The organism is Nocardia glycosmidis, assembly GCF_052545115.1.
The window spans coordinates 114,601-172,271 of the sequence record NZ_JBQWRH010000007.1 but is presented as its reverse complement, the minus strand read 5'-3'; the positions used below and the strand labels follow the sequence as shown (position 1 = coordinate 172,271).

The 57,671-nt window shown below is 69.2% G+C and carries 46 protein-coding genes (2 of these 46 only partly in view); 20 read left to right on the top strand and 26 right to left on the bottom strand.

Features of this window, described 5'->3' with window-relative positions:
• A protein-coding gene (gene inhA / locus ACT86A_RS11420; protein ID WP_445092030.1) for an NADH-dependent enoyl-ACP reductase InhA crosses the window boundary here: on the top strand, positions 1–3 show its end. The gene continues 834 nt to the left of window position 1, outside the view; the window shows 3 of its 837 coding nt (coding positions 835–837); the start codon falls outside the window, past its left edge; its stop codon occupies positions 1–3.
• Between the two features lie 10 nt (positions 4–13).
• Complete coding sequence (locus tag ACT86A_RS11415; RefSeq protein ID WP_445092029.1) at positions 14–1,087, top strand: ferrochelatase; 1,074 nt, start codon at positions 14–16, stop codon at positions 1,085–1,087.
• 222 nt (positions 1,088–1,309) lie between these two features.
• Here ACT86A_RS11415 and ACT86A_RS11410 read toward each other — a convergent pair whose 3' ends face one another.
• Together ACT86A_RS11410 and ACT86A_RS11405 are read right to left on the bottom strand one after the other, a co-directional pair.
• Positions 1,310–2,125, bottom strand: coding sequence for an Rv1486c family protein (locus ACT86A_RS11410; RefSeq protein ID WP_445092028.1), 816 nt, complete (start codon positions 2,123–2,125; stop codon positions 1,310–1,312).
• 294 nt (positions 2,126–2,419) lie between these two features.
• Positions 2,420–3,244, bottom strand: a complete 825-nt coding sequence (locus tag ACT86A_RS11405) for a DUF3097 domain-containing protein (protein ID WP_445092027.1) — start codon at positions 3,242–3,244, stop codon at positions 2,420–2,422.
• Positions 3,245–3,372: 128 nt separating this feature from the next.
• On the opposite strand from ACT86A_RS11405, the gene ACT86A_RS11400 reads away from it, so the two are divergent.
• Entirely contained in the window at positions 3,373–3,804 is a 432-nt protein-coding gene (locus ACT86A_RS11400; RefSeq protein WP_445092026.1) for an NfeD family protein, read from the top strand.
• Positions 3,804–5,084, top strand: a complete 1,281-nt coding sequence (locus ACT86A_RS11395; protein WP_445092025.1) for an SPFH domain-containing protein — start codon at positions 3,804–3,806, stop codon at positions 5,082–5,084. Before ACT86A_RS11400 ends, ACT86A_RS11395 begins: the two co-directional genes overlap by 1 nt.
• A 67-nt stretch (positions 5,085–5,151) precedes the next feature.
• On the opposite strand, the gene ACT86A_RS11390 is transcribed toward ACT86A_RS11395, so the two are convergent.
• Complete coding sequence (locus tag ACT86A_RS11390; protein WP_445092024.1) at positions 5,152–6,030, bottom strand: SGNH/GDSL hydrolase family protein; 879 nt, start codon at positions 6,028–6,030, stop codon at positions 5,152–5,154.
• A 72-nt stretch (positions 6,031–6,102) separates the two neighbouring features.
• On the opposite strand from ACT86A_RS11390, the gene ACT86A_RS11385 reads away from it, so the two are divergent.
• The gene (locus ACT86A_RS11385; protein ID WP_445092023.1) at positions 6,103–6,780 is read left to right on the top strand and encodes an O-methyltransferase; all 678 of its coding nucleotides are present in this window, start codon (positions 6,103–6,105) and stop codon (positions 6,778–6,780) included.
• A 275-nt stretch (positions 6,781–7,055) separates the two neighbouring features.
• A complete protein-coding gene (locus ACT86A_RS11380) occupies positions 7,056–8,522 on the top strand; it encodes an MFS transporter (protein WP_445092022.1) in 1,467 nt (488 codons plus the stop codon).
• A gap of 88 nt (positions 8,523–8,610) precedes the next feature.
• Here ACT86A_RS11380 and ACT86A_RS11375 read toward each other — a convergent pair whose 3' ends face one another.
• A complete protein-coding gene (locus tag ACT86A_RS11375; protein WP_445092021.1) occupies positions 8,611–9,477 on the bottom strand; it encodes a hypothetical protein in 867 nt (288 codons plus the stop codon).
• Positions 9,478–9,593: 116 nt separating this feature from the next.
• On the bottom strand, positions 9,594–11,027 hold the full coding sequence (locus ACT86A_RS11370; RefSeq protein WP_445092020.1) for an NAD(P)/FAD-dependent oxidoreductase: 1,434 nt from the start codon (positions 11,025–11,027) through the stop codon (positions 9,594–9,596).
• Positions 11,028–11,255: 228 nt separating this feature from the next.
• On the opposite strand from ACT86A_RS11370, the gene ACT86A_RS11365 reads away from it, so the two are divergent.
• Positions 11,256–12,755, top strand: a complete 1,500-nt coding sequence (locus ACT86A_RS11365; protein WP_445092019.1) for a cytochrome P450 — start codon at positions 11,256–11,258, stop codon at positions 12,753–12,755.
• 428 nt (positions 12,756–13,183) lie between these two features.
• Here ACT86A_RS11365 and ACT86A_RS11360 read toward each other — a convergent pair whose 3' ends face one another.
• Complete coding sequence (locus ACT86A_RS11360) at positions 13,184–14,068, bottom strand: serine hydrolase (RefSeq protein WP_445092018.1); 885 nt, start codon at positions 14,066–14,068, stop codon at positions 13,184–13,186.
• 112 nt (positions 14,069–14,180) lie between these two features.
• Positions 14,181–14,378, bottom strand: coding sequence for a hypothetical protein (locus ACT86A_RS11355; protein ID WP_445092141.1), 198 nt, complete (start codon positions 14,376–14,378; stop codon positions 14,181–14,183).
• A 237-nt stretch (positions 14,379–14,615) separates the two neighbouring features.
• On the opposite strand from ACT86A_RS11355, the gene recC reads away from it, so the two are divergent.
• The 4 genes from recC to ACT86A_RS11335 all read left to right on the top strand — a co-directional run bounded on the left by recC (position 14,616) and on the right by ACT86A_RS11335 (position 25,269).
• Complete coding sequence (gene recC / locus ACT86A_RS11350; RefSeq protein WP_445092017.1) at positions 14,616–17,990, top strand: exodeoxyribonuclease V subunit gamma; 3,375 nt, start codon at positions 14,616–14,618, stop codon at positions 17,988–17,990.
• 244 nt (positions 17,991–18,234) lie between these two features.
• Positions 18,235–21,639, top strand: coding sequence for a UvrD-helicase domain-containing protein (locus ACT86A_RS11345; RefSeq protein WP_445092016.1), 3,405 nt, complete (start codon positions 18,235–18,237; stop codon positions 21,637–21,639).
• Entirely contained in the window at positions 21,636–23,537 is a 1,902-nt protein-coding gene (recD, locus tag ACT86A_RS11340; RefSeq protein ID WP_445092015.1) for an exodeoxyribonuclease V subunit alpha, read from the top strand. The genes ACT86A_RS11345 and recD overlap by 4 nt, the downstream gene beginning before the upstream one ends.
• A gap of 238 nt (positions 23,538–23,775) precedes the next feature.
• A complete protein-coding gene (locus tag ACT86A_RS11335; protein WP_445092014.1) occupies positions 23,776–25,269 on the top strand; it encodes a flavin-containing monooxygenase in 1,494 nt (497 codons plus the stop codon).
• On the opposite strand, the gene ACT86A_RS11330 is transcribed toward ACT86A_RS11335, so the two are convergent.
• The 3 genes from ACT86A_RS11330 to ACT86A_RS11320 form a co-directional block, all read right to left on the bottom strand.
• A complete protein-coding gene (locus tag ACT86A_RS11330; RefSeq protein ID WP_445092013.1) occupies positions 25,266–25,412 on the bottom strand; it encodes a hypothetical protein in 147 nt (48 codons plus the stop codon). The genes ACT86A_RS11335 and ACT86A_RS11330 overlap by 4 nt on opposite strands.
• 17 nt (positions 25,413–25,429) lie before the next feature.
• Complete coding sequence (locus tag ACT86A_RS11325; RefSeq protein WP_445092012.1) at positions 25,430–26,233, bottom strand: putative protein N(5)-glutamine methyltransferase; 804 nt, start codon at positions 26,231–26,233, stop codon at positions 25,430–25,432.
• A gap of 82 nt (positions 26,234–26,315) precedes the next feature.
• Positions 26,316–27,203 carry a YdcF family protein gene (locus ACT86A_RS11320; protein ID WP_445092011.1) on the bottom strand — a complete coding sequence of 296 codons (888 nt, stop codon included), beginning with the start codon at positions 27,201–27,203 and terminating at the stop codon, positions 26,316–26,318.
• A 327-nt stretch (positions 27,204–27,530) separates the two neighbouring features.
• On the opposite strand from ACT86A_RS11320, the gene ACT86A_RS11315 reads away from it, so the two are divergent.
• Positions 27,531–28,385 (top strand): bifunctional 5,10-methylenetetrahydrofolate dehydrogenase/5,10-methenyltetrahydrofolate cyclohydrolase, encoded by an 855-nt coding sequence (locus tag ACT86A_RS11315; RefSeq protein WP_445092010.1) that lies wholly within the window; start codon positions 27,531–27,533, stop codon positions 28,383–28,385.
• 30 nt (positions 28,386–28,415) lie between these two features.
• Here ACT86A_RS11315 and ACT86A_RS11310 read toward each other — a convergent pair whose 3' ends face one another.
• The 4 genes from ACT86A_RS11310 to ACT86A_RS11290 all read right to left on the bottom strand — a co-directional run bounded on the left by ACT86A_RS11310 (position 28,416) and on the right by ACT86A_RS11290 (position 31,478).
• Positions 28,416–29,174, bottom strand: a complete 759-nt coding sequence (locus tag ACT86A_RS11310) for a DUF8176 domain-containing protein (RefSeq protein ID WP_445092009.1) — start codon at positions 29,172–29,174, stop codon at positions 28,416–28,418.
• 177 nt (positions 29,175–29,351) lie between these two features.
• Positions 29,352–30,101, bottom strand: a complete 750-nt coding sequence (locus ACT86A_RS11305; RefSeq protein WP_445092008.1) for a L,D-transpeptidase — start codon at positions 30,099–30,101, stop codon at positions 29,352–29,354.
• 170 nt (positions 30,102–30,271) lie between these two features.
• Entirely contained in the window at positions 30,272–30,682 is a 411-nt protein-coding gene (locus tag ACT86A_RS11300; protein WP_445092007.1) for a winged helix-turn-helix transcriptional regulator, read from the bottom strand.
• Positions 30,683–30,818: 136 nt separating this feature from the next.
• The gene (locus tag ACT86A_RS11290; protein ID WP_445092006.1) at positions 30,819–31,478 is read right to left on the bottom strand and encodes a cyclodeaminase/cyclohydrolase family protein; all 660 of its coding nucleotides are present in this window, start codon (positions 31,476–31,478) and stop codon (positions 30,819–30,821) included.
• A gap of 143 nt (positions 31,479–31,621) precedes the next feature.
• Between ACT86A_RS11290 and ACT86A_RS11285 the strand changes: the two genes are divergently transcribed.
• Complete coding sequence (locus ACT86A_RS11285) at positions 31,622–32,659, top strand: LLM class F420-dependent oxidoreductase (protein ID WP_445092005.1); 1,038 nt, start codon at positions 31,622–31,624, stop codon at positions 32,657–32,659.
• A 48-nt stretch (positions 32,660–32,707) separates the two neighbouring features.
• On the opposite strand, the gene ACT86A_RS11280 is transcribed toward ACT86A_RS11285, so the two are convergent.
• Positions 32,708–33,046, bottom strand: coding sequence for an STAS domain-containing protein (locus ACT86A_RS11280; protein WP_445092140.1), 339 nt, complete (start codon positions 33,044–33,046; stop codon positions 32,708–32,710).
• Between the two features lie 249 nt (positions 33,047–33,295).
• On the opposite strand from ACT86A_RS11280, the gene ACT86A_RS11275 reads away from it, so the two are divergent.
• Positions 33,296–35,032, top strand: a complete 1,737-nt coding sequence (locus ACT86A_RS11275) for an LCP family protein (RefSeq protein ID WP_445092004.1) — start codon at positions 33,296–33,298, stop codon at positions 35,030–35,032.
• A gap of 145 nt (positions 35,033–35,177) precedes the next feature.
• Here the strand turns inward: ACT86A_RS11275 and ACT86A_RS11270 are convergent, their stop codons facing one another.
• From ACT86A_RS11270 to mftR, 6 genes are all read right to left on the bottom strand, one after another.
• Positions 35,178–37,463 (bottom strand): SpoIIE family protein phosphatase, encoded by a 2,286-nt coding sequence (locus tag ACT86A_RS11270; RefSeq protein WP_445092003.1) that lies wholly within the window; start codon positions 37,461–37,463, stop codon positions 35,178–35,180.
• Positions 37,464–37,530: 67 nt separating this feature from the next.
• On the bottom strand, positions 37,531–38,163 hold the full coding sequence (locus ACT86A_RS11265; protein WP_445092002.1) for a SpoIIE family protein phosphatase: 633 nt from the start codon (positions 38,161–38,163) through the stop codon (positions 37,531–37,533).
• On the bottom strand, positions 38,156–38,536 hold the full coding sequence (locus ACT86A_RS11260; protein WP_445092139.1) for an ATP-binding protein: 381 nt from the start codon (positions 38,534–38,536) through the stop codon (positions 38,156–38,158). Before ACT86A_RS11260 ends, ACT86A_RS11265 begins: the two co-directional genes overlap by 8 nt.
• A gap of 22 nt (positions 38,537–38,558) precedes the next feature.
• Positions 38,559–38,948: an STAS domain-containing protein gene (locus ACT86A_RS11255; RefSeq protein ID WP_039798459.1), complete on the bottom strand. Its 390-nt coding sequence runs from the start codon at positions 38,946–38,948 to the stop codon at positions 38,559–38,561.
• 13 nt (positions 38,949–38,961) lie between these two features.
• The gene (locus ACT86A_RS11250; RefSeq protein WP_445092001.1) at positions 38,962–39,855 is read right to left on the bottom strand and encodes an STAS domain-containing protein; all 894 of its coding nucleotides are present in this window, start codon (positions 39,853–39,855) and stop codon (positions 38,962–38,964) included.
• Between the two features lie 139 nt (positions 39,856–39,994).
• Entirely contained in the window at positions 39,995–40,591 is a 597-nt protein-coding gene (gene mftR / locus ACT86A_RS11245; protein WP_445092000.1) for a mycofactocin system transcriptional regulator MftR, read from the bottom strand.
• Positions 40,592–40,656: 65 nt separating this feature from the next.
• Here mftR and mftE point away from each other — a divergent pair, with 65 nt between their 5' ends.
• The 5 genes from mftE (at position 40,657) to ACT86A_RS11220 (ending at position 46,334) form a co-directional block, all read left to right on the top strand.
• Positions 40,657–41,382: a mycofactocin biosynthesis peptidyl-dipeptidase MftE gene (mftE, locus tag ACT86A_RS11240; protein WP_445091999.1), complete on the top strand. Its 726-nt coding sequence runs from the start codon at positions 40,657–40,659 to the stop codon at positions 41,380–41,382.
• The gene (gene mftD / locus ACT86A_RS11235; protein ID WP_445091998.1) at positions 41,354–42,577 is read left to right on the top strand and encodes a pre-mycofactocin synthase MftD; all 1,224 of its coding nucleotides are present in this window, start codon (positions 41,354–41,356) and stop codon (positions 42,575–42,577) included. The genes mftE and mftD overlap by 29 nt, the downstream gene beginning before the upstream one ends.
• A 157-nt stretch (positions 42,578–42,734) precedes the next feature.
• The gene (locus ACT86A_RS11230) at positions 42,735–44,444 is read left to right on the top strand and encodes a fumarate hydratase (protein WP_445091997.1); all 1,710 of its coding nucleotides are present in this window, start codon (positions 42,735–42,737) and stop codon (positions 44,442–44,444) included.
• A 136-nt stretch (positions 44,445–44,580) separates the two neighbouring features.
• The gene (locus tag ACT86A_RS11225; protein ID WP_445091996.1) at positions 44,581–45,054 is read left to right on the top strand and encodes a hypothetical protein; all 474 of its coding nucleotides are present in this window, start codon (positions 44,581–44,583) and stop codon (positions 45,052–45,054) included.
• A gap of 755 nt (positions 45,055–45,809) precedes the next feature.
• Positions 45,810–46,334 (top strand): M15 family metallopeptidase, encoded by a 525-nt coding sequence (locus ACT86A_RS11220; protein ID WP_445091995.1) that lies wholly within the window; start codon positions 45,810–45,812, stop codon positions 46,332–46,334.
• Between the two features lie 210 nt (positions 46,335–46,544).
• Here the strand turns inward: ACT86A_RS11220 and ACT86A_RS11215 are convergent, their stop codons facing one another.
• The 4 genes from ACT86A_RS11215 to ACT86A_RS11200 all read right to left on the bottom strand — a co-directional run bounded on the left by ACT86A_RS11215 (position 46,545) and on the right by ACT86A_RS11200 (position 55,119).
• Positions 46,545–50,735 (bottom strand): TIGR02680 family protein, encoded by a 4,191-nt coding sequence (locus ACT86A_RS11215; RefSeq protein ID WP_445091994.1) that lies wholly within the window; start codon positions 50,733–50,735, stop codon positions 46,545–46,547.
• Positions 50,736–50,738: 3 nt separating this feature from the next.
• Entirely contained in the window at positions 50,739–52,148 is a 1,410-nt protein-coding gene (locus ACT86A_RS11210; RefSeq protein WP_445091993.1) for a TIGR02678 family protein, read from the bottom strand.
• The gene (locus ACT86A_RS11205) at positions 52,148–53,857 is read right to left on the bottom strand and encodes a TIGR02677 family protein (RefSeq protein ID WP_445091992.1); all 1,710 of its coding nucleotides are present in this window, start codon (positions 53,855–53,857) and stop codon (positions 52,148–52,150) included. Before ACT86A_RS11205 ends, ACT86A_RS11210 begins: the two co-directional genes overlap by 1 nt.
• Before the next feature lie 122 nt (positions 53,858–53,979).
• Positions 53,980–55,119 (bottom strand): XRE family transcriptional regulator, encoded by a 1,140-nt coding sequence (locus ACT86A_RS11200; RefSeq protein WP_445091991.1) that lies wholly within the window; start codon positions 55,117–55,119, stop codon positions 53,980–53,982.
• Positions 55,120–55,451: 332 nt separating this feature from the next.
• Between ACT86A_RS11200 and ACT86A_RS11195 the strand changes: the two genes are divergently transcribed.
• On the top strand, positions 55,452–55,757 hold the full coding sequence (locus ACT86A_RS11195; RefSeq protein ID WP_445091990.1) for a hypothetical protein: 306 nt from the start codon (positions 55,452–55,454) through the stop codon (positions 55,755–55,757).
• Here the strand turns inward: ACT86A_RS11195 and ACT86A_RS11190 are convergent.
• Positions 55,659–57,671 carry the 3' portion of an AMP-binding protein gene (locus tag ACT86A_RS11190; RefSeq protein ID WP_445092138.1) on the bottom strand. The gene runs 585 nt beyond the window's last position, so the window shows 2,013 of its 2,598 coding nt (coding positions 586–2,598); its start codon lies off the right edge, out of view; its stop codon occupies positions 55,659–55,661. The genes ACT86A_RS11195 and ACT86A_RS11190 overlap by 99 nt on opposite strands.

The window sequence follows — 57,671 nt, the reverse complement described above, 5'->3', positions numbered from 1 at the left end:
TGAGCTGGATTCGATGGGAGACACCGTGTTTCGGGCCGCGGACGCACTACTGCTGCTGTCTTTCGGCGGCCCGGAGCGTCCCGAGGACGTGATGCCGTTCCTGGAGAATGTCACCCGGGGCAGGGGAGTGCCGCGTGCGCGCCTCGACGCGGTCGCGCAGCACTATCTGCACTTCGGCGGCGTTTCTCCGATCAACGCGCTCAACCGGGACATCATCGCGGCGGTAACGGCCGAATTGGCCTCTGCGGGGCTGGATCTGCCGGTCTATTTCGGTAACCGGAATTGGCATCCGATGGTGGAGGACACCGTCGCGCGGATGGCCGCCGACGGCGTCCGCTCGGCGCTCGTGTTCCCGACCTCGGCGTGGGGTGGGTACTCCGGCTGCCTGCAGTATCACGAGGACATCGCAAGGGCACGTGCGGCTTTCGATGACGGCGCGCCGGAACTGGTCAAACTGCGCCAGTACTTCGACCACCCGTTGCTGATCGAAGCGTTCGCCGACGCGATCCGCGCGGCACAGCGACAGCTTCCGGCCGACCGCCGCGCCGGAGCGCGGCTGGTGTTCACCGCCCACTCCATTCCGGTGTCCGCCGACGCCGCCGCGGGCCCGCCACCGGACGGTGGCCGGCTCTACAGCCGTCAGGTCGCCGAGGCCGCCCGATTGTGCGCCGCGGCAACCGGTTTCACCGACCATGATCTGGTCTGGCAGTCTCGTTCCGGTCCGCCGCAGGTGCCCTGGCTGGAACCGGACATCGTCGACCATCTGGACGATCTCGCCGCCAAGGGGGTCGATGCGGTCATCGTCTGTCCGGTCGGCTTCGTCTCCGATCATCTCGAGGTCGTCTGGGATCTCGACAACGAGGCTGCGCAGAAGGCCGCCGAACTCGGTATGGCTTTCGCGCGCGCCGCTACGCCGGGTACCGACCCCCGCTTCGCGACGCTGGTCGTCGAATTGATCTCCGAGCATCTGAGCGCGACCGAACCTCGTCGCCTCGGTGGTGTCCCGGGATATGGCTGCACCCGCAACGGCGCCTCGTGCGCCCCCGGCTGTTGCGCCGCGCCGCGTCGTCCCAGCCCCGGGAACTAGTGCGAATCACGGGCGATAGCAACTATTGCGCCTGGGACTGCCGATTCAACCTCCTCGAGGGTAACTCTCGATGACCTATGCCGACGTCCTGACCGACGCCGCGCAATTCGACGCGCACAATATCCGCCCCAGCGGTGACTTCCCGCCCGCCGGATTGATCACCGGGGCAGTGCAGAGGGTATGGCTGTAAGGGAAGCCGGGCCAGGGGAAACCGGGCCGTGGTCAGTGGTTTCCCCGCGCGGAGGCGTGCACGGCGACCAGTCGCGCCGCGCGGATCGCGTCCCACAGGGGGCGCAGCAGCGATTCCTGTGCGCCGATCGCGCTGGCGGAGGTAGGGGCGGAGGCTGGTTCCCGCTGCGCTACCGTGAGGATGGCCGCGACATGGTCGGCCGTATCGAGAATACGTTTGGCGCGCAATGGAATCGAGTCGGGATAGTCGTGCCGCGAGTAGTCGGCGAGTTCGGCTTCGATGAGTTCACGCGGATCGGAATCGGCCGCGCCGAGCGCGGTGGTGTGCAATTTCATCAGCGCGTCGGCGGCGTCGCGGACCGCTTCGCGCATCGCGTATTCGGCCTCGCCCAGCGACATGTCGGCCCCGGGCGCCGTCGGGATCGGGGTGCTGTAGACGGTCCACTGCAGCGTGTTCTCCTCGATCCACTGCGGGATGAGACCTGTGCCGTCGGTGCCGGGGACGCCGATCAGGATGCCCTCTTCGGCCTCGATCGCGTCGGCGGCGAACGCGGTGCCCACCGGGACGCCCCGCACGTCTCCGGGCACCGGCAGCACCAGTCGCAGCTGTGACCCCGGGCGTGCCATGGTCTCGCGAATCACCTTGAGCAGAGCCATGACTCCGCTTCCTGGCAGGCCGCCGTGCGCCGACCAAGGCAGATCGGTGCGGCCGCCGGCGAGCGGATCGCCGGCAGCGATCGTGTGCCTCGGCGCCCATGCGTGCAAGGCCGCCAAAACATCGTCGGGCGCACTGCGGCCGGCCAGCCAGGAACTCGCCCACACCGTCAGCGTCGCGCTTGGAGAGCACATAATCATCGAGCATAAAGGGTGGGCGCTACCGGCGGGCATCCATGCGCGATGGCATTCGTGAGCAGCGCCGGAACCACGGATACACCGGGGTGACGGCTACTGGGCATACGCGGAAACCAGCTGCCATCCCGGTGGCGCGACGGGGATCCAGCCACACACCGCGACACGGGCCGGGCGAAGTCCATCCCAGTCGTGCCGGGCTGAGTGGGGTTGCGGTAGCTGCTGGAGGTGCTGGGCTGAGCGGGGGTGCGGTAGCTGCTCGAGGTGCCGGGCCGGCGGAGGCGCGGCAGCCGCCTATGCCGGTTCCGTGACGAAATCGATGAGACGTTCCACCGCGCCGATGAGCGGGGCCTCCAAGTCGCGGAAAGAGTTCACCGCGCCGTAGACCCGACGCCATCCGTCCTGCGGGGTGCCCCAGCGCAGTCGCGCGCAGACGCCGGTTTTCCAGTTCTCGCCGCGCGGCACCCGCGGCCACTGCGCGATGCCGACGGTCGCGGGGCGCACCGCCTGCCAGACGTCGACGAAAGGGTGCCCGGTCACCAGCACGTGCGGTCCGAGCCCGGTGGTCAGCTGCGTCTCTTTCGATCCGGTCACCAAATGGTCGACCAGCACCCCGACGCGCCGGCCGGGTCCCGGCTCGAAGTCCGCCAGCCGCGTCGCCAGGTTGTCCAGGCCTTCCAAATGCTCGACGACCACGCCCTCGACACGCAGATCGTGGCCCCACACCCGCTCCACCAGGGCGGCGTCGTGGACACCCTCCACCCAGATCCGGCTACCGCGAGCCACCTTGGCGCGCAGACCCTCGACCCGGGTGGAGCCCGACGCGGAGCGGGTGGGTTTCTTCGGCGCGGCCGCGACCGGCCGCACCAGCGTGACCGGCTCGCCGTCGATGAGGAACGCGGCCTCGCGCAGCGCGAACAGCCGCACCACGCCGCGCGCGTCCTCCAGCTTGACGAACTCGCCGTCGTAACTGCGATCGAATCCGACCACGGCGCCGCAGAATCCGGTGGCGGCGTCTTCGACGACCAGGTCGCGGTCCGCGGTGACCGTCGCTATCACCCGCTTCTTCGGTCGGGGATGCCCGGAGAAGATGTCGCCATACCTGTCACGCCCGCTCACCGCCTGAAGCTAGCACCGCCCCTGCGGGATTCGTCGCAGCCGGTCGCCGCGCGTCCCGGCGCGGAATTCCTGCCGAGTACCGTCGGCGGTCGATCCCATGAGCCGGGCCGGAGCATTACAGTGGTCGTGTGGCCGCTATTTTTTGGCTTGTCGCGGGCATCCTGCTCACGGCGGCGGAAATGCTCACGGGGGACCTCACGCTGCTGATGCTCGGTGTCGCCGCGCTCGGCACCGCGGGTGTCAGCGCCGCGGCGGGCACCTCGCTGGTAGTGGATGCCATCGTGTTCGCGGTGATCTCGGCGGTCCTGCTGCTCGGTGTCCGCCCGGCCCTGCGCCGACGCTTCGGAACTCCGCCGCCGACGCCGACGAATGTGGACGCGCTGCCCGGGAAGACGGCGCTGGTGCTCGAGCAGGTCGCGGCGCATTCCGGTCAGGTGAAGCTCGGCGGGGAGATCTGGACCGCTAGGCCGATGGATACGAGCGAAGTCTACGAGCCTGGTGCCACCGTGTATGTCATGAAGATCGACGGCGCGACCGCCGTCGTATGGAAAGGACCGTAATGGCTGTCCTTATCGTTGCCGCCGTCCTCGTCCTGCTGGTCGTGGTGGTGGTCTTCAAGTCGATCGCGCTGGTGCCGCAGGCAGAGGCCGCGGTGATCGAGCGCCTGGGCCGGTACTCGCGCACGGTGTCGGGCCAGCTCACGTTCCTGGTGCCGTTCGCCGACCGGGTTCGCGCCAAGGTGGATCTGCGTGAGCGGGTGGTGTCGTTCCCGCCGCAGCCGGTGATCACCGAGGACAACCTCACCCTGCACATCGACACCGTGGTCTATTTCCAGGTGACCAGCCCGCAGGCGGCGGTGTACGAGATCAGCAACTACATCGCCGCGGTCGAGCAATTGACCGTTACCACGTTGCGCAATGTGGTCGGCGGTATGACGCTCGAACAGACGCTCACCTCCCGCGACTCGATCAATGGCCAGCTGCGCGGTGTGCTCGACGAGGCGACCGGGCGCTGGGGACTGAGGGTCGCGCGGGTCGAGTTGAAGAGCATCGATCCGCCGCCATCGATCCAGGAGTCGATGGAGAAGCAGATGAAGGCCGACCGCGAGAAGCGCGCGATGATCCTCACCGCGGAAGGCCAGCGGGAGTCGCAGATCAAGACGGCCGAGGGCGCCAAGCAGGCGCAGATCCTGTCCGCCGAGGGCGCCAAGCAATCAGCGATCCTGTCGGCCGAAGGTGAACGGCAGAGCCGTATCCTGCGCGCCCAAGGTGAGCGCGCCGCCGCCTATCTGCAAGCGCAGGGACAGGCCAAAGCCATCGAAAAGGTCTTCGCCGCCATCAAATCCGGCAAGCCGACGCCGGAACTGCTTGCCTACCAGTACCTGCAAACGCTGCCCATGGTCGCCCGCGGCGACGCGAACAAGGTGTGGTTGGTGCCGAGCGATTTCGGCAAGGCGCTCGAAGGGTTCGCCAAGAGCTTCGGCACGCAGGGCGAGGACGGTGTGTTCCGTTACGAGCCACCCGCCTCCGACGGCTCGGAGGTCAAGCCGGAGGATGACTCCGACGTCGCGGACTGGTTCGACACCGCGCCCGACCCGACCATCGAGCGGGCCGTGCGAGCCGCCGAAGCCACGGCGCGTACTCCGGTAGAGGGCGTGGCACCGGCATCGCCGCGGCAGGGATACGAACCCTCTCCGCACCAGCCGGTGCTTCCTCCGCAGGATGCCTTCCAAGCGCAGCAGCCTCCACAGCAACCGCAGCCTCCGCAGCAACCCCCGGCCTACCGTCCCGACGACCCGCACGGCCGCCCCTGGCAGCCGCCGGAGAACTTCTCGAAGTAAGGCCCCACGCCGAAGCGCCCCGGATTCCACCTGGAGTCCGGGGCGCTGCCGCATGGCGGCAAGGGTTTCAGTCGGGCAATCCCGACGCGCGGATCGCCGGGACGATGACGTCGGCGACCCCTCGCATGCCCTGTGGCGTGAGGTGGTACGGGACGAGGGTTTCGGTGGCGATCACCGGGTCGATCCAGCGAACCCCGGCCGGGGCGCAGGCGTCGCGGCCTATCGACGCGGCACGGGTGTCGACATAGGTGGCGCCGTGTGCCGTGGCGGCGCCGGCCACCACCGTGTTGAGGTGGTCGAAGGCGGCCTGTACGCGGCCGGCGTCGGAGGGGCGAAGTCCGACGAGTTCGGGGCAACCGCCCTCGCGGACGTAGCTCGGCCAGCCGTCCACGACGATCTTCGCCTTCGGTGCCAGCGCCGCGATCTGGCGTAACGCGGCCGAATATGACGTCGCGATGCCGTCGATGTCGGCGTCCCAGGCCGGACCGGCACAAACGCCGACGCCGAAGATGCCGGATGCGTGGCAGGCGACGACGTGTTCGGCCATCAGGGCGTCGTTCGCGCCGATGTGTACCGTCACCAGTCTGGTGTCCGGGCCGAGCGCATCGAACTGCGGTGCGATCCCCGGCTCCTGAGCGGTGCTGAGGTCCGTGATTCGCGCCGAATTGCAGGTGCGGTCGTCGAGTCGCAGGCCGAGATCCTGGGCGACCAGCTTCGGTGTGTTGGCGGTCGAGCGGAGGCATCGCAGCGGAGCCGAGGTATCGAAGTTCCGTACGCCGGTGGTGGCCGCGCCGGAATCGCCGAGCGCGACGTACTCGGCGCCCCCGCCGCCGGGCGCGGCATGGGCCGGGGTGGGGGCGCCGAGGGCGAGCAGGCAGACGGTGACGGCGATGGCGTGCGGCAGGCTCGTCGTACTGTCTCCTGCGCGCTGTCGACTCCTGACCATGTCCGCCTCCTGGGACGCACGCTACTCGCCGGAGCCGATCTCGCGGACGGAATCCGGTGGCAGACTTCCAGTATGACGACACCTGAATGGACCGACGTAGACGACTATCTCGTGGAAACCCTCGTGGCGGATCGCGCTTCCGAAGCCGCGTTGGCGGCGAACAAGGCTGCGGACCTGCCCGCGATCGACGTGTCACCGCCGCAGGGAAAGTTCCTGAATTTACTGGCCAGGACGATCGGGGCACGACGGGTGCTGGAGATCGGCACGCTCGGCGGATACAGCACGCTCTGGCTCGCCCGTGCGGTCGGCGCGAAGGGGCAGGTGGTCACGTTGGAGTTCGCCGCGCAGCACGCTGCGGTAGCACGGGCGAACCTGGAACAGGCCGGGGTGGGCGAGCGGGTGGAGATCCGGGTCGGCGCCGCGCTGGACAGCCTGCTGGTGCTCGCCGAGGAGGATCCCGATCCGTTCGATCTGGTGTTCATCGACGCGGACAAGGTGAACAACTCGAACTACGTGCTGTGGGCGCTGCGCTTGACCCGGCCGGGCTCGGTGATCATCGTCGACAACGTGGTCCGCGGCGGGGCCATCGTGCAGGAGCACTCGCCGGACCCGGCCGCCCAGGCCGGCCGGGAACTGATCGAACTGCTCGCCGCCGAACCGAGCCTGGACGCGACCGTGGTCCAGACCGTGGGCAGCAAAGGGTGGGATGGTTTCGCCTACGCTGTCGTCAACGGCGACAGCGCCGACTGAGTGCTTCGATCAGGGGATCGACTCCGGCGTGCGGCGTGCGGCGGGGCGCGGGCCTCGGCCGTGGCTCGTTCCGCCGCAACGCGCAGGTCCACATCGGCCTGCGCGGGCATCGTCGGGCCGAGCACCACCTCGGCGGTAGTGTCGGGCGTGGCCGATTTTTCGGCCGAAGCGACTGCGGCCCTTCGTCATTCGAACTGACGGTCCGACCGTTTGGGGCGATGCGCTGTAGGCGGACTCGGGCGTACAACGTGCGCGCCGGTGAGAGGATATTCGGGATGATGACAGACATGCGGCGGGCGCCGACGGCAAAGGGTGGGCGCCGCGCCTCGCTGGGCCTGTCCGTTTTGCTGCTGCCGGTGCTGCTCGTGTCGCTGGATATTTCGGTGCTGTTCCTCGCCCTTCCGACGCTGACCGTCGATCTGGACCCCTCAGCGGCCCAGCAACTGTGGATTCTCGATGTCTACGGCTTCCTGATCGCGGGCCTGCTGATCACCATGGGCAACCTCGGTGACCGGTTCGGGCGGCGCAGGCTCCTGCTGGCGGGCGCCATGGTTTTCGGGATCGCGTCGGTGTTCGCGGCATTCGCGCCGAGCGCGGGCGTGCTGATCGCGGCGCGGGCCCTCATGGGCATCGGTGGCGCGACCTTGCTGCCCTCCAGCCTTGCGCTGATCTCCAGCCTGTTTCCGGACGCGCGCGAGCGGGCCGCCGCGATCGGGGTCTGGACGGCGTTCTTCGCCGGCGGCTCGGCCGTCGGGCCGATCATCGGTGGCCTGTTGCTGCACCAATTCTGGTGGGGCTCGGTTTTTCTCATCAATATTCCAGTACTGCTGATCCTGCTCGCGTTCGGTCCGTTCGTGCTGCCGGAACATCGGGCGGTCGTCCTGGGGCGGCTGGACTTGCCGAGCGTCGCCTTGTCCATCGGTGGCATCCTGCCGATGGTCTACAGCGTCAAACGCGCCGCGACCGAAGGCATCGATGGGTGGGCCATCGTCATCGCGCTGATCGGCGCGATGATCTCGACTGTCTTCGTCCGTAGACAGCGCCGGCTCGATGAACCACTGCTCGACCTGAGGTTGTTCGCCAGGGTCCCGTTCTCGGTGGCGATCGGTGCCAGCCTGATCGGCATGATGTCGCTGGCCGGTCTGAGCTATCTGACGAGCGTCTACCTGCAGTCGGTGACCGGGCGCACGCCGCTGGCCGCGGCGCTGCTCGGTATCCCGATGGCGATCGCGGTGTTCGTATGCGCGATGGGCGGCGCACGGGTCGGACACCGGTTCGGTGCTCCCGCCACTTTCGTCTTCGCCCTGCTGGCCTCGGCGCTCGGCAACCTCATGATGCTCGGCGTCGGCGTGCACGGCGGGCCCGGGTGGTATCTGACCGGCTCCACCATCGCCGGAATCGGCTATGGCCTGTCCTTCACGCTCGTGTCCGACGTGGCGGTGTCGTCGGTACCGCCGCAGCGGGCGGGGTCGGCGGTAGGCATCTCGGAGACCAGCTTCGAATTGGGCAACGCACTGGGCCTGGCGCTGCTCGGCTCGCTCGCGGCGCTGATCTTCCGGTCCGGTGGTGACTACGCGCCCACGCTCGGTGAGACTATCCGGAAGGCCGGCGGCGATGCGGCGTTGATCGAGTCGGCCCGCGAATCCTTCGTCGACGGGCTCCATGTCGCGGTGACCGTCGGCGCGTCGGCGCTGGTGGTGATGGCACTCATCGCCCGGTTCGCCTCATCCGCGCAGCGCTGAGGCCCGTGGGAGAAGCGAAAAGGTGGGAGCCCGCCGATGTCGTCGGGTTCCCACCCTTCCGTCGCACTCCTGGAATGCGCCGGTCCGCTCAACCGTCGGCCCCCTCCGAGGGCGTGTCGGCAGGAGCCGTTTCGGCGGTTTCCGCCGGGTTCTCCGCGGATTCCGGAGGTGCGCTCGCGGCCTGTGGGGGCGCGCTGAACGCGTGCACCGCCCCCAGGGTCGCACCGACGCCCGCGCCGATGGCCGCAAGGGGGACGGCCATGAGGGCCGCGCCGTAAGCCGCGCCCATCGGACCCGCGGCAAGGCCGATCGGTGCGAACGGCAAGCCGATCACACCGCCGATCACGCCGCCGACCGCGGCCCCGACCAGAGCGAACGGGCTTGCCACCGCGGCGCCCGCGGCCGCACCGATCGCGGCGGCGCCCACCGTCTGGCCCGCGATGCGGTCGGACCGGGTTCGCTCCATGCCGACGGAGTCGAGGAACGTCGCCATGTCGGCCTCTGCTTGCGCCGCGCCGTCGTTGAGTTGGATCGCCTGCTCCCGATAGAGCCATTCCGGTGCGTCGACCTGCACGTCACCGAAGCGCAACTTGTGCGGCGGCGGCGCGATCGGCGGCACCGGGGCGACCGGAATGGGCAGGTGCAGCACATCCACCGGGGCCAGGTATTTCTTGTCCGGCAGCGGCCGCGCCCACTGCAACGAACTCAGCGTGTCGTCCGGGATACGCAGACCTTGGTACGGACGCACGTTCGGGGCCTGGGCCGCAGGCCACTGCCCTGCTTCGCCGGTCTGCTCCGTGTGGTCGGCCGGGGGCGCCAGGGCGGACCGATCGGGGTCGGCGTTCGCGGTGCCGGTTCCCGCCAGCGCGAGGACCAGCGGAATCGTCCCAGCGACGACGATCGAACCCATCTTCTGTCGACGCGGGTCGGCTGCTCTGTGCTTGCCTGTGCCCATAGATCACCTTTCATCCGGAAGGAGGCTTCGACGCCCCACATTCGGATTCGCTGGCAACCTGGATTGGTCGGGCGCGCGCTATGGCACCCGAATCGCAACAAGCTCTGTGTCGCTATTCAGCCCGCTCTGACGTCGGTGTTGGCCTTGTCCACCGCCAGTCGACTCGTGGTGGCCGCGGCGAGCGCGGCGGCCAGTTGTTCGGCGTCCTCCCCGTCGCCGGTAGTGATGGCCTCCAAGGCCAGTCGCGCGAACACCCACTGCTCGGTGGCCGCCATCTGTCCGCGGCCGCGGCCGAGGAAGGTGACGAACCACTGGATCACCGTGGTGATCCGGCTGCGGTACCCGACCAGGTAGTACAGGTGCAGCGCCAGCCAGGCCAGCCACGCGATGAACCCGCCGAACTCCAGCTTGCCCACCTGACACACGGCGCTGAACCGCGAGATGGTGGCCATGCTGCCCTTGTTGAAGTACTTGAACGGCTTGCGCTGCTGCGGCGTCCGGCCCTTGAGGCCGGCCTTGATCTGCTCGGCCGCATAGGTCGCGCCCTGGATGGCTCCCTGCGCCTGACCGGGCACGTTGGGTACCGACATCAGGTCGCCGACCACGAACACGTTGGGGTAGCCCCGCACCGTCAGATCCGGTTCGACCACGACCCGGCCGGCCCGGTCGATCTCGGTGCCATCGGACTGGTCGGCGATCATCTTGCCCAGCGGACTGGCCTGGACGCCCGCCGACCAGACCTTGCACGCCGACTCGATGCGGCGGATGGTGCCGTCGGAGTCTTTGACCGTCACGCCGAACGCGTCGACGTCGATCACCATCGCGTTCAGCTGGATCTCCACGCCCATGTTCGTCAGGCGCCGTTCGGCTTTGCCGCCCAGCTTGGGCCCCATCGGTCCGAGCACCGCGCCGGCGCCCTCGATCAGCACCACACGCGCGTCGCGCGGATCGATGTTGTGGAAGGTGCCCTCCAGCGTGCGATCGGCGAGCTCGGCGATCTGGCCCGCCAGTTCGACGCCGGTGGGGCCCGCGCCGACGATGACGAAGGTCAGCAGCCGGTCGCGCTCCTCCTGGGTGGTGGCCACCTCGGCCTGCTCGAACGCCCCCAGGATCCGGCCGCGCAACTCCAGCGCGTCATCGATGGTTTTCATACCGGGCGCGAAGGTGGCGAACCGGTCGTTGCCGAAGTAGGACTGCTGCGCACCGGTCGCGACGATCAGACTGTCGAACGGGGTGACGGTGTCGTTGCTGAGCAGGTGGGAGGTCACCGTCTTGTTGCGCAGGTCGATGTCGGTGACCTCGCCGAGCAGCACCCGCGCGTTCTTCTGCTTGCGCAGCACGAGCCTGGTGGCGGGCGCGATCTCGCCGACCGAAAGGATGCCGGTCGCGACCTGATAGAGCAGCGGCTGGAACAGGTGGGTCGAGGTCTTCGAGATCAGCGTGACTTCGACGTCGGCGTGCTCGAGATGTTTCGTGCCGAACAGGCCGCCGAAGCCCGAGCCGATCACCACCACCCGGTGCCGACCGTTCTCGGCAGTCTGACTGCTCATCGTGCTGCTCCTCGATGCACCCCGGGGCGTTCCCGGCGACGGTTGCTGACACGCCCAACCGTAGCCGCCGCGTCGTGCACCGTCACGGCGAAATTCTTGTTCCTGCGTGTTGCGGTGCGTTATCGCACCGTCAGCGGCTCGATGCGGGCAGGATCGGGACGGCGGAACCGGCGCGGGCGGACGCGGCTGGAAGCCTACGATGGACACTGTCGTTCAGGGAGGTTCGCCATGGTTGCCGGTGACCGCGTGGTCCGCCCCGAGTCCGGCCCGCAGGCCGGATCGGAGAACGTCGCGCTGATCGAGGTCCCGCACGATCATCTGATCGACCGTGCGCTGGGTTTGCTGCCGGAACGGCGTCAGGTGCTGGCCACGCCACCGTGCGGAAGTAATGCCATCGCCGTGCGCGGCGATGCCGGATTGCCCTATCTGGGCCGGGCGCTGCACTACATGCGCTGGGGTCCGGCCGAGATGATGGAGCGCTACCGCCGCTACGGGCCGGTCTCGCTGAACTCTTCCCTCGGTGTCGACCGGGTGCTGGTCGCCGGGCCCGACGCGCTCGACGAGGTGCTCGGTCACCGGCGCCGGGACTTCGGCCAGGGCTGGGACTATTTCATCGGCCCGTTCTTCCGGCGTGGCCTGCTGCTGCTGGAATTCGACGAGCACAAATTCCACCGCCGGATCATGCAGCAAGCCTTTACCAGGGACCGGCTGGAAGCGCACCTGGCGGCGCTGACCCCGGTGGTGCGCGCGAGCATCGGGCGGTGGGTTCCGCAGGGGCGCGCCACCGAACGAACCGTGCGTCTGTATCCGACCATCAAAGAACTGACCCTCGACATCGCCGGCGAGACCTTCATGGCTGTCGACGTCGGGCCGCGCCGGCGACAGCTCATCGACGCGTTCGTCGACTGCACGCACGCGGGGCTGTCCATCATCCGGCACTCGGTGCCCGGCGGGAACTGGCGGGCCGGGCTGCGTGGCCGGAAGGTGCTCGAGGAGTACTTCACCGCGATGCTGCCCGAAAAACGCCGCGCCGAATCGTCGGATTTCTTCTCCGGCCTCTGTCACGCGCGCAGCGAGGACGGCGGCGTCTTCGGCGACGCGGACGTGGTGAACCACATGATTTTCCTGATCATGGCCGCACACGACACCACCACGACGACCGCCACCGCGGTCGCCTACTACTTGGGTAAACACCCCGACTGGCAGCAGCGGGTGCGCGCTGAGGTGCTCGCTATGGACGAGCGGCTCGGTGATGCGCCGCCGACGATCGCGGATCTAGCGGAACTGACCGATCTGGACCTGGTCGTGAAGGAAAGCCTGCGGTTGATGCCGCCGGTTCCGGGATTGTCGCGCCGCGCCGTGCGCGACACCGAGATCGCCGGGCATTACATTCCCGCGGGCGCCCCGGTCGACCTCGCCTACCAGGTCGATCATTTGCTCCCTGAGCTGTGGACCCACCCCGAGCGATTCGACCCCGAGCGGTTCGGCGAGCAGCGGCGCGAGGACAAGTCGCACCGCCTGGCCTGGATGCCGTTCGGTGCGGGCGCGCACAAGTGCATCGGGATGCACTTCGGCACGTTCGAGGTGAAGACGGTAGCCGCCGCCCTGGTGCGCGAATACGAGTGGCGGATCCCGGAGAAATATCGGATGCCCTGGGGGTTCACCACGATCCCGTTCCCCAGGGACGGCGCCCCAGTGATGCTGCGCAGGCGCGCGGCCACCAGGTGACTAGCACCCGCCCAGCCCCTGTCCTACGACCGCCGCAGGCGCAGGCAGTGCAAACACGGCCCGCGACCGATGCACGCGATCCGGGTTGCGTTGGATGCGAGCCTGACAGACACCGTTCGCGGCCGTCTCGCGCCTGGCATCGACACAAAATGGGCGAAGGCTGGTCCTGGACCCGCAAGCAGGGCACCTCCGCGGCGATGCCCGCGCGTTCCGGATGCGCACCCGGCTCGGACAGCCAGGCGCAGATGACGCCCTAGCACGCATGCGTTCCGAGCCCCATCGGGTGCGAGTCTTACGAGCACCGTTCGCGGCCCGTCTCGTGTCCGAGTGACCGAAGCGCATGCGCCGTAGGCGCGAGTCTCGGTCGCTCGGACACGAGACTTCCCGGGGCCGCGAACACGCAGCGCCGCAGGCGCTGCAAAATGGGCTCAGCGTCCGGCGAACAGGATCTCGGCGACTCGGGTGTCGGTGTCGGCGCCTTCGGTGTAGCCGCCCGCGCCATTGAGCGACGTCATGATGGCGAGGGTGTAGCGTTCGCCCGGTCCCGCGAAGCCGACCGAGTTGACCACCCAGCCGCCCTCTTCGGCGGACCAGCCGTTCTTCAGGCCCGGGCGCATCTTCGCGCCGGCCCCCCACACGCCCCAGTGCTGGTTGGAATCGACCGCGCGCATCCGGTCGATGAGGTAGTTGCGGTCATCGGGGTGCATGCGGTTCAGGATGTGGTCCATCAACCGGTCGAGGTCGGCGGCGGTGCACTTCTGGAACGACCAATCCGGGAACAGCGCGGTGTTGGTCGGCTGCGGCACCAGGGAGGTCATGCCGTTGGCCCGGAAGGCGTTGTTGAACGCCATCCGGTCGATGCCCCCGTACTTGGTCCACAGGAAGTCGGCGGCGCCGTCGTTCGAGGTGGCCAGCATACCTTCCAGGAGGCCGCGGTCTTCGGCAGACAACGTGATCGCGCCGAGCCGCGCCCGGTTCAGCAGATCCGTCGCGATCGCGAGCTTGATCGTGGACGCGGTCCAGACCGCGTTCTCCGCGTGGGCGTTGGCGTAAACCCCGCCTGACACCCGATCGCGCACGACGTAACCGGTGACGCCGGGGCGGTTGTTGAGGTAGCTGTCGACAGCGGCGATGCGGCTGCTCATATCGCAGTCGAAACCGGCCAGGCATCCCTGCGTGTGCGCGAGCGGCGCCGCGCCCGCGGTCGGGAGCATGGCGGGCAGGCTCGGGGCGAGGATCGCCGCGGCGGCGAGGACACAGGCGGAGGCGGCCACGTGGGGAAAGGTCCGGGTGGCGGGGAACGGATGACGCACGAGGGAACACGATCGCACATCGCGGGTCCGCACGCACGTCTCGCGCTCGGCTCCGGGCGTTTGCGTGCTTGCGCCGCACCGGGTTTCGGCTGTCGTCGCAGGCCGGGGCGCTTCAGCGGAAGGCAGCGCGCAGTTGTTCGACCGTGCGACCGTTGAGGCGGTAGCAGTGCTCGAACGCCTCCGTGTGCCGGTCCCGAGGCCAGGAATGCAGGACCACGGTACGCCCGTAGTGGCGCGAGTTGACGAGCTCCCAGCGGTCACCGACGCGGCGGACTGTGAAACCGCCTCTCGGAACCAGGGGAATCACCATCGCATCCATGAACGCGAACCAGCCTTTCGGTACAGCTCTCGTCCCACCCCGGTGCAGCACTCTCGCACATCGGTCGCGCTGATCCCGCGTGACATGACGAAATAATCCTTTCTCGTGTGGTCTATTTCACGTGCCGTCGGATGGGGTGGTGCGATTGCGCGTCGGTCGCCGGGCGTATAAACGTGCACGAAGTCCGCGGCCCGTACAGCCCGGCACCATCGAGGCGAAAGGGCGCAGATGCCGCTGCACATCCACCGTGCTGAGCGCGCTGACGTCCTGGTCCAGGCGCTCGCCGGGCTGCTGTCGTCGCCGCAGGAGGACCCGTTCGCGGCCGAGGTGGTCGCGGTGCCCGCCAAAGGCGTGGAGCGCTGGCTGACGCAAACGCTCTCGGCGGTGCTCGGCGCGGGCGATTCGGCCGACGGTGTCTGCGCGAACGTCGTCTTTCCGTCGCCCGCCGGGCTGGTCGCCGAGGTGGTGTCCGCGGCCGGTGGGGTGGCCCCCGAGGACGATCCGTGGGCCAAGGAGCGAGTGGTATGGACGCTGCTGCGGGTGATCGATGCGTCGTTGCCGCAGCCGTGGTGTGCCGTGCTGGCCAGACACCTGGGGGCGCGGGCGGGTGCGGGGCGTGAGCACCGTCTCGGCCGGCGTTACGCGACCGCGGCCGAAGTGGCCGCGCTGTTCGATAGCTACGGCGCGCAGCGCCCCGCGCTGATCACCGACTGGGCCGTGGGGCGGGACACCGACGGCGCTGGCGCCGCGGTGCCCGACGATCTGCTCTGGCAACCCATGCTGTGGCGCGGGCTGCGCGCCGAGATCGGGGCGCCGAGCCCGGCCGAGCGCCTCGAGGCCGCCTGCGCGCGGTTGCGCACACAACCGGATCTGGTTTCCCTTCCCGCGCGGATATCGCTGTTCGGAATGACCCGTCTGCCCAGCGACCAGCTCGCGGTGCTCTCGGCTCTGGCCGCCGCCCGTGACGTGCACGTGTGGCTCGCGCATCCGAGCCCGGTCCTCTGGTCGCGGTTGGTTCGCGTACCCGTGGCGCGTACCCGTGCGGAGGACCGCAGCGCCGCCGTGGTGTCGCATCCGCTGCTGGCCGGGCCGGCCCGCGACGTCCGCGAGCTCCAGCAACGGCTCGGCGAGCTCGTCGCCACCGGCTTCGACACCTACCACCCCGCGGCGTCGGATCGATCCGATAGCGGTGCGCCGGAAGTGGATTCGCCCGCCACCTTGCTGCGCGCGTTGCAGGCCGGCATCCGGGACGACCGGTGGCCGCCCGTACAAGGAGCGGTCGGCGCGGACGGCACCGTGCAGGTGCACACGTGTCACGGTCCCGCGCGGCAGGTCGAGGTGCTGCGGGAATGCTTGCTCGGGCTGTTCGCGGCCGACGAGACGCTGGAGCCCCGCGACGTGGTCGTCATGTGTCCGGAGGTGGAGGCGTACGCACCGCTGGTGCGGGCGGCGTTCGGACCGCGGACGCCCGGATCGCCAGAGGCGCAGGGCGATTCGCAGCATCCGGCGCATCGGCTGCGGGTGCGCCTGGCGGACCGGGGACGCGGGGTGACCAATCCGCTGCTCGCGGTGATCGGCGTACTGCTGGAGTTGGCCGACGGCAGGGTGACCGTCACCGAGGTCCTCGACCTCGCGGCCGCCGAAACCGTCCGGCGCCGTTGCGGATTCGACGACGATGACATCGAGCGGCTGCGTGCGTGGGCGGCCGAATCCGGTGCGCGGTGGGGGGTCGGGCAGCGCCAGCGCCAGGCGTTCGGACTCGCGGACTTCGCACAGAACACGCTCAACAGCGCGGTGGACCGCATTCTGCTCGGCGTCACCGCGGGGGAAACCTCCGACGACTGGCTGGATCTCGTGCTGCCGTTGGACGACGTGGACAGCAACGACGTCGACTTGGCCGGACGCTTCGCGGAATTCATCGATCGGCTCGCGGTGTGCCTGCGCGACCTGCGCGGCCCCCGGCCCGCGCACGAGTGGGCGGCGGTGCTCGCTCGCGCGTTGGATCTGCTGACCGACGTGCCGGACGCGCAGGCGTGGGTGCGCACCGAGGCCAGGCGGGAGCTCGCCGCCGCCACCGAGCACGCGGGCGAGGTGTCGTTGCGGCTGGCCGACGTCGGCGTGCTGCTGCGTTCGCGGCTGGCCGCGCGGCCGACCAGGGCCAACTTTCGTACCGGGGAGCTGACCGTCTGCACGCTGGTGCCGATGCGGTCGGTGCCACACCGCGTGGTGGTGCTGCTCGGCGTGGACGACGAGGTGTTCCCGCGGGCGAGCGGCACCGCCGGTGATGATCTGCTGGCGAGACGACCACTGCCGGGCGAACGGGACCCGCGCAGCGAGGACCGGCAGCTGCTGCTGGACGCGGTCCTCGCGGCCCGGGACACCCTGCTGGTGTTCCACACCGGCGCCGACCCGGTGAGCGGGGCACGCCGCCCGCCCGCCATCCCGGTCGCCGAGCTGCTGGACGTGCTGCATGCCCATGTCGGCGCCGCGGCGATGGACGCGGTGGTCACGCGGCATCCGCTGCAGGATTTCGACTGCCGCAATTTCCGGGCCGAGGATCCGTTCAGTTTCGATACCGCCGCGCTGGCCGGCGCCTACGCGTCCGGTCGGCCCGCGCAGCCGCATCCGCCGTTCCTGTCCGCGCCACTGCCCGCCGCGGAAACGGCTGATGTGGCGCTGGCCGATTTGATCTCGTTCGCCGAGCACCCGGTGCGCGCTTTCCTGTGGCAGCGCCTCGGCCTGCGCGTTCCGGAGCACGAGGAGGACATCGCCGACCGGTTGCCCATCGAACTCGACGGCCTCGCCAAGTGGGAGCTGGGCGAGCGCTTGCTCGCCGCCCGCCTGACCGGGGCGGACCCGGCGGGGCTGCGGGCGGCGGAATGGCGGCGCGGCGCACTGCCGCCCTTCGGTTTCGGGGCAGCCGTTCTCGACGAGGTCGAGCACACCGTGGACCGGTTGGTGCGCGCCGCGCGGGCGGACTACACCGGTGCCACCCGCGCCGTGGATATCGCGGTGGATCTGGGCAACGGACGCAGGCTCACCGGCACCGTACCGGAGGTACACGGCGAAACGCTGGTCCGCACCACCTTCTCCCGGCTCGCGCCGAAACACCGGATCGGCGCGTGGGTTTCCCTGCTCGCGCTGGCCGTGACGGAGGACCGGTCATGGCACGCGGTGAGCACCGGGCGGGGCCAATTCGGCCGTCCCGCCTGGCGATGCGAGCTCACCGCACCCGACGCGCCGGCGGCCCGGAAGATCCTGCGCGAGCTCGTCGCCCTGCGTGACGCGGGGTTGACCGAACCGTTGCCGGTCGCGCCCGCTGCTACCGCGGTCTATGCCGAACGGCGCTTGCGCGGCGCGGGCACCGATGACGCGATCGCCGCTGCCGAGCGTGAGTTCAACGGCGGTCCCCACGGTCCCGGCCCGTTCGGCGATCACACCGACCGTCACCTGCGCTACGTCTGGGGTCCGGCGCCCCGCCTCGACGACCTCATGGCGGCACCCGCTTCGTCCGGGGAGCCGGGGGAAACCACCCGTTTCGGCGCGCTGGCCCGGCGGATCTGGGCTCCGCTGCTGGCCGCGGAAAGCCAGCGGCAGCCGTGACCGATCACCATCCGCCCGGTCGGGACCGCCGATTGCGCGCGGCTCGATGCGGCGCGCTGGAATCCACCGTGGCGATGACGCGTGTTGGTTGCCCGACCGTGGCCGCGCACACAGCAGAATGGCAGCTCGGACCGCGGTATGCGGCTGAGATAGCCGATCCGCCCCGCTCGGCGTGGCCGGTCCACCGCCCGCTCGAGCTGTCCGCAGACCGCGTGACGTTCGGCCGCGCGAGAGGGAGGCACGCGTGACTGTCCAGGAAACTCCCGTCGCCGTGCCCGCGCCCGCCTCCGCTGACGCGTTCGTGCCGTGTGGGCCGTTGCCGACCGGAACGACGGTGCTGGAAGCCAGCGCGGGCACCGGCAAGACGCATGCCATTGTCGGGCTTGCCGTGCGCTACGTCGCCGAGGCCGGCATCGAGGTGTCCCAGCTGCTGCTGGTGACGTTCAGTCGCGCCGCGACCCAGGAGTTGCGCGAACGTGCCCGCGACCGATTCGTCTCCGTCGCCGCCGGATTGGCCGACCCGCAGGCGGCGCGGGCACATGCTGATGAGCTGGTCCGGTATCTGGCGCACGCCGGCGAATCGGAAGTGCGGCTACGGCAGCGGCGCCTGCTGGCGGCGCTGTCGGATTTCGATGCGGGGACCATCGCCACCACGCACAGCTTCTGTCAGCGCATGCTCGACGAGCTGGGGTTCGGGGGTGAACACGATTCCGGCACCCGGCTGGTGGAGACCGTCGACGACCTCGTCGCGACAGTCGTCGACGACCTCTACCTGAGCCGCTACGCCCGCGCCGACGCTCCGTTCTCGGTGAAGGAGGCTCGCGCGCTCGCCTCGGCCGCGGTGTCGGACCGGCACGCAGTACTCGTCCCGGACGGCGAGGGCGCTGCCGGCGAGCGCGTGGCGTTCGGGCACGCCGTCCGCGCGGAGACCGAACGACGTAAGCGGTTGGCCGGGCTGCGTGACTTCGACGACCTGCTGGTGCTGCTGCACGACGTGCTCGCCGATCCGGAACACGGCCCGCGTGCGTGCCGCCGCATCCGGGCGCGCTACCGCGTCGCTCTGGTCGACGAGTTCCAGGACACCGACCCGCTGCAGTGGGACATCCTGCGCAGGTCGTTTCACGGGCATTCCACCTTGGTCCTGGTGGGCGATCCGAAGCAGGCGATCTATGCCTTTCGCGGCGCCGAAGTGCTCAGCTACCTGGACGCCGTCGCGCACGCCGACACCCGCAAGGAGCTGACCACCAACTGGCGCAGCGATGCGGGACTGCTGGCCGCGCTGGACCACCTGCAGGGCGGCGCCGCGCTGGGGCACCAGGAGATCGGCGTGCATCAGGTCACCGCGACCTGGCCGTGGTCGCGGTTGTCCGGTCCGGACGAGCTGATTGCACCGATGCGCGTGCGATGCCTGCCCCGCACCGGCGCCGGGCCGCTGAACAAGTCCGGGTTCCCGTCCGTCGGCCGGATGCGGTCCGCGGTCGCCGACGACCTGGCCGCCGACATCGTCGGCCTGCTCGACTCCGGCGTGCTGCTCGAGGTGAAGGCTGAACCTGTTGTCGCCGAGTCGGATTCGAACATCCCGGTGCCTGGCGATGCCGTCCGCAGGCCGATCGGCCCCGGCGACATCGCGGTGCTGGTGCGGACCCGCTCGCAAATCGAGGTGGTGCGCACGGCGCTGGACCGCGTCGGCGTCGCCTCCGTGCTCGCCGGGGGCACCAGCGTCTTCGCGACCAGTAGCGCGACCGATTGGCTGTGGGTGCTGCGGGCGCTGGAACAGCCGCACCGCGGCGACCGGGTGCGGCTGGCCGCGTGCACCCCGCTGTTCGGCATCACCGCGGCCGAGCTCGACAGCGGTGGAGCCGATCTCGTCGGGCGGGTCAGTGCGCAGTTGCGTGAGGCCGCGCGGCTGTTCACCCGCGCGGGCTTCGCGGCCGTCTTCGAGAAGATCTCCACCGAAGCGTGCCTGGCGCAGCGGCTGCTCGCCGTCGAGAACGGCGAGCGCCGGCTCACCGACCTGCGGCACATCGCGCAGTTGCTCGACCAGGTCGCGCTCACCGAAGGGCTCGGGCTGACCGCACTGACTCGATGGCTGACCGACCGGGTGCGCGATCCCGCCTCGGGCGCCGTCGCCGACCGCAGCCGCAGGCTGGACCGGGACGCCGCGGCCGTGCAGGTCGCGACCGTGCACGCCAGTAAGGGACTGGAATTCCCGGTCGTCTACCTGCCGTTCGCGTGGGACAGCGCGAAGAATCCGTACCCCGCGACGCTGCTGTTCCATGACGACGATGGCGCGCGCGTGCTCGATGTGGGCGGTCCGGACGCCGCCGGCTACCCCGAACGCAAGACGCGCAGCGAAGCCGAGGAGGCGGGAGAGGAGTTGCGGCTGCTGTATGTCGCGCTCACTCGGTCGATGTGCCAGATCGTCGCCTGGTGGGCGCCGGCGATCACGACCGCGGCTTCCCCTCTGCACCGGATGGTCTTCGGGCGCGCCGACCGCGCCGCCGCCGTTGCCGCGCGCGCCGCTGTGCCCGCGGATGCTGTTGCCGCATCGGCTGTTTCGGCCTGGGCGCAGGCGGCGGGAGCGGCTATCTCGGTGACGGCGGTGCGCGGAATCGACGACGTCGCGATCCGGCGGGTGCGGACCGAACCCGCGTTCGGCAGGCTGGCGGCCGCGCGGTTCGACCGCGTCGTGGACCAGCAGTGGCGGCGGACTTCGTACTCCGCGCTCACCGCTTCGGCGCACGGACCCGTCGCACTCGGCACCGACAGCGAACCGGAGGACGTCCGGGGTCCCGGCGACGAGCCGGCGAGCATTGCGCCGACCGCGGCCGCCGAGCCGGAGCAGACCGGCGCCGCCTCACTGATGAACGCCCTACCCTACGGCGCGGAGTTCGGCACCCTGGTGCACGGAGTGCTGGAACGGATCGACACCGATCGCACTGATCTGGCGGCCGAGGTGCGCGAGCGGTGCCGTGCCACGGTGGCGGAGCTGATGGCCGAGGCAGACCCGGAACAGCTCGCCACCGCGCTGCTCGCGGTACTGCGGACGCCACTCGGCCACGGCTGCCTCGCCGACGTCGCCCGCCGCGACCGCCTCACGGAGCTCGAGTTCGAACTGCCGCTGGCGGGCGGCGACCGGATGGGCGCCACGGCGGCGACACTGCGGCGGATTGCCGACCTGCTGCGCGCCCACCTTCCCGCAGACGACGACCTGTACGGATACGCGGAGCTGGTGTCCGCGCTGGAGGACATCCCGCTGCGCGGATATCTGACCGGCAGTATCGACGCCGTGCTGCGTGTCACCGATGACGCGGCGCCGCGGTTCGTCATCGTGGACTACAAGACCAACCGGCTGGGCACCGGTGATCTCACCGTCGCGCACTACACCCGCGATCGAATGGCCACCGAGATGCTGCGCTCCCACTATCCGTTGCAGGCTCTGCTGTATTCCGTTGCGCTGCATAGATATCTGCGCTGGCGACTGCCGGGCTACGACCCCGCGCGTCATCTCGGCGGCGTTCGATACTTGTTCGTGCGCGGCATGGTCGGGCCGCAGACGCCAGCCGATTGTGGCGTCTTCGACTGGCACCCGCCCGCCGATCTGGTTGTCGCGCTGTCGGCGCTACTGGCCGGGGAGGCCGGGCGATGACCTCGATCCAGGTGGCGCAGCGGGGGACCGGCTTGTTGCGCACGTTCAACGAGGCGGGTGTGCTGTCGGCGGCGGACGTGCATGTGGCGCTGCGGCTGGGCAGGCTGGGCCGGGAACCGTCCGAGCTGGTGCTGTTCGCCGCGGCGCTGGCCGTGCGCGCGGTGCGCTCCGGCTCGGTGTGCCTGGAGCTGCTGCGGATGCGGGAGATCGGTGTCGACGCCGACGAAACCTGGGACGCGGGCATCGATCCGGCGACGCTGCCGTGGCCGGACATCGCCGCGGTGGTGGCCGCGCTGCGCGTCAGCCCGCTGGTGTGCGGCGGATCGGCGGGGCCGTTGCGGCCGCTGCGATTGGTCGAATCCGAGGGGCCGGGCGATTCGGGTCCGCTGCTCTACCTGGATCGGTATTACCGGCAGGAACAGACGATCCGGCGGGTGCTCACCGAGCGGTCCACCCAGCACCCGGTAGTCGACCCCGGGATCGTGCGGCGCGAGCTGGACCGGTTGTTCGACGCACCGGACGGCGTGGCGCCGGATCGCCAGCGTCTGGCGGCGGCACTCGCCGCGACGCACTGGACCACCGTGGTCGCGGGCGGTCCGGGGACGGGAAAAACCCACACGATCGGGCGGATCATCGCGCTGCTGGCCGCACACCGCAAGGCGGAGCCCAAGCTGCCCGCGCTGCGTATCGCGCTGGCCGCGCCGACCGGTAAAGCGGCCGCGCGGCTGCAGGAAGCCGTTCGGGAGCAAGCCGATTCGCTCGGGCTGCCGGAGCTCACCGCCGCGACCCTGCATCGGCTGCTCGGCTGGCAACGCGGCGGGCGCACGCGGTTGCGGCATCACGAGTTCAACCGGCTGCCTTACGACGTGATCGTCGTCGACGAGACGTCGATGGTCTCGCTGACGATGATGAGCAGGCTACTGGCGGCGCTGCGCCCGGATACCCGCCTGATCCTGGTCGGCGATCCGGATCAGCTCGCCTCGGTCGACGCGGGCGCCGTGCTCGCCGATCTGGTCGCCGGCCCGGTCGCCGCCACCCCGAACCCGGTACTCGACCAGATCCTCGGACCCGAAACAGGAGCGCCCGCCGATCACCCGGAAGTGCTGACGGCGCTGGAGCGGACCCGGCTGCGCGGCGGGATCGTGCGCTTGACTCGTGGCCGCAGGTTCGGCGGCCGGATCGCCGACCTGGCCGTCGCGGTGCGGGCGGGTGCGGCGGACGCAGCCCTGGAACTGTTGCGGGCGGGCGGCGACGAACTGTCGCTGTGCGCGCCCGACGACTCGGCCGCGGCGCGCGCCGACGTCGTCCGCGCCGCGCGGGCGGTCACCGGCGCAGCGCTCGAGGCAGACGCGGCCGCGGCGCTGTGTGCGCTCGAATCGCATCGGTTGCTGTGCGCGCACCGCCAAGGGCCCTTCGGCGTCGAACGCTGGGACCGGATGGCCGCGGAGTGGGCCGCCGCCGGGGGCGCGGGCCAGGACGCCGCCCAGGGGCCGTGGTATCCCGGTCAGCCGCTGCTGGTGACCGCGAACGATTACGAGGCGCGTATCTACAACGGTGACACCGGCGTCGTCGTACGCATGCCCGACGGTTCGCTGCGGGCGGCATTACAACGTGGCAGCGAGCCCTACCTGGTGCACCCCACCCAGTTCCCCGCGGTGGTCACGGTATTCGCCATGACCATCCACCGCAGTCAGGGCAGCCAGTACGACACCGTCTCCATCGTGTTGCCCGAGCCGGAATCGAACCTGCTGACCAGGGAACTGCTCTACACCGCGATCACCAGGGCCCGCCGCCACGTGCGGATCATCGGTACCGACGCGTCGATCCGCGCGGGAATCGCGCGCCGGGTGCTGCGCGCGAGCGGGCTCTCCCGGCGGGAAGGGGAGACCGCGCCCTGATGGAATCTCGCGTTCGCGCTGCCCGCGGCGTTTACCCGGTGTAGGTCTTGCCGCGTTCGAGCAGGGGTGTTCGAGTGCGGCCCGATGGTGTTGCCCGTCTGCCGGAAAATGTTCGGTCCGTCGGATGCGGTCGGCACCGGGGTGCTCTCGACTCGGTGTCTCGAACCCTTCACCCGAGGGGATAAGGTTGGGCGAGGGCAGGTCGTCCGAACGCTTGCCGACGAGGGAAGGAAAGGTTATGACGACCGCGGTCGAGCACGTCGACGTGCTCATCGTCGGCGCCGGGCTCTCCGGCATCGGCGCGGCATGTCACCTGGGACGGGCCTTCCCGCAGCGCTCCTATCTGCTGCTGGAGAGCCGGGCGGCCCTCGGGGGAACGTGGGATCTGTTCCGCTATCCCGGTATTCGCTCCGACTCGGACATGTACACCCTCGGCTACCGGTTCAAGCCCTGGCTGGGGGATGAGTCGATCGCCGACGGCAGCGCCATTCTCGACTATTTGCGTCAGACCGCTGCCGAATACGGAGTCGACCGCCGCATTCGCTTCCAGCACAGAGTGATTCGCGCGGAGTGGTCCAGCGCGGACAACCATTGGACGGTGTCTGCCGAGCGCGTCGACACCGGCGAAAGTGTCACGTTCACAGCGGGATTCCTGTTCTCCTGCTCCGGATACTACCGCTACGACACCGGGTACACGCCCGAGTTCTCCGGCGCCGAACGGTTTGCCGGAGTGATCGTGCATCCGCAGTTCTGGCCGGAGGAACTCGACTGCGCCGGCAAGCGGGTGGTGCTCATCGGCAGCGGCGCCACCGCGGTGACGCTCGCTCCAGCCCTCACCGCGCAGGGCGCGCAGGTGACCATGCTGCAGCGCAGCCCGAGTTACATCGTTTCCGCCCCCGCGCGCGACCGGCTGGCGCTCACGGCCCGCCGATTCCTGCCCCCGCGCGCCGCCTATATGCTGGCCCGCGCTGAGTATGTCGCGATCTCAACCGCGGTCTACCAGCTCAGCAGGCGCAGTCCAGCGGGTATGCGCAAACGCATCCGCGGCTGGCAACAGCGCTGGCTGCCCGCGGGCTATGACATCGACACGCATTTCACGCCCCGGTACAACCCGTGGGACCAGCGACTGTGCCTCGCGCGCGACGGCGACTTCTTCCGCGCCATCCGTCACGGCCTGCTCGACGTGGTGACCGACCGGATCGAGACTTTTACCGAGACCGGGCTTCGCGTGGCCTCCGGCAGCACGCTGGAAGCCGATGTCGTCATCACCGCAACGGGCTTGAACTTGCAGGTCTTCGGTGGTGTCGAACTCATCGTCGACGGAGTGCCGGTGCAGCCATCGGCGACCATGGCCTACAAGGCGATGATGCTGTCCGGCGTGCCCAACTTCGCCTTCGTCATCGGGTATACGAACGCCTCGTGGACGTTGAAGGCGGATCTGGTGTCGGAGTATGTCGTTCGGCTGCTGAAACATATGGACCAGCGCGGATATGGACGCTGCGTGCCGGTCCGCGACCCAGCGGTGGGCGCCGAGTCGCTGTTCCCCGGTTTCACTCCCGGCTACGTCCGCCGCGCGGCGAGTCTGTTCCCGGTGCAAGGTGATCGCGCCCCGTGGCGGCTGCGGATGAACTATCTGCGTGATGTGTTCACCCTGCGATACGGCCGGATCGCCGACCGGGCCATGCGTTTCGAACGGGCGCGGCGGCCCGCGCCGGTCGGCTCTGCGGACTAGGCCTCGATGCGCAGCGACCAGCGTGCCGTGGCGATTTGCTCGATGACCTCGGCGGTGTGCTCATCGAAACGGTCCCGTGTGATGGGGGTCTCGCCGTCGAGCCAGGATCGGTAACGGTAATTGCGCGGGGATCGCCGGGGCACCGCCGGGCTCGTGCAACCTATCGGTCAGGGCGGGTGCCGATCACGACGGTCGCGTAGAGCTCGCCGGATTCCGCGATGCGACCCATGAGCCCGTGCTCGCTGAGGATGGCGAGCGCGCGGGACGCCTGGTCCTCGCCGGCCTCGACCAGCAGGTGGCCGCCGGGGGACAGCCAGGTGGTGGCGTCCGCGGCGACGCGGCGGAAGATGTCGAGGCCGTCGGCTCCACCGTCCAGGGCGGTGCGCGGTTCGTGATCGCGGGCCTCCGCAGGCATCTGCGCGATCATCGCCGTGGGAACGTAGGGGGTATTGCAGAGCAGAATGTCGATGCAGCCGCGCAGCTCCTCCGGCAGGGCCTCGAACAGGTCGCCTTCGTAGACGGGGGCGCCGAGCGGGGTGAGGTTGCGGCGGGCGCACCGGACCGCGACCGGATCGATATCGGCGGCGGCCAGGGTCACCGCGTGGCCCGCCGCCGCGACGATCGTGGCCGCCGCCATGCCCAATGCGCCGCAGCCGCAGCACAGGTCGACGACCATCGGGTAACCCGCCTGGGCGCGGATCAGCTCGACCGCCAGGTCGACGAGAAACGCGGTGCGTCGGCGCGGCACGAAAACGCCGGGGAAAACCGTGACCCGCAGCCCGTGGAACTCGGCCCAGCCGAGCACATGCTCCAGCGGCGTGCCGTGCACGCGCTCGGCGACCAGCGCGTCGAGCTCGGCGCCGGTCTCCGCCGCAGCGGAGATCAGCAGGCGCGCCTCCTCCTCGGCGAACACACAGCCCGCCGCGCGGAGTCGGGCGACCACATCGGTACCGGCTGAGGTCACCGCGACATCTTGCCGTGCGGACGCGTGCTCGCGCCAGCGGGTTTTCGGGGCGATCGGGATCCGTGCGGGTCCCGATCGCGGGTCAGCGTGACGTACTCAGCTGGAAGGTGCGTGTGGCATCAAGGTAGATCCCGCGCTGCGACGGCCTGCCCGGCGGGGGGAGCTGGGCGACCAGCTGCTCCAGCGAGGTCGTCGCGCCGACCACCTCGGTGCCCGCGACGATGAAATCGGCAACCGCCCGGCGAATGTGGTTGGGCGAGGTGACCACGATCGCGCTCGTCGCCCCGACATCGCGCAGCATCTGGGTGCTGAACAGGGCGTTCTGCACGGTCGAGCCCGCGCGGCTCTCCGCGTGGATCCGGGTCGCCGGCACACCGTGGGCGATCAGCCAGTTGCGCATGGCCTCGGCCTCGGTGGTGCCGTTCTGCGGATTTCCGCCGGTGACGACGATCGGCGAGAACGGTGCGGCGATCGATTGCAGCCACGCGGCGGTGAGCCGGTTCACCAGCTCCGGGCGCGGCGCTCCATCCGGGAGCAGGCCGTAGCCGAGCACCACGATCCCGGTCTGCGGCCCGGCCAGCGCGGGCAGCGGATTCGGCAGGGTACCGACCGCGGCGCGAATGGCGCCGAGCACGTTATCGGTGCCCTGTGCCATGCCGGGGTCGACGACGCGCAGTCGCGTCATGGCGTCGATGAGCGCGGGCAGGTCGCCCGCATAGTCGGACCAGATCGCCTGTAGGGAGAGCGCTTCCGCGTCTGCGGGGTCGGCGCCGATGAGGGCTCGCAGATCGGCGCGGCCCGCGGCGTCGTCGCCGTCGGTGAAATGGCGCTGGGCGGAGTTGTAGAGGGCGTCGGCGTCCGCAGCGGCGTATGCCGGAGCACCGGTCGAATCAGCAAGGGAGAACGCGGTCAGAGATGACACCACGAACGACGTCGCGACGAGAAGTTTCACATGCCTCGAGATCTTCACTACAGTCGACACCTTTCCGCTGCGGAACAGGGTTGGCACGCACTAGCAGTCAGCTGGGCAAACTGTGCTCACGATACGGGCGACCGAACCCGGTATCAGGGAATTGCCGGACAGATTCTGCGCGGGTGTTGCGCGCGTCCACTGCCGCGACCCTCTGCAAGGGAAATACAGACGGCCCGGCGTGTGGCTGCGGCATCGGCGGCCCGGCGCGGGACTGTGCCTTGGGTCTGTCTGCCGGTGCCGGTTCTGTGGCTGCCTCGGTATGCATCGGGTCGGTACAGGGCAGGGAATGAGTTCGGGATGGTGCGGCCACTAGGCTGTGTCGACGTGGATACTGCTTCGCTGTCCGGCAAGGAACTCGCCGCCGCCATCAACGCTGAAACCAAGGCCCGGGCCACCGCGCTCACCGAAGGCGCAGGAGCGCCGCGTCTCGCGCTGGTCGTGCCCAACGACGACCCAGCCAGCGCCTGGTATGTGAACTCGCTCCGCAAGGCCGCCGAACGGCTCGGCATCGCCTGCGACACAGTCGATCTCGGTCCGGACGCGACGGTGACGGGGATCCGTGCCGAGCTCGCCGCGCGCAGCGCGGATCACGCCACCGACGCGATCATGCTGCAGACCCCTCTTCCGGTCGGCGTCAGCCTCGATGATGTGAGCTCCGCGATCGTTGCGACCAAGGATGTCGACGGCGTGAGCCCGCTGTCGCTAGGCCTGCTCGCGGCCGGGCTGGACGGTTTCGTTCCGGCTACGTCCGAGGCCGTGGTGGAACTGCTCGAGCACCATGGGATCCCCCTCGCCGGTCGGCATGTCGCGGTCGTCGGCCGCTCGAACATCGTGGGGAAACCGCTGGCCCAGCTGCTGCTGGCGAAGGACGCCACGGTCACGGTGTGCCATTCGCGCACCGCCGACCTGGCCGCCGTCACCGCTACCGCTGACGTGGTCGTCGCGGCGGCGGGCCGCATCGGCCTGATCTGCGGCAAGCATGTGCGCGCAGGCGCGGTCGTCATCGACGTCGGCACCAACGAGGCGCCCGACGGCACGATCACCGGCGACGTCGACGCGGCCTCGGTCCGCGGCAAGGCCGCGGCACTGAGCCCCGTCCCGGGCGGCGTTGGCCCGGTGACCACGGCTCTGCTCATGCGTCACGTCGTCACCGCCGCCGAAACCGGCCGCTCGAACTGAGTGCTGAACGGCCGATGCGTGGCGCGGGACTCAGCCCCGGCTGATGGCGCTGATCAGGGTGCGGTTGCCGTCTTTCGCCGTGGAGACGATCTGCGGGTTGTAGGTGACCGGTGATTGTCCGGGGCGATGTTCGGTGATGAGCACGACGTACTGGCCCGCGAAGGCACCGGGGGTGATGGCCACGCAGTGCGTGGTTCCCGCGGGGATGGTGTCGATGCCACGCTGGATGGCGTCGGCGGTCTGCACGGAGGCGTCGGCGGTTGTGGTGGTGCGGACCTCTTCGCCGGAGCGGGTCACGTAATAGGCGTGCTGGAAGGCGAAGATCACCGCTGGGCCGGAATCGAATCCCCCCACACCGTTGCCCTGGATGCGGTTGCCGACCCGCTCGGCCGGACACTGTGCGATCGGTGCCGCCGCCGACACGTCGGCCTGGGCGGATGGGCTCGGTCCGGTCGTCTGGGCGGAGCCACCCGTGCCGAACTGCAGGTAGACGCCGCCGACGAGAACGGCGACGCCGAGCGCGCCGAGCAGCGGCATCTTCCACCGCCGCCTCGCACCGCGTCCGCGTGAGCGATCGATCAAGCCGGTGAATTGGTCTTCGTAAGGCGCGAGCTCGAGTGTCGATGCTGGTCGGGGCGACGGCCGTGGGGCGGCGTGTCCCTGGTCGACCCAGGCGGACCATTCACCCTGATAGTCCAGACCCCCTACGGCCGGGGCGGCAGGACCTGCGGGACCGCCCCGATCCCCGCGGTCGTAGCCAGGTCGTGCGCTCATCTCCGGTCGATCCATCGCCCCACCCTTCATCAGGTCACCGTCAGGTTATTCGCACCTCCACGACGCGGGAACACGGTGCCGTGTCCCGCATCGCGAGCCGCACGCACCCCGGAGAATACTGCCGGGTACCCGGATTGGGCGCATCCGTGGCCGGTGCGCCATCGAAATTCCTTGCCGCGCAGCGAGTGCCGATCACCAGTGGGTGATCACCGGGTCGCCGACACCGAGCGTGTGATAGACCCACTCGGCGTCGTCGGGAGCGAGGTTGATGCAACCGTGGCTGACGTTCGCATAACCCTGCTGATCCACCGACCACGGCGCGGAGTGGATGAAAACGCCACTCCACGTAAGGCGTTCGGCGAACTCGCCATTGATGAGGTAGCCCTCCGGCGAGTTCAGCGGAATGCCGATGGTGCGGGAGTCGAACACGATCGAACGGAACTTCTCCAGCACCGGCCAAGTGCCCGACGGCGTTTCCCAGCCGGGCTTGCCCATCGAGGCGGGCATGGTCCGCACAGAGGTGCCGTCGATGGTAACGGTAAAGGTGTGCGCCGACATGTCCGCGTCACCGAAAACGCCCGCGTTCGTTCGGAATTCTGTCCGGGTACCGCCGACCGAGACGGCGATGCGGGCATTGGCGGGCAGGAACCCGGTCGGCGTCCACACCGCTTCGCGATCGCCGGTCCACGCGAGCGTGCCCGCGAGCGGCTGATCCGTTCTGATGTCGATGGACTGTTCCGTGCGTGCGCGATCCGTCACGGGCGCGGCGAAACGAATGGTCACCGGATGAGCGACACCCACCACCTGACCGTTCGAAGGTCCGATCGCTGCCACGGCAGGAGCAGATGGCCTGCCGATCATCGCCGTCGCCGCGCCCGACCCGAACGCGGCGAGCGCCACGATCACGGTCGCGAGGAACAGGTACCGGAAAACGCTCCTCATGGCGTCTACCCCTTCGAGCTGGTGTGGTAGGCAGGAAAACAGTCTAGGCCCGCATGATCAACTCGGCCACCGATGGATTTGGTCCGTGGTCCAGTTGTAACGGGAGGATTCGCCTACCCCTGGACGCCTACCCGGTCAGCTGCAAAGGAAACGTGCCGAGGGTTGCCCGGTCAGCGGGCGGAGCTCGTGGGCAGCGGCTCCGGTTCGGTTGCCGACCGCGCGTCGAATTCCGCGCGTGCGGCCACGATTTCATGCTGGTGCTCGACCGCCCAGACGCGCATGGCATGGCTGAGTGCGCCGATGCTCGAACCGAGTTCGGTGAGGGAGTACTCCACCCGCGGCGGGACCGTGGGGTAGACGGCACGGCGCACGAGCCCCTCGCGTTCCAGGTTGCGCAGTGTGCGGGTGAGCATCTTCTGGGTGATGCCGTCCAGACGGCGGCGCAGATCGTTGAAGCGGATCGGCCCGTCGTTGTCGCGCAGGACGCTCAGCACGAGCATGACCCACTTGTCGAGCGCTGCTACGTCGAACCGTCCGGTGTCTCCCTGCGCGAGATCACCACCATGGTCGAACGCGGGCATCTGCGCGCAGCGATCGACCAGGTGTTTGCGCTGTCGCAGAACGCCGAGGCACACCGGATCAGTGAATCCGGCCGGGTGCGCGGCAAGAGCATGCTCGTTGCCCTGGAACCCGCCTGCCTGAAATCGCCGCACGAAACTATTTGCGCAGCGCGTGGACAACCTCGGCGTGCAGGGCGTCGGCGCGGGCGGTCAGCTCTTCGATGCGCAACAGCGCGGGCGCGAAGCGATCGCCCTCGGCCGCGGGCAGTGCCGCCACGTTGATCTCGATGTTGAGCTGCGAGCTGGTCGCGGCGGCACGGCAGGCGTCGGCAGCGGCGCCGATATCGGTGACCACATTCGGATTTCCGATCGGGAACAGTTCGGTCGCCAGCGACAGCACCTCGTCGGCTTCATCGACGACTGCGGCCGGCACCCGGGCCGCTTCGAACAGCGCGGCGTTGATCGCCGCGCTACGAGCGGCGCGGTCCTCGGGAGTCTCCTTGGGGAGTTTGTAGGCGACACCGACGGCCGTGAACGCGGCGGCGTCGGCGTCGGCGAGCGCAAGAGCCCGCGCCCGGGCGGCGTCAGCGGCCTCGATGATGCGGTCGATCACGGGACGGTTGTCCGCGTCCTTGGCGCGGGTGGTGTAGCGAGCCACCATCGCCACCAACGCGGCAGCTTGCGCGGCGTGCAGCGCCGCCACCGCTCCGCCGCCCGGCGCGGGAATCTTGGCGGCCAGATCATTCAGGTATTGCGCGAGGCCGGCCTCGCCGAAGGACGACGCAGTGTCGGTGGACGACGTGTTGGGCTGCGACACGGGGATGTTGCCTTTCGTTCTACGGCGACTGCGGGACTACGCGTAGACGCTACCTGGTTGCACCGGCGGATCCGGCCACGCCCGGACCGGCCTGCTCCGAGCCGACGCGCGCACACGGCATACCCCCCGTTATGTTGAGTGCCATGCGGATCGGATTGAGCATCAACTACTCGGGGGGCTTCAAGGAGGCAGCGGCCGAAGTCGCCGACCTCGAGCGGGCCGGTCTGGACATCGTGTTCGTGCCCGAGGCGTACTCGTTCGACGCGGTGAGTGCGCTGGGCTACTTGGCGGCCGAGACCACGCGCGTGCAGCTGGCCTCGGGCATCCTGCAGATCTACACACGCACTCCGAGCCTGACCGCAATGACCGCGGCGGGCCTGGACTTCGTCTCCGATGGCCGCTTCCTGCTCGGCCTGGGTGCGTCGGGCCCGCAAGTGATCGAGGGCTTCCACGGGGTGCCCTACGATGCGCCGATCGGCCGCACCAGGGAGCTGGTGGAGATCTGCCGGAAGGTATGGCGGCGCGAGCGCCTGGAATACCACGGCAAGCACTACCAGATCCCGCTGCCCGCGGGACAGGGGACCGGTCTGGGCAAGCCGCTCAAGCTGATCAATCACCCGGTCCGCGAACGTATTCCGGTGCTGCTGGCCGCGCTCGGGCCGAAGAATGTGGAGCTGGCCGCTGAGATCGCGGAGGGCTGGCAGCCGATCTTCTTCCTGCCGGAGAAGGCGCGGCAGGTGTGGGGCGACTCGCTGGACGCCGGCCGCGCCAAGCGTGACCCGGCCCTCGGCGACCTCGACGTATTCGCCGGTCCGGCGCTGGCCATCGGGGACAACGTCGAACCGCTGCTGGAGTTCGTGAAGCCGCACGTGGCGCTCTATATCGGCGGCATGGGTGCCAAGGGCAAGAACTTCTACCATACTTTGGCCACGAAATACGGCTACGGGGCGGAGGCCGACCGCATCCAACAGCTGTACTTGTCCGGCGCGAAAGAGGCCGCGGCGAAGGCGGTGCCGGACGCGCTGGCGCGGGATATCTCCCTGGTCGGTCCGGCGGGCTACGTCGCGGAACGGGTCGCGGCCTTCCGGGAAGCGGGCGCCACGGTGTTGAACGTCGTCCCGATGGCGGCCACCGCGGCCGAGCGGGTCAAGCTGATCGAGCAGCTGCGCGAACTGGTGTGAGCGGAACGTCGCCGCCGTCGCCTGGGGCGACAGCGGCGACGGCCGAGGTCAGCTCTGCCGCAGCGCCACGAGCGCCGCGTCCAGGGTGGAATATAACGCGAACACCTGATCCAGGCTGGTCATCTTCAGCTGACGGCTGGTTGCCGGTCCTTCGGCGACGACGGCGATCGCGGTCGTGCTGCCCGCGCGCTGGTGGGCGGCGACGAGCGTTGCCATGCCCGCCGAGGCGAGGAAGCTGACCGCGCTGAGGTCGATGATCAGGGCTGCGGGCTTGCCGCTGAGGATGGCCTCGATCGCGTTCTCCAGGGCGGGGGCCGTCGCCAGATCGACCTCCCCGGCCACCGTCAGCACCGTCGCGCCGTCGTGCGCCGCGGCCGTAGTGGTCATCGTGTCCGCAAGGGGATACGCTTCTCCGGAAGTATTGGTCACCCCCTCACCACACACAAAATCCGGCGGATTCGCAACCTCGGAGCGTTCAGCTGCTCCATACGACGACCGATCCGGTCCGCGCCGTAGACCAGCCGTTTGCGCGAATCTGCCCGGCTCCAGGGCTTTGCCGCCTTTCCTGTCGTCGGCGCGAGCGGCGATGCGAGCTCTCCACGCATCCGTTCGCCCGGTAGCGTGAGGCACTATTGCATGATGCACGACAGCACCGAACCGCTCGCGATCGTCGCGTCCGCCCGGACCGGCCGCGGTCGGGGCAGGCACGCCAAGTCCGAGCGGCCGACCCGGGTGGATGGATCCGCGCCCGCCGGACGGCGTTCTCGCAAGGGGCGGGCAGGCGAGAGGAGCCTGGCGGATCTGACCACCGACCGGTACGAGCCGGTTCGGCCGCGCCGTGTCGACCACAAGAGACGGGCACCATCCGGCAAAGTGGTACGCGGTCTGCGCATCGCCGCTCGAGTACTGGCGGCCGCTACGGCGTTGGCCGTGGTGTCGGGAACCGGATTCGCCTACTACACCGAGCACAGCATCGACTCGGGTTTCACCCGTTCGCGGGCGATCAGCGCCGAGGACGCCGCCGCGCTGGACGGTGATCTGAACATCCTGTTGATCGGTCTGGACACCCGTAAGGACCAGAACGGCAACGACCTGTCCCAGAACATCCTCGACCAATTGCACGCCGGTGACAGCGACAACGGCGGATACAACGCGAATTCTCTGATCCTGATGCACATTCCGAAGGATTTGACGAAGATCACCGCCTTTTCCATCCCCCGTGACGACTACGTGGCCGTCACCGGGATACCCGGCTACGACCATGCCAAGATCAAAGAGGCATACGGGCTGAAGAAGGCCGCCGTCGAGCAGAAGCTGATGAACCAAGGCGTCAAGGACAAGCTGGAGCTGGAACGCCAAGGGCGTGAGGCCGGACGCGAATCGATCGTGCAAACCGTGAAACAACTGACCGGGGTGCCGATCAACCGGTTCGCCGAGGTCTCCCTCGTCGGCTTCTACGACATCGCGACCATCCTCGGCGGCGTCGACGTGTGCCTCAACCACGCCGTCCACGACGCGTACTACTCCGGCGCGGTGTTCCCGGCCGGACCGCAGCATCTCGACGCCGCAAACGCTCTGGCCTTCGTGCGCCAGCGCCATGGCCTCGACAACGGCGACCTCGACCGCACGCACCGGCAGCAAGCGTTCCTTACCTCGGTCGCCACACAGCTGAAGAGTTCGGGCACCCTCACCGATGGCAAGCTCCCACAGCTGATCAACGCGGCGCAGAATGACATCGTGCTGTCGCAAGGCTGGAACCTGCTCGACTTCGCCCAGACTCTCGGCAAGGCCGGATCCGTTCCGATCGAGTTCCAGACCCTGCCGGTGAAGGCGTACGACACCGTCGACGGCCAAGACGTCAACGTCATCGACCCGGCCTTGATCAAGAAGACAGTGCGCACCGCATTCGGTGTGCAGACGACACCACCAGCCCGGTCGGTGACCACACCGGCGAGCATCGTCGATGTCGTCAATGCAGGCAGCCATACCGGCATGGCCGCGAAGGTGTCGGCCGCCCTGGCCGCGAAGGGGTACGGCAAGGGCGCGATCGGCAACGCCGCCGCCTTCACGGACGGATCCAGTTCGGTCGTGTACTACAACACCGGCTCCGGCAGCGCCGACGCGATCCAGGTGGCCGACCTGCTCGGCGGGCTACCGACTGCCGCCGCACTCACCGTCGAGGCCGGCCACGTCAAGGTGGTCGTCGGAGACGACTTCACCCTCCCCGACGATTCGACCGACCCGTCGACCTCCGACGCACCGCCGACCGGCACCACCACCAGCCCATCGCCCGCCACACTCACCGCCGGGATACCCGACTCCGGCAAACCGGTCACGACCACCATCGGCTCCACCATCCCCTGTGTGAACTGAAGGCGTACCCGACATCGCGTTCGTGCCGGCGGTCCCAGCCGCGAGCGTCATCATGCTGACAGTTCTGGTGCTGGTCGAACGTGCCTCGTGGCAATCGATCAGCGATGGCCGCAGCGGACGATCGCCGCGTCCTACCGCCGCAGCATCACCCGAAAACCTGCCGGTTCGTCCCGCGGAGCGGGTTCGCCACGGGGAAAGTGATCGCGGGCAGTGTCACCGACATCCGGACCGTTGTACCCGGTCCGGAGTGATCGATGTCGAGTTCCTCGGTCAGCGCGCGCATCATCTCGATGCCGCGGCCGCGGTAGCCGGGATCGGCGGCGCGGGGTTTCCAATCGCCCGTGTCGGTGACCACGATGACGACGGCGTCGATGTCGCAGGTGGCCGACAGCACAACCCGCCCGGCGCTTCCGCTGCGATAGGCGTGCTCGATGCTGTTGCTGCACGCCTCGTTGGCCGCGGCGACAAGATCGGCTGCCAGGTCGTGCGGCACCGCAGCGGCGGCCAGCCAGCCCTTCAGCGTCCGCCGCAGGACCACGAGCTCGTCCGCGTGCGCGGGCACATCCAGTCCGAGCGGCGCGGGTGGTTGGCGGTAGACCACCATGGCCACGTCGTCGTCGTATCCGGCCGCCGGCCGCAGCCGGGACAGCACCGCGTCGGCGACCTCGCGCGGCAGCCGTCCCGAGGTGTCGGCGAGCACCGCGGCGATCTTGGCGAATCCCGCATCGATGTCGACGCCGCGCTGTTCGACGAGGCCATCGGTGAACAGCACCAATGTCGAGCCGGGTGCCAGCGCCGTGGTGGCCTCCGGGCGGCGTGGCGGGTCGAACGTCGCCAGCGGCACGGAACGGCCGCCCTCGAGCAGCCTGCCCGTCCGGCAGGCCTCCGCGAGGATCGGTGGCATATGCCCGGCGCTGCTGTAGCGGACCACTCCCCGCACCGGGTCCAGCACGGCAGCGCACACCGTGGTGCACATAGCGCCCGGAATGCGTGCGGCGACAGTGTCGAGTTCGGCGAGCAGCTGCGCCGGCCCGGCGCCGCGCAGCAGCAGCGCGCGAGCCGCGGTCCGCAACTGGCCCATCACCACCGCGGCGGAAAGGCCACGACCCACACAGTCGCCGACCACCACGCCGATGGTGCCATCCCGCAGTGGCACCACGTCGTACCAGTCGCCACCGATCTCCAGCGGCGGGAGCGCGGGTTCGTAGTGCACGCAGAAGCGCGGCGGCAGCTCGATCGGGCCCAGCATGGCGCGTTGCAGGGTCAGTGAGGTGGCGCGCGCCTGGTCGAAGTTGCGCGCCCGCTGCACCGCGAGGCTGAGGTGGCCGATCAGCAGGGAGAACAGCGTCCAGTCCGCCGCGCTGATCGCGCGGGGCGCGGCGAAGCGCAACCACATCGCCGCGTCGCCGGTCTCACCCAGCGGTGCGACGATGCCCTCGGAACTCTCGGCACCATCGGGAATGGCCAGCAGGCTGCGCGGCGGCCTGCGTCTGGCCCGGTCCAGCAGCGCGCGCGACCGGTCGTCGAGAGCGGCGGCGCCGTCGCGCGACGCACCATCCGCACCCGCGCCGGAGACGTACACCTCGGGTACGGCATTGTGGCTCGGCCACACCGCCACCACCGCGGTTTCCGCGCCCACCGTGCGGCGCAGCTCATCGAGCCCGACGGCCAGCACCTCGACCACACTGGTCGCGGCACCGACCGCGGTCGCCAGCCGGGAGGCCGCCTGGTCGCGGGCCTGCGCATCGTGTTCGGCGGTGACATCGCGGATGGTGCCGACGGAGATCCGCTCGTTACCCTCCGGTTTGATCAGCGCGCTGGTGCTGACCGCGAGCCACACGTTGCGTCCGTCCCGATGCCGGATCGGGATGACGAAACGCTGTGCCGCCGTCCCCAGATCGGGGTAGTGCGCGCCCTCCGGGCTCGACCACGGATGCGGCAGCGGATAGGGCAGGCCCGCGGCGCCGTAGCCGGTGAGCGCGCCGAAGGCGGTGTTGACCTCGATGATCGTGCCCTGCACGTCGGCGACGAAGAAGCCGTCCTGCAGCGATTCCACCAGTGCGGTGCGGAAGGCATCCCGTCCCGCGAGATCGTCGGCGCGGGAACGTTGTTGCTCGTATCGGCGGGTGCCGTCGAGATAGCCGCGGGTCGCGATATCCAGCGGAACGAGGGTCTGCAGCAGGAATTCCAGCGCGGCCTCCGGCACCCGGCTCTCGGCTTCGCCGCCATCCGGCGCATCGTCGCGCCGCTGCTGTTCGTCGTGCACGACCCGGAAGTGGTTCTCCGTGAGATCGAGCAGGCTGATGCCCTCCACCAGCGCACGCCTGCCGAGCTCGTACCCTTCGGCGAGTCCGGCTTGGGTGGGCGAGTGCAGATGCCGCCGCAGGGCGTCCGCGTAGGTGTTCAGGAAATCGGCCAGCAGCGTGCTCATGTCCGCGCCTCGCCGGCGCTCGGCTGCGCCATGACCGCACGGGCGACGGTGCGGCCGGTTCGCTCGCTCATGCCGGCACTCCCGTTCCGCCGCGGTGCCGGGCGGCCAGCACGAGTGCGTCGTCGGTGGCCTTGGCGTGCTCGGCGAGGATCTCGGCGGTGATGGCGGCGGTGGACTTGGAAAGGTCGATCCCGGTGGCGGATTCGGGGACGATGCCGTCGGTGCTCATCAGCAGCAGGTCGCCGGGGCGGACCGGGATGGACTGCGGCTGCAGGTTCGACGGCAGCCGGTAGCCCACGATTCCCGCGGTGAGCAGTACGGTGGCGTGCACTGTCAGACCGACGGGACCCGCGGTGAGTACCTGGGATTCGACATTGCCGACGCCGAGCCAGCGCACCGTGTCGCTCTCGTCGAACAGGGCCAGCGAAATCGCCGCCCCACGGGTGTCCGCCATCGCGCGGTGGCACAGCACCATCAGGACATCGAGCGGTTCCGCGCGGTTCTCATCGAGGACCCGCACCGCGCGGTCGGCCGCGTCCGCTGCCGCGGCACCATGTCCGAGCCCGTCCATGACGGCGAAAAGAACTGTGCCGCCGCCGGTGTCGAGGACGACGCCGCGGTCACCGGAGACCTGCTGACCAGGCAGTGCGCGACCGGCCACCGCCCACTCGATCCGGCCGATGAGCCCGTCCTCATGCACCGTCGGGCACCCACTTCCACATCTCCACCAGCGTGCCGCGCCCGGGCGCCGAGTCGACGGTGAGCCGGTCCATCAACCGCCGGGCGCCGGGCAGGCCGAGGCCCAGACCCCGGCCGGTGGAGTAGCCGTCTTCCAGCGCGCGAGCGATATCGATGATGCCGGGCCCCTGATCCTCGGCCTGCACCACCAGTGCTCGGCGCCCCTCGCGGTCATCGACCAGCAGACGAATTTCGCCGCTGCCGGCGTAACTGGTGATGTTGCGGGCGATTTCGGAGATCGCCGTAGAGATCATGGTTCGATCGGTGAGGGTGAATCCGAGCTTTGCTGCCAGTTCGCGTCCGGCTTGACGTGCGGTCACGATGTCTCCGGACATCCTGACCGCGATCACCACGTTCTCAGCGGCCACTGTCACGACCGTCTCGCTGGCGGCGGGCTGGGATCTTGCGGTCCAACCAGGCGAGCCCCTCTTCCAGATCGAGGGCGGTGTGCATGTCCTCGAAGGTGAGACCGAGCTGCACCATGGCGAACGCGACTTCCGGCTGCAGACCGACGATCACCGTTTCGGCGCCGCGCAGCTGCGTCATGTGCGCGATGGTACGCAACGATCTCGCGGCGAACGAATCCATCACATCGATCGCGGTGACATCGACGATGATGCCGTGCGCACGATATTTGCTGACCTGCTTCATCAGGTCGTCCTGCAGGCGTTCGGTGTCGGCGTCGGTCAGCGCGGACTGCACCGACGCGATGAGGTACGTGCCCTGTTTGAGAATCGGAACCGGCATGTGCCCGCCCCGATCAGCGGCCGTCGCGTTCGGTGACGCGGGAAACCTCGTAACCCAGCAGGCGTTCGGCCTCCTCGATGCCGCCCTGCAGGTCGCCGACCGCGTTCATCTTCGACAGATCCAGGCCGATGGTCACCAGGGTCAGCGCGATCTCCGACGACAGCCCGGTGATGATCACATTCGCGCCCATCAGCCCGGACGCGTCGACGGTCTGAACCAGATGGTTGGCCACGGTGGAGTCGATCTGGGGCACACCGGTGATGTCGATGACCACGACCTTCGCGCGGTTGGCCCGGATGGCGCGCAGCAGCTGTTCGGTGAGCTGGCGGGCCCGCTGGCTGTCGAGCACGCCGATGATGGGCAGGATCAGCAGCTGCTCACGCACCTGGAGCACCGGTGTGGACAGCTCGCGGATGGCTTCCTGCTGTTGGCGGATGACCCGCTCGCGTTCCTGGACGAAGGAGACCGTCACGGTGTTGGCGATGCGGTTGGCGGCCGGTTCGTAGGCGTCGAGCACCTTGTTGAGCAGTTCGAAGTCCGACTGATACTTCTCGAAAAGGCTGCGCGCGAGCACATCGCGCAGCAACAGCACGATGCCGATGACCTCGTCGGTCTCGACGCCGCGCGGGATGATGCGTTCGGACAGGTCACGCGCGTAAGCCTGCAGCGCCTCGACGCTACCGGTCTCGAGTACGTCGACGTAGCCGTCGTAGATCGAGGTCGCCTCGGAGAAGATCTCCTCGGGGGTCATGGCGGTGAGTAGCTGAGCGTCGGCGATACGGCGGGCCCACTCCTCACGCAGCGCGGTGCGGTTCTGGCGCAGGTGCTCGACGAGCTGCGGCAGCAACTGGTCGACCGGTCCCGCGGTCAGGGAATCCGCCGAAAGGCTCATGGACACCTCGGACATGGAAATTCCTGCCCCTTTCGACGGTTGAGTGGGATCGTGGTGCGTTCGGCTGCTAGCCGATTCCGAGCCTAGTCATACCCCACCCGGCGCGCGGACGAAACCTGCCGGTTGTTCGCCTGCTGTTCGGATGTGATGGTCCTCACGGCACCGTAGCGAACCCGCGTGCCAACGCCGCGAGCGCCTGGTCCAAATACACGGTGAGGTCCGCGTCGGCGCGGTCGAGCCAGGCGTCGAACGCGGCTCGGGCCGCCGCGAGCGTGGTCCGTCCGACGGCCAGCGGGACGAGTCCGTCCTCCGGTTCGCCCAGTCGCCGCGCGGCGAACGCGCTCACCGTGCGCTCCCAGGCGTCGTAGTGCGGGCCGGCGGTGGCGGCGAGCGCGGGGACGGTTGCCACCAGCCGCATCCTGGTGCGCAGCTCGGGAACGTCCTCGGCGCGGTATCGGTTGGCGTTCACCACGACTCGGCGCACCGCGGTCATCATCGGCACGTCGTCCGCGACGCCGGCGAAGGCCGCGCGCAGTGCGGCGACCTCGTCGTCGAACTGGTACCAGAGCACCTCCGCCTTGGTGGGGAAGTAGCGGAAGAACGTGCGTCCGCTGATTCCGGCGGCGCCGGCGATCTGCTCCACGGTGGTCTCGTCGAAACCCTGCTCGGTGAACAGCCGCAAGGCGATCAGTTCGAGTTCGCGCTTCGTGGTGCCGCGCGGGCGGCCGCGCGTAGTCGGGTTCTGCCGCATCGTCTGATTCTGCTCGGCCGCGAACGACTCTTGATTATGTCAGTGACTGACGATAATCTTTCGGCATGTTGGCGGATCTGACCTGGCCAGAGGCGGGCGAGCGGGCCGCTGCGGGCGCGATCCTCGCCGTCGCGGTCGGGGCGACCGAGCAGCACGGCCCGCATCTGCCGCTGTCCACCGACACCGACGTCGCCGCGGCATTGTGTGCCCGGCTGGCCGCCGCACGGTCCGATGTGGTTATCGGACCGGCGATTCCGTACGGCGCCAGCGGCGAGCACGCGGGCTTCCCCGGCACGCTCTCGATCGGGCACGTGGCGCTGGAACTGCTGGTGGTCGAGCTGGTTCGCTCGGCGACCGACACCTTCGACCGCATCCTGCTGGTGAACTGGCACGGCGGCAATGTCGAGCCGCTACGCCGGGCGAAAGATCTGTTGCGCGCGGAATCCCGCGACGTGCGCGTCTACCTGCCGCACTTCGACGGCGACCTGCACGCGGGACGGTCGGAGACCGCGCTGCAACTCGCGCTCGCACCGGAGCGGGTGCGCGGCGACCGTGCCGCCGCCGGGGACCCGCGTTCGCTCGCCGAGTTGCTGCCATCGCTGCGCGTTTCAGGTGTGCGCGCGGTGAGTGCCAACGGTGTGCTCGGCGATCCGGCCGGCGCGACCGCCGTCGAAGGCGCCGCCCTGCTCGATCACCTGGGCGCCGCCCTGCTCGACCGAACCCGGCGCTGGTGGCCGGAGAACTCCTTGGAAAGGACCGACAATGAATCCGTGGTTCGAAACCGTCGCTGAAGCGCAGCGGCGGGCCGAGAAGCGACTCCCCAGGTCGGTGTACGGCGCGCTGGTCGCCGGTTCCGAGCGCGGTCAGACCATCGAGGACAACCAGAAGGCGTTCACCGAACTCGGTTTCGCGCCGCATGTGGCGGGGCCGATCGGTGCGCGCGATCAGTCGACGACCGTACTGGGCCAACAGTTTTCGATGCCGGTGCTGATCTCGCCGACCGGTGTGCAGGCGGTGCACCCGGACGGCGAGGTCGCTGTCGCCCGCGCCGCGGCCGCCCGCGGTATCGCGATGGGACTGAGCTCCTTCGCCAGTAAGCCGGTCGAAGAGGTGGTCGCGGCCAACCCGGCCACCTTCTTCCAGCTGTACTGGTGTGGTGGCAAGGACGAGATTCTGCAGCGGATGCGTCGAGCCGAGGCGGCCGGGGCGGTGGGGTTGATCCTCACGCTGGATTGGTCGTTCTCGCACGGGCGCGATTGGGGCAGCCCGGTCATTCCGGAGAAACTCGACCTGCGCGCCATGCTGAACTTCGCACCGCAGACCCTGGCACGTCCGCGGTGGCTGGCCTCCTACCTCCGCTCGGGCCGTCTCCCGGACCTGACCGCGCCGAACATGGTCGTCGGCGACGGCCCCGCCCCCGCCTTCTTCGGTGCCTACGGAGAATGGATGGGCACCCCCGCACCGGATTGGGCGGACGTGCGGTGGGTCTGTGCCCAATGGGACGGCCCAGTGCTGCTCAAAGGCGTCATGCGGGTCGATGACGCGCTACGGGCGGTGGACGCCGGCGTCGCGGCGATCTCGGTGTCCAACCACGGCGGCAACAACCTCGACGGCACCCCGGCCGCGATCCGGGCCCTGCCGGTGATCGCGGACGCGGTGGGCACGCAGATCGAAGTCCTGCTCGACGGCGGCATCCGGCGCGGCAGCGACGTGGTGAAGGCGGTGGCGCTCGGCGCACGGGCGGTGCTGATCGGGCGGGCCTATCTGTGGGGACTGGCCGCGAACGGGCAGGCCGGCGTGGAGAACGTGCTGGATATCCTGCGCGGCGGCATCGACTCGGCGCTGCTCGGCCTGCGCAAGACACGCGTCACCGACTTGGACCGCTCGGACGTGGTGATACCCGCCGGTTTCGAGCGGGCGCTGGGGGTTCCCGAAGCGGCCGGCGCGGTAAACGCTGCAGGCGATCCGGCGGCCACGCCCGCCTGAATCGACTCCCGGCCGGTTCTCGGTGCTGGGAAGCGGCGCCAGTGCCGATCGAACGCGGGCCCCTTCGCGTCGACGGTGCGAGATAGGGTTGCCTTACCGGCGGTGCGGCACCCTGTGGTGGCTAGGCTCGCTGTGCTCACGACCAGCCCGGCCGATCATGGCGCCGGGCCCATCCGAAGGAGTGCGACTGGTGACCGCGCCGGACTTTCGCTATTCAGACCTGCTGCCGATCGGCGCGGACGACACCCCCTACCGGTTGCTCACCACCGAGGGCGTCAGCACGTTCGAGCGCAATGGGCGCACTTTCCTGCAGGTCGAGCCGGAAGCGCTGCGGCTGCTCACCGAAACGGCGATGCACGACATCAGCCACTTCCTGCGCCCGGCGCATCTGGGTCAGCTGCGCAAGATCATCGACGACCCGGAGTCCAGCGGCAACGACCGGTTCGTCGCGCTGGATCTGCTCAAGAACGTGAACATCTCCGCGGGTGGCGTCCTGCCGATGTGCCAGGACACCGGCACCGCGATCGTCATGGGCAAGAAGTCCGAGGGAGTGCTGACGGGTGTCGACGACGCGGAATGGATCAGCCGCGGCGTGTTCGACGCCTACACCAAGTTGAACCTGCGCTACTCGCAGCTCGCGCCGATCACCATGTGGGAGGAGAAGAACACCGGTTCCAACCTGCCCGCGCAGGTCGAGCTGTACTCCACGCCGGGCGATCCGGCGCACCCGTCCTACAAGTTCCTGTTCATGGCCAAGGGCGGTGGTTCGGCGAACAAGTCCTTCCTCTACCAGGAGACCAAGGCCATCCTGAACCCCACCCGGATGCTGGAGTTCTTGGCCGAGAAGATCCGCTCGCTCGGCACCGCGGCCTGCCCGCCCTATCACCTGGCCGTCGTCATCGGCGGCACCAGCGCCGAGTTCGCGGTGAAGACGGCGAAATACGCGTCCGCGCACTACTTGGACAACCTTCCGACCGAGGGGTCGCTGTCCGCGCACGGCTTCCGCGACCTCGAACTGGAGGAAGAGGTCTTCAAGCTGACCCAGTCCTTCGGCATCGGCGCGCAATTCGGCGGCAAGTACTTCTGCCACGACGTGCGGGTGGTGCGCCTGCCGCGCCACGGTGCCAGCTGCCCGGTGGCCATCGCAGTATCCTGCTCGGCGGACCGGCAGGCGTTGGCCAAGATCACCGCCGAAGGCGTGTTCCTGGAGCAGCTCGAGCGCGAGCCCGCCCAGTATCTGCCCGAGCAGACCGACGCCATCCTCGGGGGTGACGTGGTACGCGTCGACCTGAACCGGCCGATGGACGAAATTCGCGCTGAATTGTCGAAATACCCGGTCAAGACCAGGCTTTCACTGACCGGGCCACTGGTGGTCGCGCGCGACATCGCGCACGCCAAGCTCAAGGAGCGGCTCGACGCGGGCGAGCCGATGCCCGATTACCTGCGCGATATGGCCGTCTACTACGCGGGCCCGGCCAAGACGCCGGACGGCTACGCGTCCGGTTCCTTCGGACCGACCACCGCGGGACGGATGGACTCCTATGTCGACCAGTTCCAGGCCGCGGGTGGCTCGTTCGTCATGCTGGCCAAAGGCAATCGGTCCGCACAGGTGACCAAGGCGTGCAAGGAACACGGCGGCTTCTACCTCGGCTCCATCGGCGGTCCCGCCGCGCGGCTCGCGCTGGACTGCATCAAGTCGGTGGAGGTGCTGGAGTATCCCGAGCTGGGCATGGAAGCGGTGTGGAAGATCGAGGTCGAGGATTTTCCCGCGTTCATCGTCGTCGACGACAAGGGCAACGACTTCTTCGCCGAAACGCAGAAGCCGATCGCGCTGGGCGTGCGCACCCGCTCCACAGCGACCGTCTGAGCCACCCTTCGGCCCTGCGGGCGCCCGCGGACACGGTGATGTCACCCCGATCGCCGGGGTGACGTCGACGTCGCGCCGGGCACCCTTAGCGGTGTACGTCGTTGATTCCGGTACCGATGCGGGTCGAGGAGTGGCAATGAGTACGTCCAGGAGCACATCCAGGCCGGTGCCGACGTCGTTGCGTGTATCGGAGTCGGCCGCGCGACAGTTGGCCGACCGCGCCGCGCGCGAGGGAACCACGTGCGCCGTCCTGCTCGATCGGTTGATCCGGGAGGGTGTCGATCAGCTCGATCATCCCGGAGTCGTCTTTCGCGGACCACTGCACGATCGTCGGGCGGCGCTGGTCGCCGGACCCGATATCTGGGAAATCGTTGCGCGCCTCCGGGAGTTGGACGGCCCGGTGGAACATCGCATTGCGGTGCTCAGTGCGAAGTCGGACCTGCAGATGAGCAAGATCAGGATCGCGCTCGCCTATGCCCGGTCGCATGGCGGCGAGATCTTGGACCGGATCGGACGCAATAGGCAAGCGGCGGAAGCGATTCGCCGCGGCCAACGGCGCATAGCGGCGGCGACGAGGCCGAGCGTACTGGACGGTTTGCCGCGCGCGTGATTCGGTCGGATTGTCCGACGCGATAGGTCTTCACATGCTGGGGAGCGAATGTGGAAATGCTCACCTTCTGTGCACAGGCTCGCTCCACTGGCGAACGGTTGTCCAGCACGGCCTGGCGGCCGGCCGCGGCGCGTCGGAACTGTCGCCCCTCTCGGGGTGCTTGGGGAGCAAAGGATTTCGTGTGCAGCGCGCCGATCGGCGCGGCGCTCCGGCAAGGCTGGTCGGCGGCCGATCCGTCGGGCGCGGTTGTGGAGGGAGTGTGAAATTCGAATCGAACCGAATGCCTCCAACCGTGGATTGCCGCTCCAGCGTTGGCCCGAATGCGCCTCGACGTGATTGCGCGCGGTCATCGCTGCCTCCGGAAGTGCTGCATATTAGGGCAATTCGGGTGCCGGAGCCGCTAACCCTTTCCTGTGATGCACAACACTGGGATAGATTGTGGACAGCACACTTTCCAGGTAAGCGAAATATTTGCTGCCTGAGGATAATTGGGCACATATCGGACATAACAGGTCGCTATCATGTGAAGTAGTTGCGATCTCTGTGGAATTCGCCGAAAGTTGTCCACAGGTCCGCTTGGGGATTGCCCCTGCGTGCTGAGTCGTCGCGCGGTAAAGGCCCCTACGTGTCGGCGACTCGCCTCCCCGACGTATCGCGCTCCGGTCGGACAGGTCATCGGCGCAAGCAACGGTGACCCTGGCCTGACGAACCGGGGTATACCAGACATAGGCGACCGTGGGCGATAGCATCGGCGCATGCTGCTTCGGAATCGTGGTCGGAGTCGGGTGCTGGCGCGACTATCGGCAGCGGTGCTGCCCGCGCTGGTAGCGACCGGCGTCCTGGCCGGGCAGGCGCAGGCCGACCTCCGCGTCATAGATAGGCGGGAAGCGGTGGGCTCCGCGACCGGCACCGAGGGACTCGAGCCGGCGTTGGCCTTGGCGTACACGCTCGCCGAACATGAGGCGCACGCGCAGGGTGTGCCACTGTCCATTACCTCCGGATACCGCACGCCCGCCGAGCAGCAGGCGCTGTGGGCGGACGGCGTGGCAACCTACGGCCCGGACGGCGCGCGTCGCTGGGTGCTGCCGCCGGACGAGTCCACGCACGTGTCCGGGCGGGCGATCGACGTCGGTCCGCGGCAGGGCGCGCAGTGGCTGGAGACGAACGGCAACCGATGGGGATTGTGCCGGATGTTCGAGAACGAGTGGTGGCATTTCGAACTGGCCACCGCGCCCGGCGCGGACTGCCCACCGATGATGCCGGACGCGAGCGTGCGTTAGCCGCGGCGGTACGCGTTCCTTATCCCATGGGGCGGGGATCGCGGTGTTCGTCCGCCGTCGATGAGCAGGTCTTATCCGTTGCTGTGGGACGCATCCCGGCCGCGCGGAAGGCGACGTCGGCGGCGATGCCGACGCGACCGGGCCACCGTGACACCGATCGCGGGCCGCACCCGTGTGTCCAGAGTCGCCTGTCGCGGCGATGGCCGATGATCAGGGCACACTCGCGAGTTCGAGCCCACCCTCGATCGAGGTGGGAACTCGGCGCCGATCAGGGGAGCCGAGCGCGGCAGTCAGATCGGTTCCATCGTGTTCGGCGAGTAGTTCGCCGCTGTCCCACACCAGCAGCGTGGCGCTGACGGTGTGCTCGGCGGCGGCGTGTGCCAGGTCGTAGTGCGCGCAGGCCGGGACGTGCGGATAGGTGATCCACAGGTCGTAGCCGGTCATGAACAGGTCGAGATCGAATTGCACGCTCAGCCCGAGCAATTCGCTGCGCCCGTTGTCGTCGACGCCGGCGAACGCCTCATCCAGCGCGAGCAGGCGCGGCGCTTGCGGGTCGGCCGAATCGAGCATGACGTGCGCCGCGGCGAACAGTGGTAGGTGCAGTGACACCGACTGCTCGCCGCCGGACAGCGCGCTGTGCCGGGCCACGGTGAGCTTGTCCTCGCTGCCATCGGCGGAGATCAACGTGAACGAGAATACCCGCCAGCCACGGTAGTCCAGGGTAGCGGCGAGAATCTCGGGGTAGGAGCGTTCCGGGTGCGCGGCCCGTGCCGCCCGGATCTCGGCGGCGAAATGTGCCCGGATCGCCGCCAGGTCCGCCGCCGTGAGGGCCGAGGCGTCCCGGTCGAGCAGCTTGGACGTGGCCCGCGCCGCATCGGACAGGTTGTCGGCGAGCAGCCAGTGCACGCCGATAGTGTTGCCCGAGGACATCCGCCGCTGCTTCATCTCCGCACCCATCCGGGCGATGAGATCGCGTGCGTCGCTGGTGCGTTCGTGGATCTGCTGGGCCAGGCCGGTCAGCAGTGCGTCCTCCAGAATGCGTCGCTCGGCGTCGGTGAGCAGCAGCTCTTGATCGCGGCGCGCGGCGTCGACGCGGGCGGCGAAGTCGGCGAGCGCCGCGATGCCGTGTTCGTCCTGCACCTGCACCACGGTGAGGCCATCGGCCGCGTCCCACTGGAGCCGGTAGTCGCGGCCGGATCCGGCGAGCGCGGCGTCGAACTCCTGCAGCGCCGCGGTGACCGCGCTACGGGTGGACTTGCGGGTCGCCTCGCTTGCCCGCACCGAGGCGGTGGCGGCGGCAAGGCCGTCGAACAACGCGGCGACTTCGTCGGGCAGCACGCGCGGCTGCGCCTGCGGTCCGGCCGTCGAGATCCGGTACAGCAGTTGCTCGGCTGTCGACCACGCGGCATCGCTACTGGGCCACCGCGCGTCGGGGGGTGCGCCCAGCAGGGTGAGCAGATCCGGTTGGGCGTACGGTGCGAGAGCTTTCACCCCGGCGAGCACCTCGGCGAGCGCCGTGGCGAGCGATTCGTGTGCGGTGCGGTAGGCGGCCTCGGCATCGCCGATCGCCTCGATCGCCTCGTTGGCGGCTTTGCGTGCGGCCTTCTGCTCGGCCTTGGTCGCCTCGATCCGCTGCCTGGCCTGCTCCAGGTCGTGATCGATGTCGGCCGCGCCTGCGCCGAGTGCCGCACGCAGCGTGTCCAGCTTGCGCACTTGTTCTCGGTAACCGGATTGCGCGGCTTGCGCTTCCTCCGCGAATGCCTCGGCCAGGTCGGTGGCCTCGACCAGGCGATCCTCGGCTTCTCGTTCCCGCTCGCGTTCGCGTTCGTGATCCCCGCGCAGCCGCAGCACGCCGGCGCCGGTGTTCTCGAAGTGCCGGATGGCGGCGGCGAGGGCGTCGATCTCGCCGCCCGTCCGCGCGGTACGGCGTGCCGCCGCCGCGGCGCGCAGCTTCTTCTCCGCGGCGGACAACTGCGCGACCGCCTGGTCGAGTTCGCGCTCGGCGTGTGTGGCGGCTTCGGCGCGCGACCGCATCATGCCCGCTGCCTCTGCCACCGCCCGCAATGCGGTGCTGACCGCGGTCGGCCGCGGAAGCCCTTTGACCGCGGCGGAGATTCGCGCGAGTTCAGTCGCGGCGTCGGCTTCCCGCTGCTCGGCGGCGCGCCGGTCCTGCTCCGCGGCGGCGATGGCGGCGGTCAGCTCGGCCGATCGGAACTCGCGGCGCCTGGCCCGGGCGGTGGCACCGATGTACTCCGCGTCGGACTTGCGGTGCCTGCCGACCTGCACGCCGTGGCGGAATCCACCCTCCGTCTCGATCGTCGGCGTTCCACTTGCTTCGCCGGCGTCGTCGTACAGGGCGATGGAGGCGAGCACCTCGGCCACGGCCTGCCGGGGAACAGCGAGCGCGTCCGAATCCTCCTCCACGACCAGCACATCGGCGAGAGTGCGGCCGGTCGGCCGGTTCGCGGCGGGCAGCGGCACCAGGAATAGATCCGACTCGAAGTCCGATGGGAGCGCATCTGCGGGGCACACCCAGCCGTCGAGCAGATTCGCGGCCTCCAGCGCGGCCTCGACAGCCGCCGCGGTCGCCGGAGAAACGTGGTCCGCGAAACGCACCAGGCGCCACAGCGCCGCGCCCGGACGTTCGCCGGTCCGGCCGGACCGCGCCGCGAATGCCGGTGGAGCATCGTCGCGTTGGGCCGCGACCCGGTCACGCTCGGTGGTCAGCTCGCTGATTCGCGCGGCCGCGGTCGCAGCCCGCGCGCGGGCCTCCTGGCGGCGGCCGCGGACCTCGTCGAGCAGGGGCTCGGCCCGCTCCGCCAGTACTTCCGCGACTGTGGCGGCGTCCGAACCGGCCTCGGCCACGGCGGAGTTCAGCGCCTCGAACAGACCGGCGCGGACGGGGGAGTAGACCGCGCGGTGCTCCTCCCACCACCCGCGCAGCGCGTCGGTGGCCTCGGTGCGCGCCAACGCGACCGTCGCCTCGGCGTGCGCGATCTCGGCAGCGGCTGCGTCGCGCAGTTCCCGGGCACGCTCGGCGAGCCGCTGCGCCCTGGCGCGTTCAGCGGCGGCGGTCTCCACTGCACCCAGCGCTCGGCGCACCTCGCGTACGTCGGCGTCGCGCTCCTCGGCGTGGCCCCGGACGGCTGCGGTGAGCTGTTCGGCGCGTGCTGTCTCGGGTAGCGGCGTCCATGCGATGCCCGCGTCCTCGGCAGCGCCGCGCAGGTCGTCTTCACCGCGGGCGAGCGCCGCCGCGGCGGTACGGGCCGCGGAGCGCGCGCGTTGCGCCTGCGCGGCGCGCTGGTGCAAGGTCTGCTTCGCCTCGAGCGCCTTGTCGGCGTGCGCGCCCGCCGAGGTTTCCAGCCGCCGTACCGCGTCGGCCAGGTCGTCGAGCTGTTGCTTACCCTCGTACGCGCTGGAATGCCGCAGGTTTTCCCGGTCGGCGAGGGCCTGCTCGTAGGCGCGGTCGGCGTCCTCCGCGCGGGTTTCGGCGGTGGCCCGCTCGGTCTCCCTGCGCGCGCGCAGCGCGGTCGCCGCGAACAGTGCGGTGCTCGTGTGCGTGACCGCGTCGAGCCGGGTCCGCACTTGGTCGACATCCGTTTTCGCCTGGACCGCAAGGTATTTCCGGTACACCTCGACAAAAGCCCTGGTCGCCGTGTCGGCGTGGACCAGGCCCTCCAAGGTGCGGGCGACTTCCTCCATATCGCTGAACGACCGGGCGGCGTCCAGGAGCAGTTGCTCGTCGAGCGGGCGCAGGCCATCGGTGAGCGCCTGGGACAGGCCGCGCGGATCCAGGTTCTTGGCCAGCTGCGGGCGGCGCAGCGTGAGGATCAGGTTGATCAGCTGGTCGTAACGCTGCGTCCCGAGACCGAACATGCGCGCGTCGATCGCGTTGCGATAATCGACCGGCCGATCGACGATCGAGTCGGTGCCGATCTGTTCGGCGAGCTGTTTGCGGGTGAACGGACGGTCGTCCGGACCGATCAGGGAGAAGTCCACGCCGACGCGGCCGTCGGCGACGAAGTACCAGCGGGTCACCTTGTCCGAGGACCGGGTGGCGCGCATACCGATGCCGACGGTGACCACTTCGGGGTCGTCCCAGCGGCCACGCGCGAACTCCATCCAGACGTAGGAGTAGGCCGAGTCCTGCTTGCGATAGAGCAGGTTCGACTTCATCGTGCGTTCCTCGCCGGCGAACGGGTTGAGCCGACGCGGCTCGATCCGCCCATCCAGCACGAACGGGAACAGCACCTCCAGAGCCTTGGTCTTGCCCGACCCGTTCGGACCGCGCAGGACCAACCTGCCGTCGGCGAAACAGAATTCCTGGTCGCGGTAGTCCCACAGGTTGACGATCCCGGCGCGGGTCGGAGTGAACCGCACTCCGGCGTGAATGAGCGACATCCGTCAGTTTCCTTCCGTCGCGGTGCCGGGCCCGTAGGTGTCGGCCGCGGTGACGAACAGTTCCGCGGCCCGCTTGGTGCGCACCGTCACGACCGCGCCGCGGTAGCGCGCCAGCGCGGGGAGGACCAGCAGTCCCTCCTCGACTGTCCGGACCAGGCGCAGCCGCTCCAGCAGCGCCACCACTTCCGTGGTGAGCCGGGGGACATCGGCCTGCCACTGCGCCGCGAAGGTGCTGCCGTAGCGGTCGGTGAGCGCCTGCATCGTCTCCTGCAGCCATGCCGGCTGGATCAGCGGATAGGTGCTCGACCCCGGCATGTCCTGCTGTCGCGGCTCGACGTCCGGCGAGACGGACTCGTCCGCAGGCGAATCCGGCGAGCGCTGCTGCGCCAGCAGGGTGAACATGGTGGATTCGGGGATGGCCGCGTCCAGTTGCGCGGCGAGCGCCTCGCCCGGGTCCGGGGCGCCGCCGCGGTGCGGCAGCGGGTTGTCGATGTCCAGAACGCGGTCGGCGATCTCGCCCGCCAGCAGTAGAGCGACCTGGGCGAGGGTGCCGGTCCCGGGAAAGCGCGTGTCCGAGAGCCGTCCAGAGGTGTCGATCAGCGCGACACCTTCGGCTCGGCGCTCCGCACGCAGGCCGGTGAGCAATTCGACATCCGCGACGATCCGGCCCTGTGCGAGCACGGCGCGTTCTTCAAGCGAGAGATCGTCGGTGTAGACCACCGGTCGTTCCAGCAGGGCCCTGCGGACGCGGCGCGCGATCGCGGCCTGCGCGGAAACGCCGGTGGCGGGGGCCTCTTCGGCGAACAACCCGCGCACGCTGTGTAACTGCTGCAGCGCCCGTGGCGGCCGGAACAATGCGAAGACCACCGGTCGGTCGATGTCGTAGAGCGCCTCGCCGGCCTCCGGATCGCTGGCCCAACCGCCCGCGTCGCCGTCGGCCAGCGTGATCGCACCGCGCGCGGTCAACCAGCCGACCGCGTCCACGAACGCGTCGCGATCGCCGCTACGGTCCGTGGACAGCTCGAGGCCGTCCATCCGGCCCGCGTAGGCGGCGACCTGATCGGCCAGCTCGGACAGCGTGATCTGATCACCCGCGCGCCCCAGCGCGGCCAGCGCCAAAGCGAGATAGGCGTAGCGGCGGCGGTCGAACACGCGCTCGGCAGGTGTGCGCGCGGGTTTGCCCGCATCGAGACGGTCCAGTATCGGGAATACCCGAGCCGTGGTCTCGGTCACTTCCAGCCGGTAGCCGAACAATTCGGCGAGATCCTCGCGGAGTTCGGTGGCCCAGCGGCGGACCAGGGGCAGCGCGATGCGATCCGGATAGGTGCGGGTCACCAGATGCTCGGCCAGGATGACACGGGCGGCGCGCTGATAGTTGTCCAGTGCAAGCGTGTCGATGGTGCGTCCGCGCATCAGCCACGCTCCTCGGGGATGCGCGACCGCGTCTTGGTCGTCTGCTCGACCTTCAGGGCCCGGTTGTTCAAGTGCAGCAGTCCGCGCGTGGTCCGCACCACGGTCGAGCCCTCGTGCGCCGACACCGTCAGCGTGACGCCGCTGTCCGAACCCGTGCTACCCCCGGCCCGGCCGCGCACCGGAACCCAGGCGGTGGACGCGGCGTCCAGCAAACGCAGCAGCACTTCGGTTTCCCGTTCGTCCAGGACCCGCTCGTGTACGTCGGCCGAGGCCAGCGCTCGGGCGGCCGCTGCGCGAGACCGTTGCGCGTCCAACTGGGCTTCGCGCAACCGCCGGACGCTCGCGTCGTTGCGCTGGATACGGGCGGGCGCGCCCGCCGACGGTGGGCGCCCGGTCTCGGCGAGCGTGCGGGAAATCTCCAATGGCGGGGCGTCCCACCACGATCGAGTCGCCGCGATCATGTCCGCGTCTGGATGCTCCAGCGCCAGATGCCGCGGCTTGCCGAGTCCGAATACCGCGTCGAAGAGCGCGTGGGCGCTGTCCACGCTCGGCGCCGCGGTGAACCAGGCGGCCAGATGCCGCAGCGCCGATTCCCGGCTCACCCCGCCGCGCCGCGTCTCGGTGACCCGCCGCAGCAGCGAGAGCACCGCGGCGATGGCGCTCATGGTGGCCTCGCGCAACCGTTCGGCTTCCGTCGTCCCCGCCGGCTCACCGCTGCCGGGTGCGACGAACCAGATCCGCAGTCCGTCCCACCTGGCCTGCCAATCCGACCGGCGTTCAGCGATGCTCAGCAGCACCCGCTCGTCACAGCGTGTCGCGCGGGCGATCAGCTCCGGGACGCCGGTCTCTTCGATCTCGGCGATCGCCGCCGCCAGCCGCGGAGTGAATCGGGCCAAGTCGAGGCTGAATTCCCGCATGTGCGCCAGCAGCGCGTCTTTGTGCGCGAGAAACGATTCCGGAGTGATCTCCGTAGTGCGGACCAGATCGCCGAGTCCGAGATAGAAGTGGGCGGCACGGGCAGCCAGGTCCGACAGCGCGGCGTCGAGGCGGCGCAAGGTGCGGTAGACGCGCTCGGCGTCGGCTGCCCGGTTCGCCTCGGCCAGCGTGTGCAGATCGGCCAGCAGCTCCGGCAGCACCAGACGCGACAGCGAGGCCTCGTCGAGGCGGGCGCTGAGCACTCCCGCGACCGCCCGGTATGCCTGAAATCCGGCCTGGGAGAACTGGTATACGTAGTGCCGATTGCGGTACTCGGCCAGTGTCGCGGCGCGAGTTCCGTCGTAACTGCGCTCCAGGACACCCCATTGGTGGAGCTGGTCGAGCAGCGGGCCGATCTCGGCGGCGCTCAGGCGCCGCGTGGTCGCCTGGCGATCGGCTGCTGGGGAGCGGTCCGGCGCAGCGGCTCCCGGTTTCTGCGCGGGGTGCGGATCGGCTCGGTGATGTCGCCGCCGCGCGTCGCGATCGACAGGCCCCGAGTTCGCGACCGGTTGGTTTGTCTCGCTCGGATCGGGAGCGCGCAGCGCGCTTCCATTGCGCTGGATCCACTCCGCGACGTCGTCCGCGTGCAGCAATACCACGTACGCCGCACGCGCGCGGTCGAAAGCACGCAGCACCCAAAGGTAGTCGGCGCGCCGCTCGGCGGTGGCGAAGGAGAATAACCGCAGCCGCTCGTCCCAGCGGGCGTCCGCGCAGCCGTCATCGGAGTCGGTCACCGGGAACAGGGTAATAGCGGACCGGTCGCCGCCCGCACGACGATCCGGTGTTCGGCGTGGCAGGTACCTCGGCGCGGCCGTCCGGCCCGCCACCGTTCGCGGAGACTGCGGCGTACCTCGGCTCACTCGACGGATAGCGAGCGCAGCTGGTCCAGATAGGCTCGGGTGCGCGGATCTCCGGGATAGCGCTCGATGATCTCGCGTGCTACTTCGCCCGCGATCCACATCAGCGACGGCAGTGAACGGCGCCGACCCGCGAATGCGAGCATCCCCTCGGCTACCGCTAGTTCGAGGTCCCCGTCGCGGACCGCGATCGCGGCCAGCGTCAGGTGCGCCTCGGCGATCCGCATCGGATTGCGCACCGTGCCGTCCGGCCGGGTCGCGTTTCGGATCACTTCGCGAGCGTAGGATTCGGCGAGCCGATCCTCGCCCGCCACCCGGCAGCAGTCCATCGCATAGAAGTCGAATTTGTGTGCGTCGATGACGAAATGGTTGTCCAGATTCGCCGGATGGTCGAGTCGCTCCAGGATTGCCCGCCCCTCTGCGAGGGCAGCATCGACCTCGCGTGGGTTGCCCAGCCTGGCCCAGGCTTTGGCACGCTGGGCGGCCAGTTGCACGCCGACGCAGCGGTCCGGACTCATTGCGAGCGCCGGCTGTACCGTGTCGATCACGCCGCGGTAATTGCCCTGGGTGAGCCCGAACCACGCGGCCATTTCCGCTGCCCACGCGGTGATCTCGGCATTCTCGGCCTCCTGCCCCAGCGAGCAGGCGGCGCGCCGGGTGGCTTCGGCGGTGGTTCGCCGGCCCAGGTCGTAGTCGACGCAACCGACCAGCAACGCGACCCATCCGGCAAGGAGGAGGATTTCGCGGTGCTGGGCCAGTGTCAGGCGACCGTCGAGCAACGAGGTGATCCTGCGCAGCCACGCGGTACCTTCGGTGTGCAGCTCGTGCGGGTCGGCGTAGGAGTACTCGCAGCACAGACGCTCGACGGTGATCCGGATGGCCTCCAGCGTCACCGAGGACACGTCGGATATGCGGAGTCTGCCGAGGAACTCGAGCGTGTCCATGCCCGTCGCGGAGAGCAATTCGTCGTCCCGATTCGGTCTGGCCTTGGGAAAGAACGCCGCGGTCACCGTGTCGAAGGTGGCGGCGATGATGGGGGCGTAGAAGTCGTCCGGGCGCGATTCGCCCGATTCCCAACGGCGCCAGTTGCGTAGGAGGGTGCTGTCCGTCGGCAGGTTGTGTGATGATTTCCCGCGCATCACCCGAACCGCATCGGCTTGAGACCACCCCCTCGCGTCGCGTTCGGAACGCATCCGGACAGCCCAGACGGGTCGATCGTCAGTAGCGGTCACGCCTGTAGTATCGCACCAGTTAACGTTTGGTGGCCCCAATAGGGCAGACAGATGTCATCGGGTTGACAGCTTTGTTCCGGTTGCCGCACGGCGCATGCTCGATGTCGACGCGGGAAGTTTGCCAAGCATCTTCACCAGAGCACCTGCAAGGACATCTGCTCTTGCACGAAGCGCAGTAACCCCGTAAGACGGGTGGATCCACTTCAGCGAACAGCGATCCCAATCCAACGGAGGTTCGGGTGGAAGCGTTGATCTATGGATACTTGCGTGACGATCTGGCCGATGGCCACAGCAAAGAGTTGGAGGCGGCGATGAGCAGCCTCGCTCGCGAAGAAGGCCTCTGCTTCGCCGCAGCCTTCCATGAATCGACCGGTGGTGACGGGACGGCCTTGGCCGAGCTCATCGCGGAACTCAAGCGCGCCGACGCCCACCATGTGGTGGTTCCCTCACTCGATCACTTTGCCGGCCAGACCATTCCGCGCGACATCCTGATCGCGAAGCTGGCTCAGGAGGCGGCGGCGCGGGTCTGGACTGTGCAGAGCTGATCGGCTCGACCGGATTGCCCGAAATTTCCTGGATCCCCATCGCCGCAGCATCGCTACCATCGTGGCGGCGGCAACGCCGGCCGCGAGAGACGCGAGCAGCGCCACGAGACGGTACTCGCCGAACATCGGATACAGCTGCCAGTGCAGCAGATAGGTGAACAGCGAGCTATCGGCGAGCACGGCAGCGCAGACAGCGACGATGGCGGGAACCCGGATCGCAACCAGCCAGATCAACGCGAGCAGGCCCGCCATGACCAGCCTTTCCCGATCCGGAACGCCGAAGTATCCGGGCACCGTGACCAGTACGACGACACTGACGATTGCCCGCTGCCAGGCCGAATTCGCCTTTGCCGCCGCCCAGCCGAGCGCGAACAGCCATACCGCCAGCGGTGAGAACGGAATGTCCTTCGCCGGATACAGACCGAACGACTGGTATCGGAACACGAGGCTCACCGCGACGAGCGTCATCGCGAACCAGAACGGGTCGGCTCGGTGCAGGCGGTCCACCGGCGGGATCCGGATCAGCAGTGCGGCAGCGAGCATGAAATAGACGAGCACCTCGAGAAACCACAGGTGCCCGGCGGTCGCGCTGTCGCGGGGACCGAGAATCTTGTTCAGCAGCAGCACGTTCTGCCAGCCGTAGTAGTCACTGCACACCAGGGTCAGCGATACCCATGCCGCGGTCGGGAGCGCGATCGACGCCACACTGCGCAGCGTGTGGCGCAGCCGCTGGGCGCGCGGTGCCGCGGTCACCATGAAACGGGCGAAGTTGAATCCGGCGACGCCGAGCAGCACATGCGCCGCACCCCACTGCACGAACACGCCTGCGTGCGACGAGACGATCAGCACGATCCCGACGGCGCGCAGCAGCGTTGCGGTGTCGAGCGCCCGACCGAAGTGCCCGCGGCTCGCCGGAATCCTTTCCAGGTCGGCCACGGTGGTGCTCGGCCAGTCGATGGGCAGGCGCCCGAGTGTGCGCTCCAGTCGTGCCGCGGTGGTCACGTACGTCAGCGAGTCGCCCCCGAGATCCACGAACGTGCTGTCCGAATGGATCCGCGCGGGGTCGACGCCGAGGGTTGCCGCGTACAGGGCGCGCACGTCGCGTACCGGTGCGGCGGGTTCGGACAATCGCCGGATGGCCGGATAGTCCGGTTTGCCGCTGGGTAACCGAGGAATCCGCTCGACCGGGATGATGCGGACCACCGCGGCGGGCAACCCGGCCAGTCGGGCGGTGATCTCGGTCGGATCCGACCGAGGGGTCTCGACCGCGACGATCAGGTGCGTGTCGTCGTCGGTGCAGCACGAGGTGAATCCGGCTTGTGCCAGACCGCGTTCGAGGCGCTCCAGATCGATGCGAAGGCCGAAGATCTTGGCGAATCTGCTGCGCCTGCCGACGAGCTGATACAGGCCCTCCGGCGTGCGGCGGGCCAGGTCACCGGTACGCAGCGCGCCGATTGTGCGGCCGAGGGCGAGTTCCTCGGCGGATCGCGCATAGCCCATCATCACGTTGGCGCCGTGATAGACGAGCTCATGTGGTCCATCCGCGCCTTGCGCGTCCTCCGGGACCGGCTCGAGGGTGAATTCGCCGCCGGGGATCGGGATTCCGATGCAGTCGGGATGCGCGGTCGCCAGATGGGCGGGCAGATAGGCCATCCTGGCGGTCGCCTCGGTCTGGCCGTACATGACGACGAAATCCCAGCCCGATCGCCGGCCGAGCGCGGCGTACTCGCGTACCCGATCCGGCGCGAGCCTGCCGCCCGCCTGGGTGACATATCGCAGGTGCGGCAGCGTCATCCGGGGGAAACCGATGCGGTCGAGTAGGTCGATGGTGTACGGAACGGCAGCGAAAGACGTTGCCCGGCAGTGTCGGAACACCTGCCAGAACTCGGCGTCCAATACCGACCGGTCGCTCAG

Excerpts from the sequence above, each read along its gene's own strand:
- ACT86A_RS11280 (WP_445092140.1), bottom strand. The coding sequence starts at position 33,046 with ATGACCACTACGGCCGCGGCGCACGACGGCGCGACGGTGCTGACGGTG.
- ACT86A_RS11275 (WP_445092004.1), top strand. The coding sequence starts at position 33,296 with ATGATGCACGACAGCACCGAACCGCTCGCGATCGTCGCGTCCGCCCGG.
- mftR (WP_445092000.1), bottom strand. The coding sequence starts at position 40,591 with ATGCGGCAGAACCCGACTACGCGCGGCCGCCCGCGCGGCACCACGAAG.
- ACT86A_RS11285 (WP_445092005.1), top strand. The coding sequence starts at position 31,622 with ATGCGGATCGGATTGAGCATCAACTACTCGGGGGGCTTCAAGGAGGCA.
- ACT86A_RS11370 (WP_445092020.1), bottom strand. The coding sequence starts at position 11,027 with ATGAGCAGTCAGACTGCCGAGAACGGTCGGCACCGGGTGGTGGTGATC.
- ACT86A_RS11230 (WP_445091997.1), top strand. The coding sequence starts at position 42,735 with ATGGCGCCGGGCCCATCCGAAGGAGTGCGACTGGTGACCGCGCCGGAC.
- ACT86A_RS11365 (WP_445092019.1), top strand. The coding sequence starts at position 11,256 with ATGGTTGCCGGTGACCGCGTGGTCCGCCCCGAGTCCGGCCCGCAGGCC.
- ACT86A_RS11415 (WP_445092029.1), top strand. The coding sequence starts at position 14 with ATGGGAGACACCGTGTTTCGGGCCGCGGACGCACTACTGCTGCTGTCT.
- mftD (WP_445091998.1), top strand. The coding sequence starts at position 41,354 with ATGAATCCGTGGTTCGAAACCGTCGCTGAAGCGCAGCGGCGGGCCGAG.
- ACT86A_RS11375 (WP_445092021.1), bottom strand. The coding sequence starts at position 9,477 with ATGGGCACAGGCAAGCACAGAGCAGCCGACCCGCGTCGACAGAAGATG.
- ACT86A_RS11310 (WP_445092009.1), bottom strand. The coding sequence starts at position 29,174 with ATGGATCGACCGGAGATGAGCGCACGACCTGGCTACGACCGCGGGGAT.
- ACT86A_RS11385 (WP_445092023.1), top strand. The coding sequence starts at position 6,103 with ATGACGACACCTGAATGGACCGACGTAGACGACTATCTCGTGGAAACC.
- ACT86A_RS11270 (WP_445092003.1), bottom strand. The coding sequence starts at position 37,463 with ATGAGCACGCTGCTGGCCGATTTCCTGAACACCTACGCGGACGCCCTG.
- ACT86A_RS11215 (WP_445091994.1), bottom strand. The coding sequence starts at position 50,735 with ATGTCGCTCATTCACGCCGGAGTGCGGTTCACTCCGACCCGCGCCGGG.
- ACT86A_RS11200 (WP_445091991.1), bottom strand. The coding sequence starts at position 55,119 with ATGCGCGGGAAATCATCACACAACCTGCCGACGGACAGCACCCTCCTA.
- recD (WP_445092015.1), top strand. The coding sequence starts at position 21,636 with ATGACCTCGATCCAGGTGGCGCAGCGGGGGACCGGCTTGTTGCGCACG.
- ACT86A_RS11395 (WP_445092025.1), top strand. The coding sequence starts at position 3,804 with ATGGCTGTCCTTATCGTTGCCGCCGTCCTCGTCCTGCTGGTCGTGGTG.
- ACT86A_RS11300 (WP_445092007.1), bottom strand. The coding sequence starts at position 30,682 with ATGCCCGCGTTCGACCATGGTGGTGATCTCGCGCAGGGAGACACCGGA.
- ACT86A_RS11255 (WP_039798459.1), bottom strand. The coding sequence starts at position 38,948 with ATGCCGGTTCCGATTCTCAAACAGGGCACGTACCTCATCGCGTCGGTG.
- ACT86A_RS11390 (WP_445092024.1), bottom strand. The coding sequence starts at position 6,030 with ATGGTCAGGAGTCGACAGCGCGCAGGAGACAGTACGACGAGCCTGCCG.
- ACT86A_RS11250 (WP_445092001.1), bottom strand. The coding sequence starts at position 39,855 with ATGTCCGAGGTGTCCATGAGCCTTTCGGCGGATTCCCTGACCGCGGGA.
- ACT86A_RS11305 (WP_445092008.1), bottom strand. The coding sequence starts at position 30,101 with ATGAGGAGCGTTTTCCGGTACCTGTTCCTCGCGACCGTGATCGTGGCG.
- recC (WP_445092017.1), top strand. The coding sequence starts at position 14,616 with ATGCCGCTGCACATCCACCGTGCTGAGCGCGCTGACGTCCTGGTCCAG.
- ACT86A_RS11355 (WP_445092141.1), bottom strand. The coding sequence starts at position 14,378 with ATGGTGATTCCCCTGGTTCCGAGAGGCGGTTTCACAGTCCGCCGCGTC.
- ACT86A_RS11410 (WP_445092028.1), bottom strand. The coding sequence starts at position 2,125 with ATGTGCTCTCCAAGCGCGACGCTGACGGTGTGGGCGAGTTCCTGGCTG.
- ACT86A_RS11260 (WP_445092139.1), bottom strand. The coding sequence starts at position 38,536 with ATGTCCGGAGACATCGTGACCGCACGTCAAGCCGGACGCGAACTGGCA.
- mftE (WP_445091999.1), top strand. The coding sequence starts at position 40,657 with ATGTTGGCGGATCTGACCTGGCCAGAGGCGGGCGAGCGGGCCGCTGCG.
- ACT86A_RS11210 (WP_445091993.1), bottom strand. The coding sequence starts at position 52,148 with ATGCGCGGACGCACCATCGACACGCTTGCACTGGACAACTATCAGCGC.
- ACT86A_RS11335 (WP_445092014.1), top strand. The coding sequence starts at position 23,776 with ATGACGACCGCGGTCGAGCACGTCGACGTGCTCATCGTCGGCGCCGGG.
- ACT86A_RS11220 (WP_445091995.1), top strand. The coding sequence starts at position 45,810 with ATGCTGCTTCGGAATCGTGGTCGGAGTCGGGTGCTGGCGCGACTATCG.
- ACT86A_RS11225 (WP_445091996.1), top strand. The coding sequence starts at position 44,581 with ATGAGTACGTCCAGGAGCACATCCAGGCCGGTGCCGACGTCGTTGCGT.
- ACT86A_RS11380 (WP_445092022.1), top strand. The coding sequence starts at position 7,056 with ATGATGACAGACATGCGGCGGGCGCCGACGGCAAAGGGTGGGCGCCGC.